The sequence below is a fragment of the Rhizobium rhizoryzae genome, from assembly GCF_011046895.1.
GTDB classification, from domain to species: Bacteria; Pseudomonadota; Alphaproteobacteria; order Rhizobiales; family Rhizobiaceae; genus Neorhizobium; species Neorhizobium rhizoryzae.
Map to the genome: position 1 here is coordinate 229,809 of NZ_CP049249.1, position 57,671 is coordinate 287,479.

Genomic DNA, 57,671 nt, shown 5'->3' on the forward strand with positions numbered 1-57,671 from the left:
CGTAGTCGCTCCAATCCCCGTTTCTCCAACGTGATAAGGGAACGAGTGTCGCTTTTGCGAAGCCGCTCGAGGACCGCGGTCACCTGCCGGTCCTTTCTCTCATCACGATCGGACGAGGAATGGTCCGCCAGTTTTACGGCGGCAAGTTCAATGGCGGCTTCAATGCGTTCAACTTCGCGCTGAACGGTCTTCAACGTCGCACTGATGCCAGATCGGGTTTCGATCAAATCGCGAAGCTTGCCCGTGAGGGCCGGTGAAAGGATAAGCGTCTCAGGCTGATTTTCACCTTCTTTGCCGAGAGCCCGCAGAGCCTGCTGCAGAAGTGCCTGACTTTCGGCCAGCTCAAACTGCCGTTTCTCAAGATCCTTCACACCGGTGATATGGCGCGCCTTTTCCACCGTCAGCGCAGAGATTGCATCTGCTGCATCGCGGATCTTCGTGTCGATCGCAATTGCCGCAATCTCATTTTCAAGGCGCTCGATAGATGCCGCAAGACCTGCCCTCTCTGTTTCCAGCTGCGTTTCATCGCGCATAGCTTCGGCAAGAAGGGCGGCCCATTCTCTGGGCGGACGCGGAAGATCTGCAAGGGGCGCCAGAGCTTCTTCCGTGCGCCGCAGTTCGCGCAGCAAAGGCAGCGCGCGCAACTCCGCCTGCAATTTCAGCGCCCCGACCTGCGCACCTGAAAGTTCTTGAAGGACTGCGCTGTAATTCTTCTGGACTTGATCGCGGGTCGAAACAAGGCCGGCGAAGGCCGGGGCATAGGTGTCGATCTCGTCCCGCTCCGCCTTCAACCCAGCCAGTCGTTGCTTCAAATCGGCCAGTTGCGTGGTGCGGGCTCGCTTCTTGTGGAAGGCGAAAGCCTCTTCTTCGGTTGCGTTCAAAACGCGGCTCAGTTCGGCAAGGCCCGCGCTTGCGGAAAACAGAAGCTCCCCCAGATCACCCTTGCTTTCAACAATCGCACGTCCGCCATCCTGCAGCGAATGCTCATCCAGAGAAAACATGGCTCTGTAGGAGTCGCGCGTCAGCCCGCCCAGTGCAGATGCAATAACGGCTTCCGGCAGTGGTTGACCAGAGTGATCGAGGAGGGCGTTTGTCCGCTTCTTGATGCGAATGAAATCCTGTCCGCGACCGTCGATCTCCAACCGCCCGCCAATTTGCATGGCGCTATAGGCATGCAGAAAATCGTAGGAGCTCTTGTCAGGAATACCGAACAGCAGGTCGAGATAGGCGGAGAATGCCGTTGACTTTCCCGCCTCGTTGAGACCGTAGACGATATGCAGATCAGGCAAACCTTCGCGACGTGCTCCAAAGTCGAGCACACGATCGGTAAACTTGCCGTAGCGCGTGAGATCGAGCCGGGAAAGACGCATCAGTTCTTCTCCCGATCAACGGCGGCCAGTCGGGAAAGGATGTCTTCGCTACCTTGTGTGATCAGCTGATCGACGAGGCTGTCGAAACTTTCGGTATCCTTTCCCGCAAACTGCCTTGCTTCTGCGGGAAGATCATCAAGAAGCTGGGTGACGAGCTCGCGCACCTGTTCCCTGTAACCCGCCGAGGGGATGACCTGACTGTGAATAATCTCCTTGAGCTCAACCACTGGATCTGCGCCTGACGCGCCGACAGGCGCCGACGGTAGACGCACATCCAGCTCAAGCTTTTCGATCCAGACCCGTCCGGTCCTTTCTGCGCGCTGTTCGGCTTCAGCCAGAAGCAGATCCATGTCACGGCGCATCGTCCAGGCCAGAGGCGTTTCGCCAATCAGACGCAGACGCGCAACGAGATGACTGGAGAGAGTACGCGTTCTTTCACGCTCCAGAGTGGAGCTGATGTGTTCGGCGAGATCGGTCCATTCCGTCAGGCCTGACACATCGACGTCGATGCGAGAGAACTGTGCAATGCTCGTGAGGCGTTCTTCGATCGTCAGACTACCGTCGTCCTGAACAGTCACCAGCGTGACGCTTTTTTCCCCTGCCTCGTTGATATCACGCCCCTGTGGCATGCCGGGCATGATGACCGTCCGTTCTCCGGCGTGATGCGTCCGCTGGTGAATATGGCCAAGAGCCCAGTAGTGAAAGCCGGAGGCATGCAGTTCGCCGACGGAGCAGGGTGCATAGAGATCATGGCCTGGCGCGCCAGCGAGGCTCGTATGCATGATGCCGATGTTGATTGCGCCGGAAACTGCCTGTTTGTATTTCGGCAGAAGGCTTTCGGGAGCCTGTGGCTTGGCAAAGCTGAGGCCATGGATGACGACCGTGTGGTTCCCGGCGTTCAATTCAACACTTTCGGCGCGCCCGGAAAATACTTTGACCGAAGGCGGTAGTACCAGTTCCTGGGTGATGCGGGATAGAGCATCGTGATTACCGCGGATCTTGAAGACGTTGATATTCGCCTCATGCAGCCGCTGCATCTGCGTCGCCAGGAATCGCGCAGTCTTCATCGAGGTCTGGTCGCCGTCGTAAAGATCTCCGGCGATGATCAGCGCATCGACCCTCTCTTCAAGGCAGAGATCGACGATACGCACAAGCGCTTGCCGTGTGGCATCGCCAATGAGTTCTGCCAGCTCCGGATTGCGCAGTGAAAGGCTACGCAGCGGAGAATCGAGGTGGATGTCGGCTGTATGTACGAACCTGAAAGCCATGCTCCGGTCTAGCCGGAATAGTATCAGCATTCAACGCCTATCGATCTTTGCACACAACCATGAATCGGTATGGGTCAACGATTTCCATCCATCCTACTTTTCGTTGACAACGGCTGGTTTCTCACCATATTCAGCGCAAATTCCGAGGGGAGCACCTGTACGGTGCTGAGATGGCGGTGAGCCGGACCCTTGAACCTGATCCGGGTCATGCCGGCGTAGGAACGGAAAATCGCTCGCAAAGCGCTGTTTCGCTTCATCCGCTGATCCTGATCGAATGTGATGATCGGGGAGCGGGCCGTGGCATATTGCCCTGCCGACATGTTTGACTGCTGGACGTCGCGACGCCGTGAGTGGCGCGCATGACGGTTCAACGAACGCTGCTTGCTGTCATTCTTCTCCTGCTGGTGTGGCAGGGTGTCATCGTTCTTCTGGAGCCGCCGCGCTATCTCCTGCCAGCGCCCATGGCAGTGGCGGATGTCTATCTGAAGCAGACAGGCTTTCTCCTCCGTCACAGCCTGCTGACGGCTAGCGAGATTCTTGTTGGATTGGTTCTGGGTGCGCTGCTCGGTGCTGGCACGGCGCTCGCTGTTGCAGCCTTTCCAAGGACTGGGCAGATCGTGTGGCCGCTTGTGCTGGTCCTCCAGGCCTTTCCGGTCTTTGTGCTCGCGCCATTGCTGGTCATCTGGTTCGGGTTCGGGATAGCCTCGAAAGTGGCGATGACCGTCATCATCATCTTCTTTCCGGTGGCATCTGCGTTCTACGATGGCTTGCGCAGAACTGATGGCGCCATGCTGGATGCCGCGGCGCTGACGCAGGCGAGCCACTGGCAAACACTGCGATATCTACGCCTTCCGCTGGCGCTTCCATCCTTGATTTCCGGTCTGCGGATCGCCGCCCCCCTGGCCCCGCTGGGCGCGGTTGTTGGCGAATGGGTCGGTGCGGCGGGCGGGCTTGGCTTTGTCATGATGCAGGCCAATGCGCGTCTTCAGACCGATGTGATGTTTGCCGCCATGGGTGTGCTGGCGCTTTACACGCTGGCGCTTCGGCTCGGGGTGGACCGCGTGACGGCGGGCCTTGCTCCCTGGGCGCGCGAGGTCAATCACCCAACTCCTTCTTACCCTAAATTCAAACCGGGACCTTCTTCATGAAACGCTTTCTCGCAGCGCTCGTCGCGCTGGCTGCCCTTGCCGTGCCTGCGTCTGCCTATGCCGCAGACAAGCTGAATGTTTTGCTGGAATGGTTCGTGAACCCGGATCATGCGCCGCTGGTTGTGGCACAGCAGAAGGGCTATTTTGCGGATGCAGGGCTTGAGGTGAAGCTCATTCCGCCGGCGGATCCTTCGGCCGTTCCGCGTCTGGTATCGACCGGCGAGGCAGATATCGGCATCCACTATCAACCCAACCTCTATCTCGATACTGCCGCCGGCTTGCCTCTGGTGCGCTTCGGTACGCTGGTCGAGACCCCGCTGAACACGGTGACGGTGCTGGCCAACGGCCCGATCAAGTCGCTCAAGGATCTCAGAGGCAAGAAGATCGGTTTTTCCGTTTCCGGTTTCGAGGATGCAATGTTGAAGCGCATGCTGGCCGGGGAGGGTGTTCAACTCTCTGACGTCGAACTCGTGAATGTCAACTTCTCGCTCTCGCCAAGCCTGATCGCCGGGAAAGTGGACGCCACGATTGGCGGTTTTCGAAACTTCGAGCTGACCCAGATGCGGATCGAAGGACATGAGGGCAAGGCATTCTTTCCCGAGGAGCACGGCGTGCCGGTGTACGACGAGCTCGTTTTCGTGACCCGCAAACAGCTTGTTGCCGATCCCCGTCTCCCGCGCTTTCTCCAGGCCGTGGAAAAGGCCGCCGTTTATCTGACCAATCATCCGGATGAGGCTCTTGGCCTCTTCCTCAAAGCCTATCCGGATCTGGACAATGAGCTGAACCGGAAGGTTTTCGTCGACACGCTGCCACGTCTTGCCAAACGGCCTGCGGCGCTGGACCGTACCCGCTATCAGCGCTTTGGCACCTTCATGGCCGAGAGTGGCTTGATCCCCAAGGCGCCTGCTGTGGACGATATTGCCGTGGAGCTGAAATGAGTGACGTCAAGCGGCAGCCGACTGCTGTAGATGCCGGCGCGATTCTGGCCCGTGTTCGCGCCCAGCGGCCGCGGGTTCACTGCCTGATGAATACCGTGGTCCAGAAGTTTACTGCTGATGGTATCACTGTCGTGGGCGGCATACCTTCAATGACTTCGTCCCGCGATGAAATCGCCGATTTCGTGGCGAAGGCCGATGCGCTGACCATCAATCTCGGCACATTAGATGCTGAGCGTCGGGCCGTGATTCGTATCGCAGTCGATATCGCGAATGCCAGCGGCAAGCCGTGGATCATGGATCCGGTCCATTGCGATTATTCACCGGGCAGGCTGGAGTTCGCTCGCGAACTCATTTCGCTCGGTCCCACTATCGTGCGCGGCAATCGGGCAGAGATGAGCGTGATATGCGATACGCGCGCCAGCCTTCGCATCCAGACTGGGCCGGTTGATGAACTGGCTGATGGCGAACGGCGTGTTTCGATCCGCAACGGTCATCCCTGGATGGCGCAGGTTACCGGTACCGGATGCCTCTCGGGTGGCATCATTGCCGCCTTCATGGCAGTTGAGCCCGATGCCTTGACTGCTGCGGCCTGCGCGCTGTCCGTCACCGGCAGTGCCGCCGAGATCGCTGCCACCCATGCACGGGGACCCGGAACATTCGAACCTGCCTTCCTCGATGCACTAGCCTCGCTGGACGAGCATGAACTTAATCAACGGGCAAGGATCGAAGCATGAGGCAGGTAGACTATCGATTGAACGCCATTGTCGACGCATCCTTAAGCGATGTCGGTCACCTGCCGGAACTGGCAGCGATTGCTGCGAAGAGCGGCGCCACTATTCTGCAGTATCGCGACAAATCCGCGTCAACTCGGCTGATGATCGAGCGGGCTTCGGCCATCCGGCAGGCGATTGCCGGAACAGGGGTTCCACTCGTCATCAACGATCGGGTGGATGTCGCGATCGCCTCTGGTGTCGATGGTGTCCATCTGGGCGCAGAGGACATGGATGCCGAAATGGCCCGTCGCTTGCTGGGGCCGGATGCGCTCATAGGCGTGACGGTCAAGAAACCTGTCGATGCCGCCTATGCGGGAAGCGCGCCTGTCAATTACGCCTGCATCGGCGGCGTGTTCGAAACGCTTTCGAAGGTCAACCCCGATCCACCAGTCGGCCTAGAAGGTCTGCGCGCCTTGCGTGACCAGATCCGTCAGTTGAACCCGTCTCTGCCGGTCGGAGCGATTGCGGGAATTTCGATGGAGCGTATCGGCTCGGTCATCGCGCAGGGGGCAGATGGTGTTGCGGCCATTTCCGCCCTGTTCAGGGCGCCGAATATTGCCGAAGCGACCGCATCCTTTCGCAAGGCTGTGGATGCAAGTTTGAAGGATAAAGCACGATGACTGCCATTGCCCTGACCATAGCCGGATCCGACAGCGGGGGCGGCGCAGGTATTCAGGCTGATCTGAAGACCTTTTCCGCACTCGGAGTTTATGGCGCCAGTGTTGTGACAGCGATCACGGCGCAGAACACCCGCGGTGTGACAGCCGTTGAAGACATATCACCCGCCACGATCGCAGCACAGATGCGAGCCGTCTTTTCGGATCTTCCGGTCAACGCCCTGAAGGTCGGCATGGTTTCGCGCAGTGAAACTATCGCAACCATCGCCGACGAACTCGCCGCCTTTGCGGGTCCGGTCGTTGTCGACCCAGTCATGGTTGCCACCTCTGGCGATAGACTGCTGCGGGAAGACGCGATCGAAACGTTGAGAACACGGCTTATACCGCTCGCTGCAGTCGTGACCCCCAATCTGCCCGAAGCAGCCTTGCTGACAGGCAAGCCGGTTGCCAAAAACGCAGATGAGATGCAGGTGCAGGCGAGGGCGATCTTGTCCCTTGGCGCAAAGGCCGTTCTCATCAAAGGCGGGCATGGCAGTTCGGCTGAAAGTACGGATTTCCTGATCACCGCTGACCAGACAGTGGTTTTGACAGCAGAGCGGATCGAAACCACCAATGATCACGGAACCGGCTGTACGCTGGCTGCCGCGCTGGCCGCGGAACTGGCAAAGGGAGCCTCCCTCGAAGATGCCGCCAAATCCGCGAAATCTTATCTTCATGCTGCCTTGAAGGCGGGCGTGGCGTTGCAGGTTGGTTCAGGTCGGGGGCCGGTGCATCACTTCCATGGCTGGTGGCCCGCTTGATTGCGGGCTTTCGGGATAGGCTGGAGCGGTCGCTGGGGAATGCGCTTGCAGGCCTCATGGCAGTCCTGCTCGTGCTGGTGCTGGCCAATGTTGCCGCCCGCTACCTGTTCCGGACCGGCTTTCTCGGGCAGGAAGAATTGGCGATCTGGCTGCATCTTGCGCTGATTGCCTTGGCGATCCCGCTTGCCTATCGCGGACCCCTTTCGATGCGTTTCGATGTCTTGCGGCGATGGCTGCCAGCCTCGTTCGCAACGACCTTCGATGTCGCTGCCGACGCAGTCTCGGTTACAGCCGGGCTGGCTTTGGTCAATGGGGCGTTGTCCAGCATTTCAGCGATTGGTGGGGTATCGCCCACGCTTGGGCTGCCGGAATGGATCCGGTTTTCCTTCTTCGTCACCGGTGGTGTGTTATTGCTCGCCATGCTTTGCTGCGATCGCGTGCTTACCGGTAGGATAGGAGGGCTGTTCGTTTCGCTGGTGATTGCCGGACTGCTTTATGGGTCATCGAAGATCGCGACGGTTGATAGTGATTGGCCGCCCAGCCTTTTTATGGCGTTGATCGCCGGGGTCGGGCTCCTGGTTTCGGCACCACTGGCACATGCCTTCCTCGCAGCCGCCTGTTTCGCTCCGTTATTCGGAGGTGTATTGCCGGAACCGGCACTCGTGTCTTCTGCCATCAATGGAATGTCGCGCTTCCTGCTCCTGTCGATTCCCTTCTTTCTGCTGGCCGGTGCCTTGCTCACGGTTTCCGGCACCGCGGAGCGACTGGTTACCTTCGCTGCTTCCCTTGTCGGTCATCGAAAGGGAGGACTGGCGCAGACTGTCCTTTTGACCAGTGTCATTTTTTCGGGCGCGTCAGGCTCATCCGTCGCGAATGCCGCCTTTGGAGCTTCCACGTTTCAGCCGCAACTGGTGAAAAATGGCTATCCGCCTGCGCAGGCGGGAGCGATCATCGCTGCCTCTTCCGTGCTCGACAATGTCATCCCGCCCTCTATTGCATTCCTGCTGCTGGCCGCGGCGACAAATCTCTCGGTCGGTTCGCTGCTGACCGGAGGATTTTTCGCGGGAGGTCTGATGGCGCTCTGTCTGGCGATTGCGATAAGCCTGTCCGTGAAGGCCGGTCCACCCATGCAGAAGGCGAGCACTCGGCAAAGGTGGAGTGCGGCCAGAAGCGCAATTCCCGCATTTGGATTGGGTATTATCGTCGTTGCCGGAATCCGCTTTGGCATTGTGACGCCGACGGAGGCCGCAGCGCTCGCTGCAGGCTTCACGCTTCTGCTGTCGTTCGCCGCGCGTTCGGCTTCAAGCCGTATCTGGTCCTGTTTCCGTCAGTCGGCTCTGGAGGCGGGAGCCATCGGTCTGTTGATCGGCTCTGCCGCACCGTTTGCCTTTCTGCTTGCCGTCGATGGCGTGGCAGCTTCGCTGACGGACATCGTTCATTCGCTCGGCAGTTCGCCGGTGCTCGTTCTGTTGATGGCGAATCTTGTTCTGCTGGTCGCCGGTCTGGTGCTTGATATTGGCGCAGCGATCCTGCTGCTTGGTCCTATCCTTGTTCCGGCGGCTGCCGCAGCCGGTCTCGATCCGATCCATTTCGGTGTCATTCTGGTCGTCAACCTGATGATCCATGGCCTGACCCCGCCACTCGGCATGCTCATCTATGTCGTCTCGGGCGTAACGTCCGTTCCCGCGTCACAACTGTTTCGCGCCGTCCTGCCTTATCTGGCTGCGCTGCTTGTATCCGTGTTTTTACTGTGCCTCGGCACGTTGCTTTTCTGAAAGGTCTCAGAACATGTCTTCCATTTCGCGCCGTATTTTTGTGAAGAGCACCATGACCGCTGCGCTGGCGGCACCGTTTCTGGCGCGATCGGCAGCCGCCAAAACGACGACGATCACGGTTGCCTCTCTCCTTGGCGTGGACAAGCCTGAGACGAAGATCTGGCGCTTTATCGCACAGGAGGTTGAAACGAAACTGCCCGGGCGCTTCCGCTTCAATATCGTGCCGAACGGCGCGCTGGGAGGGGAGAAGGAAGTGGCAGAGGCGAGCCGCCTCGGTTCCGTACAGGCAAGCCTCTCTACCGTTTCGGCTCTTTCCGGTTGGGTACCGGAACTTCAGATCCTTGATCTACCATTCCTGTTCAAGGATCCGGCACATCTTCGCCGGGTCGTCACAGGAAAGACCGGATCGGAGCTGCAAGCGAAACTCGCGACACAGAATTTCATAGCATCTGCGTTCATAGACTACGGCGCCCGTCATCTGCTCACGAAGGAGCCGATCACGTCGCCGGATGCCCTCCGCGGCAAGCGGATCCGGGTCATTCAGAGCCCGCTGCATACCAAACTCTGGAGTGCCTATGGCGCTTCTCCCATCGGTATTCCGATCACTGAAACCTATAACGCGCTTTCGACCGGCGTGGCGGATGCCATGGATCTGACGAAGTCGGCCTATGCCGGGTTCAAGCTCTATGAGGTCGTGCCGTACCTGACGGAGACCGCCCACATCCGCGCTTCGGGCGTGGTCTATTTTGCGGCGAGTTTCTGGGGCGGGCTGTCCCCGGAAGAGCAGGCAGTTCTGACCAAGGCTGCGCAGGACGGTGCGGAGTACTTCAATCGGCTGATTGTCGAGGATGAGGCTCGGTCCATGGAACAGGCTGCTGCAAAGGGTGGAAAGGTAATCCAGCCGGAAAACCTGGATGCCTGGAGAAACGGCGCCAGATCCGTCTGGAATGAATTCAGTGCCATCGTTGGCGGCATGCAAAAGATTGAGGCCATAGCCTCGGCCTGAATCTCCGTGTTCATTGCTTCACAGATCAGCTTCCAATCCGATAGAACGGGATGATGGAAACGAGTCAAAGTGAAGAGCAGGATACAAAGCCCACGCCACGCATGCTGGCCTGGGCCAAGAATTCTGCGGCCTACCGTCTTTCGAAGCGGATGATGACCGAGCGACAGTTGGCCGATGCTATTGCACGCAAGGCGCGCGAAAAATTCGAAGGTATTACTGCGGAGCAAATAACTGCTCTGGCAGCGGAAGCTGTCGCATTTGGTTACAACGTGAAGGCGCTGGACGACAACGCCTATGCCGATATCCGGACGCGTTCGTCGCAACGCGCCGGCAAATCGAAGAAGGCAATCCGCCAGACGCTGGTGCAGAAGGGTGTGGCCCGCGAAATTGCCGACGAGGCGGTGAGCGAAGCAAACGACCTCGTGGCAGCCGTCATCTATGCCCGCCGCCGTGCCTTTGGACCCTTCAGACGTACGGAGCTGGATGACAAGCAGAAGGCGAAAGAGCTGTCGGCCTTTGCCCGCCAGGGTTTTTCGTTCGAGGTTGGAGCCAAGGTATTCGCCATGGATCGCGATGAGGCGGAAGACCTGCTCTCAGAGCAATCCTTCGGGTAGACGCAAAGAGAAAAAGTGAACGCGGCCGACCGAAAAAGCGTCGAAAAATTATTGTTTATATTCAGGTATATGGTGCTCCGCCGCCTTGATTTTGATGGGCAAATTTCGCCGCCCTGCAAGCTCGCCTCGACTTCGATCTAAAGGAGCCATTAACCTTTATTTTTTACTCATAGTGATGCCATTTTGTACGCGGTCGGTATCATGCAATTCAATCGAAACAACTTCCCCAATTCCCTCCAGAACGAACCCTCTGTGGAGCCGGATCCGCAGGGTCAGCCCGTTCGGGATAACCGGATGACGACCGCTCAGCGCCCGCCGGAGGTGCCGCTGGATCAGGCGCCGTGGCAGGCCGCATTCAAGCTGGCGCCGAATGTTCGCTTTACGCGCACACCGGAGAGCGCAATTCCGAAGCGCACCCGCAACGAGCTTTCACCGCTGGCGCCGGAAGAACGCAAGCCCGCGGCGGAAAGCCGTCTGGTTGAACCGCTGGATATGGCCAAGCCCCAAGCGGCGGCGGAAACACTTGCACCGGAACTCCTGGTCAATGCGCTGCAGGGCGCGGCGCATGCCATGCAGCAGCCTGTTGCCAACCAGCAACCGGTTCAGCCCAAGGTCCGGCCGCAGCCATCACCACGAGCCCTGATCGTGAAGCGTGCGCGCCCGAACTATCAGCCGGAAGAGGCCGAACTGAAGGCGGATGTAGCACCAGTCGAGGCCCCGGCACCTGTTGCCGAAGCGGTGCAGCCATCAGCGCCGCAGAGCCCTGAGGTTTCCGTTCAGCCGGAATTGGCACCGCCGATGACTGCAAAGCCGGAAACCAGTCTGCCTTGGCTTTCCGATTTTGCGTTCTTCGAGGGGGATTTTGCGGTGGCCGACGTCGCTGTGACCTCTGCTCCTGTCGCGACACCATTCCTGCCGCGTCGGCCTGCCGAAGTCATTCGCCAGCCACGCCCGGCATTGCAAAATTCGATCGTTTCCCTTTATCGCGAGGTTCGGCGTGCAGAGCCGCAGAAAACAGTTGCCGCAAGCGAGCCGATCCCGGCTCCGCAGGTTTCGGCTGCTGAACCGGTTGCACCCTATGTCGCTGTTGCCAATCAATTGACGATTTCGAATACCGTTTCCTTCAACTGGACCACGGTCTGGCAGGGCGCTCATTCGCTTGATGATCTTCCGCTGATTGCTGAAGCGACATCTCAGGCGATGGAAATTGCCGCGGAATCCCAAATTGCCGCGCCTGTTCCGGAAGTGGTGTTTGAACCGCCTGTTGCACAGGTGGCTCAGCCGCACAGAACCATCGTACCGATTTCATCGCGTCCAACCATCACGCTTCCGGGCCTTGACGATCATCGCACCGTGCGTCCGAGCGACGAGAATTACGAGTTCCCGCCGATCTCTCTTTTGCAGCAGCCCTATGGACAGCAGACCGAGGCGCTGCAGCCTGATGCGCTTCAGCAGAGCGCGGGCCTTCTGGAAAGCATTCTGGAGGATTTCGGCGTCAAGGGTGAAATCATCGATGTTCGCCCCGGTCCTGTGGTAACGCTTTACGAATTCGAACCGGCACCGGGCGTCAAGTCATCCCGCGTCATCGGTCTGGCCGACGACATCGCCCGTTCGATGTCAGCACTTTCGGCGCGCGTTGCCGTGGTCCCCGGACGTAACGTCATTGGCATCGAACTGCCAAACGCTGTGCGCGAAATGGTCTTCTTCCGCGAACTCATCGAGTGCGAGGACTATTGGGAGACCAAGCATCGCCTGCCGCTGTGCCTGGGCAAGACGATCGGTGGCGAGCCTGTCATCGCTGAACTGGCGAAGATGCCGCACCTTCTGGTCGCTGGTACCACCGGCTCTGGCAAGTCGGTTGCCATCAACACCATGATCCTGTCGCTGCTGTACCGGCTTCGTCCGGAAGAGTGCCGCATGATCATGATCGACCCCAAGATGCTGGAACTCTCTGTCTATGATGGCATTCCGCACCTGCTGACCCCGGTCGTGACCGATCCCAAGAAGGCCGTTCTGGCGCTGAAATGGGCGGTTCGCGAGATGGAAGACCGCTATCGCAAGATGTCGCGCCTCGGTGTTCGCAATATCGATGGCTACAATCAGCGGGCAGCACAGGCACGGGAGAAGGGCGAGACGATCACCGTCAGCGTTCAGACAGGCTTCGACAGACATTCTGGCGAGATCGTCTACGAAGATCAGGAACTCGATCTCTCGCCGATGCCGTATATCGTCGTCATCGTCGACGAAATGGCTGATCTGATGATGGTGGCCGGCAAGGAAATCGAAGGCGCCATCCAGCGTCTGGCGCAGATGGCGCGTGCGGCAGGCATCCATTTGATCATGGCGACACAGCGTCCGTCGGTCGATGTCATCACCGGCACGATCAAGGCAAACTTCCCGACGCGCATTTCCTTCCAGGTCACCTCCAAGATCGACAGCCGCACCATTCTGGGCGAACAGGGTGCCGAGCATCTGTTGGGGCAGGGCGATATGCTGCACATGGCAGGGGGCGGACGCATCATGCGCGTGCACGGACCATTCGTCTCCGATGCGGAAGTCGAACATGTCGTGACGCATCTGAAGGCGCAGGGACGTCCTGACTATCTCGGCACCGTCACCGAAGATGAGAGCGAGATCGAAGCAGAGGCCGAGGAAGAAGGCGCAGTGTTCGACCGGACCAACATGGGTGCGGAAGAAGGCGACGATCTTTATGAGAAGGCGATCAAGGTCGTCATGAAAGACCGCAAGTGCTCGACTTCCTACATCCAGCGCCGCCTGTCCATTGGTTACAACCGTGCAGCCTCACTGGTCGAAAGGATGGAGCAAGAGGGCCTGGTCGGTCCTGCAAACCATGTCGGCAAGCGCGAGATCATTTCCGGGCGCACGCCCGGTTCTGACGAGGGTTGAATTGGACGGGGTGGCCTTGCGCCACCCCTGTTCTCACGCGTTGCCGGCCGCCGTATAGCGGTTCTGCGGCATGGAGAGGCCCAGATTTTCCCTCAATGTCTTTCCTTCATACTCTTCGCGAAAGAGCCCGCGCCTGCGCAGTTCCGGCAGGACCAGTTCCACGAAATCGGTCAGGCTTGCCGGTAGTGTAGGGCACATCAGAATGAAGCCATCGGCTGCACCCGCCTCGAACCATTCTTCCATGAAATCCGCGATTTCCGTGGGCGTGCCGGTGATCCCGTTGCCTGTGCTTTTCTCGGCATAATGGCGGATGAGTTCTCCCAGCGTATGTCCTTGCTGGATGTAATCCGTCAGTTCCTCGAACAGCGCCTTCGAACCCTTGGGCTCGGCGGGCAAGCGTTCCATCGGAAACGGCTGGTCGAGCGGTGCGCCGGATAGGTCCGTTTCCAGGAACTCGCCCAGCATCCAGCGGCCAACATCCGGATGCAGATTGTCGATGAGAAAATCCACCTTCGCCTGCGCTTCCGCTTTCGTTGCGCCGACATTGATGACGACGCCCGGCATCATCTTCAGGTCACTGGTGCTACGACCGTATTTCGCCATGCGCCCCTTGACGTTTTCCGCAAACGCCTTGTTGCGCTGCAGGTTTGAGGCAAGACTGAAAACGATTTCGGCGGTCTTGGCGGCCAGTTCCATGCCGGGCTCCGAGCCACCCGCCTGGGCGATGACGGGGCGACCTTGCGGAGATGCTGCGATGTTGAGCGGACCCCGCACCTGAAAGTGCTTGCCCTTGTGGTTCAGCACATGCAGCTTGTTCTTGTCATAATAGAGCCCGGAGGCCTTATCGAGCACGAGCGCGTCCGGCTCGAAGCTGTCCCAGAGGCCAAACACGACATCGACGAATTCCTCACCGCGCACATAACGCCAGCTGTGTGGCGGAAGTCCGTCGAAATTGTAGTTATAGCCGGTTTCATCGTGGTCGGAAGTCACCACATTCCAGCAGGCGCGTCCGCCGCTCAGGTGGTCGATAGAGGCAAAAATGCGTGCCAGATTGAATGGCTCGTAGAAACTCGTGGATGCCGTCGCGACAAAACCCAGTCGCTCGGTCAGAACAGACAGCGCCGATATCAGTGACAGAGGTTCGAAGCGGTTCATCTTCGTCGGAGAACGGGAAAGCGCCTCGGCATCTCCAATGGCTGCCGCCGGGGAGTCAGCCAGGAACATGAAGTCGAACTTCGCCGCTTCCGAGATTTTGGCCACGTTCAGGAGATGGTCGATCCGGTTCGCGCCATGCACATCTGCCGCCGGGTGGCGCCACGCGGCCGGATTAAAACCGAATGTATAGACAAATGTACCAAGTTTCAGTTTGTCTGGACGTGCCATGGTCTGTGCTCCAAAGGTGTTCAGGAGTTCGGGCGCAAGCCCTGGATGGGTGTAAAGTCAGCGGTCAGTCTGTGTTGATGGCCCGGATAGTTTAGCCGAACACGGGTGACAGGCTCACCTTGCCGCCAGGTCAGGCGTTGAACCACGAGGAGCGCCGAGCCCTTGGTGACCTTGAGCAGCTTGGACACACGTGCGTTGGAGCTTTCGGCAGAGATTCTGTGCTCGCCGGAGGTCCAGGCGACGTGATTGAGCAACCACGCGCCGGGTGCAAGGTCCGCAAAACTTTCCTCTGCGGCGTCTGGGGCAGCGGAAAGACTGATGACCCGTTCTTCGAGACAAAAAGGCTCGTCGTCGGCCAGATGTAGCACGGTGAGCGCGAGGAGGGCCTCTTTTTCCCGAAAGCCGGGACAGGTCGTTTCCTGCATCGTTGGGTGACGCTGGAGACGCTCGCAGATGGTGTAACGATAGGTCAGACCGTGCGACTTCACCTCATCGGCCACATCGTAAATGGCGAGGATTGCGGTTCGCGTATCCTGTCGCTTGACGACGCTTCCGGTCTTGCGTCGCCGCAGGATGAGGCCAGACTGAGCCAGTTGTGTCAGAGCCTTGTTCACGGTCATCCGGGAACAGCCATATTGTTCTGTGAGGGCTTGTTCGGAGGGGATCCGGTCTCCGGGCATCCATTCCGCAGAGAGAATGCGTTGCTCTATGTCGCGCATGATCCGCTGATGCAGCGAGTCGCGATTGCCGCTTGTATCTCTTCGAGCAGGATCCGGGATCGTATCCATTGATGTCATACCAGCATGGATGCGCCGCGATCGAGATAAGTATCCAGAAACTGCTCAAGGCGCGGGTGGCGCGGCTTGGCAAAAACGTCCCCTGGCGCACCCGTAAACAGGATCCGGCCCTGATCGAGGAAGCTGATCTGCTGCGCTACAGTCGCGGCAAAGCCGATCTCATGGCTTACGACGACCATGGTCATCCCCTCGGTGGCAAGGTCGCGCATGACGTTGAGAACTTCGCCAGTGAGTTCGGGGTCCAGTGCGGAAGTCGGCTCGTCGAACAGCATGATCTTGGGCTGCAGTGCAAGTGCGCGGGCAATTGCAACGCGCTGTTGTTGTCCGCCCGAAAGCTGGGACGGGTAATGGCCCGCGCGGTTCGCAAGGCCTACTTTTGTCAACTGCGCCAATGCGCGCTCTTCAGCCTCGGCCTTCGGCACCTTGTGCACGGTCTTCAAAGCTTCAGCAACATTTCCAAGCGCCGTCATGTGTGGCCAGAGATTGAACTGCTGGAAGACCATGCCGATCTGCGAGCGAACACGCCGGATCTGCGCAAGCGGCAGTCTTTCGCGTTCGCCGCGACTGTTCTCGAAGAAGCCGAGAGCTTCTCCATTCACGGTGATCATGCCTTCGCTCGCTTCCTCAAGAAATGCGAGGCAGCGCAACAGCGTGCTTTTACCCGAGCCGGACGGACCAATGAGGCAGGAGACCTGTCCCGCCGGAATCGTCAGGTTGATCCCTTCGAGAACGGTCGATGTGCCGAAACGCTTGACGAGATTTTGAACGGAAATGGCGGGTAGCGTCATGGTGCGGCAAACCTGTAGGTCGAAAGTCGAGCTTCGGCCGCTCGTCCCAGGCGGGCAGCGGCTTCCACGATGAACCAGTAAATCAGGGCGAGAAGGAAGATGGCCTCGAGGAAGGCATATTCCTGCGAGCCAATCGCGCTGACAGTCGTCGTGAGCTCCGGCACGGTGATGATCGACAGGACTGCCGACTCCTTCAAGAGGATCACGGCAAGATTGACCGAGGGCGGCAGCACGATCAGCGCCATCTCAGGCAGCAGAATGCGGCGGATGATTTGCAACCGTGACAGACCGAGACATTCTGCTGCTTCGACATGACCATGCGGCACTGCCCCATATCCTGCCCTGAATATCTCGGAATAATAGGCGGCCGCATAAATGCTCAGGCCCAGCAGTCCGCAGGGTATCGGATCCAGCGATATGCCAATGAACGGACCGCCGTAGTAGACGAGGAAAATCTGGATCAGGAACGGCGTTCCGCGCAACACTTCGACAATCAGACCCAGCGGCACGTCGAGCAGGGGGCTTCCGTAGCGCCGCAGGGTGGCGATAATGAAACCCAGAATGACGCCCAGCAACATCCCTGCAATCCAGAGCGCCAGCGTGACCGCCGTACCACTCATGATTTCTGGCATATGACGCAGGATGACGTTTGGATCGAACATCATTTTGTAGCTCCCGGAAGAGAGCGTTCGACATACTTGCCTGTCATCGCAACGATCGAGCAAATCGCCAGGTAGATGATGGCGGCAGACGAAAAGATCTCGATTGGCATGTAGGTTGAGGATGCGAGATCCTGAGCCATGCGTGTGATCTCCACGATGCCTACGACCGAGACCAGCGAAGAAGATTTGAGGATCATGATGGCCTCATTTACAAGGGCCGGGAACGTCAACCTGAGCGCAATAGGCGCTTTGATGCGCATGAAAATCTGCCGGGGGGACAGACCTGCCATGTCGGCAGCCTCGATGAAGCCCTTCGGTACGCTCTCGAAACCGCCACGTAGGTTCTCCGCCTGATAGGCTGCGGTACAAAGTGACATCCCGACGATGGCGGCGACAACGCTCGGGACATTCAAGCCGATGAAGGGCAGCAGATTATAAATCAGCAGCAATTGCACAAGGAGAGGCACGCCTCGGAAAAAGCTGATGAAGAACTCCGCCGGACGCCGGTAAAGTTTTCGTGCCGACAAGAGCGCTGCAGACAAACCAAGCGCCAGGATGAAGCCGATCGCGATTGAAATGGCACTGATGCCGATCGTCCAGACCGAAGCCTGTACCAGCAGGTTGAAGAGCTTGAACGTCATAGGCTCACCCGGAGCAGTCGCGCCAGGGAAGGCGCAGCTGAGTAATGGAACGGCTCAGGATCCATCGAAGCCGTTCCTCATCGATCCCGTTGTCAGATCGCGGGTTCCTTGACTGTGTCCGGCGTATCGAACTTCGTACCGAACCACTTCTCCTGAAGCTTTGCCATGCGACCGTCACCCTTCATCTTGATGAGAGCAGCATCGATGGCGTCCATTAGCGGAGCGTAGTCTGCATCCTTGCGGCCAACATACCCGAAATAGGTCTTCTTTCCGAAAGGTGGCTGCACGACTTCAAACATGCCGGCCCGTTGTTTGGCGACGAATGCGATGTTCGGGAGCGAGTTTGCGACCGCAACGATACGACCAGCCGCCATATCGGCATAGGCATCGTTGAAGGCCGGATATTCGCGGATATCGACCTTGGTCGGCAATGTTGCGGAAAATTCGGTCAATTGAGCCAGCTGCGCCGTCGCCTTGCCGACGCCGACGGCCTTGCCTGCAATATCCTCCGGCTTGCTGATGGGCGCGCCGGCCTTTTTGAGAATTGCCACAGTCGCCTCGGCGATCGGCGATGTGAAGCGATAACGCTCCATGCGTGCCTTGGTGATCGTAGCTGGTCCCGCAACAACGTCGAACTTCCCAGCTTCAAGGCCGGGCAACACGCCTTCCCATGGCAGCGTTACCCATTCGATCTTCACGCCAAGCTCTTTGCCGATTTCGGCGAACAGATCGACATTGAGGCCCGAATGCGTACCGGCATCAATGAAATCGAATGGCGCGAAAGCCGTCTCGGTACCGACCTTGAGGGTCCCGGCTGCTTTTGCCTTTGCAAGGATATCTTCGGCGTGGGCACTCAGTGATGCGCCCAGGAAGAATGCGGCGCAGGCGGCCGCCTTGAGGAAATGTCTTTTCAGCATGATGGTTGCTCCCGTTTTCGAGCTTGGTTGCCCGCAGCGCTGTTCCCCTCGGACCGATGTTTCCGGTCTCTTTTGACTATACAAATAGAACGCTGGATTCGGTTCGTGTCAATGCTTTGTTTATAATATTTGCAGGACTAAATTTTGTGCAAATTCGGGATCTTCAAAGACGGGGTGAACCCTGCCTCCGTCTCATGCAGCGAAACGGACACACCCGACCAAACTTTCGGCATGATGGCCTCGTAGGGGCATTTCAATCCGATTGGCTGCACGCACAAGACTTTGTATAGGTCCATTCTTTGAACCGTCTCGTGCTTCGGCCGTAAATCGGTTTGTGATGAGATCGATGAAACGCCGCCCATGGAACGCAACCTACTACGCTATATCTGGAAGCATACCCGGCGGCAGCAGGTGTTCATCCTGGCCATCGTGCTGCTTTCGATGGTGCCTTATTTCGCCGCGTTCGATTTGCCGAAGCAGATCATCAACGGCCCCATTCAGGGAAGCGGTTTCGAAACGGCGGACTCCACGGCGCTGTTCATGGAGTTCACCCTCGCGGTGCCCTTCACCGATCTGAGCTGGAGTTTCGAGGGCTTCGAGCTGGATCGTATGTCCATGCTCATGGCCTTGAGCGGCGTCTTTCTGTTTCTTGTCATCGTCAACGGCCTCTTCAAATTCTACATCAACACCTACAAGGGTCGGCTGGGTGAAAGGCTGCTGAGACGAATCCGGTTCGAACTGGTGGATCGGGTTCTACGCTTTCCGCCCAGTGCCTTGAAACAGGCCCATGGGGCTGAAGTCTCGACGATGGTCAAAGACGAGGTGGAGCCATTTGGTGGCTTTACCGGAGATGCTTTCGTCCAACCGGTCATGCTTGGCGGGCAGGCTGCTGCGGCGCTCTTCTTTATTTTTCTCCAGAATCTCGCGCTCGGGATGATTGCCTTCGTCATGGTTGCCATTCAGGTGGGCATCATTCCGAAAATGCGGCGTCGGTTGATTGATCTTGGACGTCAGCGGCAGATCACGGCGCGTCATCTTGCCGGCAAGGTTGGAGAAATCGTCGACGGCATCGATACGATCCACACATATGACACGAGCAATTACGAGCGCGCGGATATCGCGCATCGGCTCGGCCATATCTACAAGATCCGGTATGAACTCTATCAGTGGAAGTTTCTCGTCAAATTCGTCAATAACTTCCTCTCCCAGCTGACCCCCTTCCTTTTCTATTCCATCGGCGGTTATTTCGCCCTCAAGGGATCGCTCGATGTTGGCCAGCTGGTTGCTGTCATCAACGCCTACAAAGATCTGCCAGGCCCTCTGAAGGAACTGATCGATTGGGATCAGTCACGCCAGGACGTTCAGGTCAAGTATGAGCAGGTTCTGGAACAATTTGAGCCAGGACAACTCGTCGATCCGTCCCTGCATGAGGTGAAGCCCGTCACGCCTGCCTATGCGGGTACGGTTCTCGCGGCCCACAATCTGACGGTCATTGACGGAAGTGGCGCAAAGACCCTCGACAATGTGACGCTCAAGATCGAGCGTGGCGAAACCGTTGCCATCATCGACAATGCAGGCAACGGGGGCGAAAGCCTGGCGGAATCCTTTGCCCGTATTGTCTGGCCTGCCTCCGGGCGCGTTAGTCTTGGCGATGCCGATTTGCTGGAACTGCCGGAGGCTGTGTCGGGCCGCAAGGTCACCTATGCTTCGGCAGACAGCTATTTCTTTCATGGCAGCCTGAAAGACAATCTGCTTTATGGATTGAAGCACGCGCCGACGACGACCGTCTCTTATAGCGGCGAGGAAGCCACTCATCGCAACTGGGAGATCCGGGAGGCGGAACTAGCCGGGAATTGTGCGTTCGACCTCAATGCAGACTGGATAGATCGCCGGTCGACATCGGTCTTGCGCGGTTTTGACGACGATCTCAAACAGTCACTCATGCGCGCGCTCGATGCCGTTCAACTGACGCCGGATGTCATGGAGCTTGCTCTGCACTCCTATCTGGATCCGGAGGAAAACCCGGCGCTGGCGGGGCGGATCGTCGAGATGCGTCATTCCTTGAGAGAAACGCTTCAGGCTGAAGGGCTCTCGAACATTGTCGCCCATTTTGATCCGGCGGCCTATAACGCCGAAGCGACTGTTGCGGAAAACCTTCTGTTTGCTGCGACGCGCATTTCGTCCAGCGCCGACGGCGATGTGACGGAAAGCGAGTATCTGTTCGAGGTGCTCGAAGTCAGCGGTCTTTATGACATGCTCTATGAGATGGGTCTGAAGATCGCAGACGATCTGGTCGAAATCTTCGCAGATCTGCCGCCGGAACATCCGTTCTTCCAGCAACTCGACCGCGTCAGTGCCGAGGACATCGCCAAGTATCAGCAGCTTTTGCAACGTATGCAGTCCCGCACCGGAGCAGGCATAACGGAAGAGGAGGCACGTTCCATCGTCCGCCTCAGTCTGCACTATGTCGAGCCGCGCTATCGCTTCGGTGTGTTGACGCAGGATATCATGGATGCGGTGGTGGCAGCGCGCGACAAATTCTACGCCAATCTGCCCGCGAACCTGCGGGACCGGATCGAGAGATATGATCCACACCGCTACATGGCCGCGGCGACACTTCGAGAGAATGTGCTTTTCGGAAAGTTGTCTCATCGTGTTGCAGATGCTCCGGCGAAGATCAGGAAAATCGCTGGCGAAATCATGCGCGAGAAGGGATTGTTCGAGAGCTTCATCGCTCTTGGGTTGAACTTCGAGGTTGGAACGGGAGGGCGCCGATTGACCCTTACGCAGCGCCACAAGCTGAGCCTGGCCCGCGCGTTGGTGAGACGTTCCGATTTCTACATCTTCAACCGCGCTCTGCCGGGGTTGGACAGGCGCGTTCAGGAGGAAATCGTTAAGGCTGTTATTGATTTCCTGAAGGAACAGGACAATGATCCGACAGTCATTTGGGTTCTTTCTAACACTTCCCTGTCACGATTGTTTCATCGAGTGATTGTATTCGACCGCGGCACGGTCGCTGAGGACGGGACGTTCGAGGCGCTGGATCGAGACAGTGGAATATTCAGATCGTTGGTTGCCTGAGGTGGAGGCAGCCGACGCGTGAAGGGGGCATGCGGCGCTATGTTGCTGAGGGAAGAAGTTGAGCTACTGCGGAACATTCCGTACTTCAACCGGGTGGATCCATGTAAGCTGAAACTGCTGGCATTCGCCTCTCATCGCATATCCTACGAGCCCGGCGATATGATCTTTGCGCAAGGCGATGTTCCGGAAGCAACCTTCGTGCTCCTGAGCGGCAATGTCAGGTTGACCGCGTCCAGTCCATGCGGTCGGTGTGAAACGACGCAGGCGGAGCCAAACTCCATGCTGGGCGAGATGTGCCTTCTCTCCGATCAGCCAAGAGCCATGACCGCAACTGCCTTGACGAATGTCGAAGCGCTCAAGATCGGTCGGGACTGCCTGCTGCGGCTCGTTTCCGACAATCCGAGAATGAGTTTCGAAATTAGTCGCGTTCTCGCTGAAACTCTTCGCGATCGGATTGGCGGCTTGGGAAAGAGATTTTCCCAAGAGGCAATTCTTTAACGCCGCCTGTAATGGAAATAGCGACCTTCCGCGATGCTGGGAAGGCGAGGAAGCAGTTCCAGGTCTGGATGATCGAGGGGCAGGCCGCTGACCGCCACTCCGCCATTTGCAAGCATGCCGGACACCATTTGCGGAAGCCATGTCAGGGTGATCGCATCCTTGTCATCATAGCCCGTGCCGATATCGGCATGCACCAGCGCAGCCTGTCGGCCAAGATAAGCCTGTCCCGTTTCCCGGATTTCGCCCTCCACAAAATCGTTCGCTGCGGGTGTCGCAGAGGCATGTGAAGCGAGCTTCCGGTCAAAGGCGATGACACGCCGCCCGGGAAAATTCTCCCGCAAATGGCTGTAGGTTCTGCCATTGCCGAGGCCGATTTCGAAGACCTCGCCGGCTTCCGGCAAGACAAGGTTATCACGCACATGGTTCAACAGGTCCCGCTGGGCGCTCATGCGGTTGATGAAACTATCGAGTCTGCTCAAGATTTTCTCCAGTCGATCAGGCCTTGATGACCTTGTCCGAGGAAATTCCTCGCCGCGCGTAGACGTTGCGAGTATCGATGATAAGCGGCGCCCATTGTTCAAGGCTCGCATAGTCGACGGAATCATGGTCGGTCGCGATCACAACCGCATCGAAAGCATCAACCGTCGTTTGATCGAGGCTCGCCGATTTGCGACCCTTCAGGTGGCCGTATTCGCGTGTTCTGGGAATCTCTTCGAGGTACGGATCGTGATATTCCACCTGCGCACCGCGCTCGAGGATCAACTCCATAAGGCGAAGGGAAGGGCTCTCGCGAATGTCCGGCACGTTCTTTTTGTAGGCCAATCCCATAATCAAAACGCGGGAGCGGCTGAGCGCCTTGCCAAGGCGACGGTCCAGCCCTTCGGCAAGCTTCTCCACCACGTAGCGTGGCATGGAGGTGTTGATCTCGCCCGCGAGCTCGATAAAGCGGGTTGGTTGTTCGAACTCGCGTGATTTCCATGTGAGGTAGAACGGATCGATCGGAATGCAGTGACCGCCAAGACCCGGACCCGGATAGAAAGGCATATAGCCGAACGGTTTGGTTTTGGCGGCCTCGATTACATCCCAGACATCGATACCCATTGCGTCGTAGACGAGCTTCAACTCGTTGACGAGGGCGATGTTGACGGCGCGGAAAATGTTTTCCGTCAACTTCACCGCCTCGGCTGTTCGCACGGAAGTAACGGGCACGATCGTATCGACCACGGCGCCGTAGAAGGCTTTCATCATCTCACTGGCAAGCTCGCCATCGCCTGCAACGACCTTGGGTATGGTGGAGGTATTGAAGTCGCGATTGCCCGGGTCTTCCCGTTCAGGCGAATAGCCGAGAAAGAAATCTTCACCCGCCTTCAAGCCGGAGGCCTCCAGAATGGGACGCATGATCTCGTCGGTCGTTCCCGGATAGGTCGTTGACTCCAGAGCGATCAACTGGCCGGTGCGCAGCACTTTCGCGATCTGCCGACAGGTGTTTTCGACGAAACTCAAGTCTGGATCACGATAACGCGTCAAGGGTGTCGGGACGCAGATCGCAATCACGTCGCATTCGGCAAGACGCCCAAAATCATCTGTCGCGGAAAAGCGGCCCGCGGTTCGCTCCGCAGCAAGAACGTCGCTCGGCACCGCCTCGATGTAGCTGTTGCCCGCGTCGATCCGTACCATTTTTTCGGCATCGATATCGAAACCAAGCGTCTGGAAGCCGGCGCGTGAAATGCTCATGGCCAGTGGCAGGCCAACATAGCCCAGACCGATAACGCCGGCCTTGATCGTCTTGGAGCGGATCGCGGTGACAAGAGGATGGTTCGCGATCTCTGCCTGACTCAAGAGGTTTTCTCCGTGATGCTGCGATGTGGCGTGCGATGGTGCACGAAGCGCTTTTCCGTCGCGCTCAGTTGAGGTTCCATACCACCTGTGTCAAGGGTGCGGTAAAGGTTAGATAGGCAAGCACGGGCAGAAGCGCATCAATTAATTCTGATCGGCAGACTTGCAAAGAGTGGCATCCTCGTTCCTATCTCAGCACTATGAAAATCGCTTTCTATGCTCCACTGAAATCGCCATACCATCCTGTTCCTTCGGGGGACCGCCTGATGGCGCGGCAGTTGATAAGGGCCTTGACCATAGCCGGTCATGAGGTGGACGTCGTTTCAGAACTGCGCAGTTATTCAGCGACGCCGGATATTGCGGAACAGCTTGCCATGGATGCGGGTAGGGAAATCGAGCGTATAGATACCCTATGGGCCGAGCAGGGGAAGCCAGACCTCTGGTTTTGCTATCATCCGTACTACAAGTCACCCGATCTCCTCGGACTGGAGCTATGCCGCGCCCATACTATCCCTTACGTGACTGCAGAATCATCCTACTCGCCGCGGCGCAATATCGGCAATTGGGCGCTTTCGCAGCAGCGGGTTCTTGACGGATTGAAGTTCGCAGCCGTCAACATCTGCCTGACCGAACGAGATCGACGGGGCATTCTGGATGCCGCTCCCGAGGCACGATGCGAACGGCTGTCGCCCTTCATCGATGTGACTCCATTCCGCGACCTGACCCCTCAACCCGAACAGAGGCAAGTGATTACAGTCGCAATGATGCGCGAGGGCGACAAGCTCAGCAGCTATCGGGCGCTCGCCGCGGCGCTGCTGCTCATAAAGGACGAAGACTGGCGGCTGTCGATCATTGGTGACGGACCAGCAAGAGCGGAGGTTGAAGGCTGCTTTTCAGATTTTCCGTCAGCCCGGATATCGTTTCTCGGTCAATTGCAGCCGCAGCAGATTGCGGATCACCTGGCGCGCGCTTCCATCTACGTCTGGCCGGGGCATGGAGAGGCTTACGGCTTAGCCTATCTCGAGGCGCAGGCTGCGGGTGTGCCAGTCATCGCAGAAGAAACCGCTGGCGTGCCTGAAGTCGTATCTCACGGAGAGACCGGGCTGTTGACCAAATCTTCGGATCCTGAAGATTATGCAAATACCATTCGACTGCTCTTGAGGGATGACGATCTGCGTTCGAAACTGGCCGGAAACGCGCGGCACCGCGCCGAGCGTGTCCATTCCCTTGAGGCGGCTGCGGGCCGACTGGGTTCCATCCTTCGTTCCAATTTGAGGTAAGCATGTTCGATACTTTATGGCGCGATCGTCTGGATCAACTGGCTGCCGAAGGTCGCACGCTGACGCTGTGGCTGCGTGATGACGATGCTGTGGATGTTACGCCTGCTCTCGACCGGCTGCTGACGTTATGTGAACGCCATTCCGTTCCGCCAACGTTGGCGGTGATACCGGAAAAGACCGGGTTTCCGCTGGTTGAATATCTGGCGCGCTTCCCGACTGTTGAAGTTGCTGTGCATGGGTGGTCTCACCAGAGCTACTCGAAGCCGCCCGCAAAGAAGCAGGAACTCGGCAACGACCGCCCGCTTCCGGTGATCTTGAACGAGATTCAGGCTGGCCTTGGCAAACTGCAGGCTCTGCATGGCCAACGTTTTGTTCCCATGATGGTGCCGCCGTGGAACCGGATTTCCTCCGAGATCGCCGAGCAATTGCCAAAGCTCGGCTACAGGTCTCTGTCTGTTTTTGGGCGCGAGACATCATCCCCGCTGCCGCTCCTCAATACGCATGTAGACATCATGAACTGGCGTGGCGTACGGGGCGGGAAAGATGCCGAAACAGTATATGAGGAGTTAGTTTCCTATCTCGATCAGCCCGTTCCTGCCTTGGGCCTGCTTACTCATCATCTCGTTCATGACGAGGCCGCGTGGAACTTTCTGGAGAATTTCCTGCGCATGACCGCTCAGCACAAGGCGTGCCAATGGCGCCGTGCGTCTCAACTCATGGCCAGTTGATCTACCAGGATTTCCAACCAATCAGTAGACCATTTCCCGAGGCCTGCGCTTCTGACTGCGCTGCTTCAACCTCCTCAATCGGTGCACGGCGCTGAAGATTGGCAGCAACGAAAGCGGCATCGGGAACGGTGAATGTCGTTCGCCGAAACAGGAGCGTCATGATCAGCGGTCCGGTGGACCACCAGGCCGGACCATCCGGCAACCTGCGTGTAGCTTCCGGAATGATGTCGAGAAGGCGTGCAAAAACCGGGTGACGCGCAGGTGTTGCGATGAAGGAATTCGTCAGCAAGGCGCCTCCCAGTCCCGTGTCACGCGGCGTATCCTCCAACAGAGCTGACAATCCGATGAGGGGCAGGACATCCGAAAAGGTCAGGTCATCGCGTGCCGGATACCAGTCGCAATCCAGGTAAATCCCACCCTGCGCATGCAAGATGAAATAGCGCGCGACATCCACCGCACCCGGCAGGTCACCCGCCTCCATCATTTCGACGAAGGCGGGATGCCGAGGAACATTCAAGGCTTCCAGGTCCGCCTCTCGCCACAGCCGGTAGCGAAAGCCGTTCTGCTCGGCATGGCGTTTCCACTTCGCCGCCGAGGGCGGAACAGGCAATTGCCCAAGCCAGATCTGGTGGAGCATACGCGGGACAGGCTGGCGGTTGAGTTCGTTCATGTCCCGACGCTCCTCCAGACTGAAGTCCGTGAGCGGCAAGAGAAGCGATGGTGGAGGGACGAGCAGATACTGGAGGCCAGCTTTGGCAACGCTGTCCGAACGGAGTTTAGCGATTTTCAGAAGCGCGGACTGGACCTTGCGCGGCATGCCAAGGACGGTTTCGCTTCCCAGCCGCAAGGCGGGATCCGCCATCGAACGAACTGCAATCGAGGCAAGGATTGTTTCCGCAGCCTTCCACTCCCCGGCCGAAATGAGTTTTCGCGCCTCTTCCAGCCTTTCGCGCGCTTCCTTCTTCTGCAGTTCAGGCTTGGTCATGGTGACATTTGATCCATCGCAAAGGCGGCTGACGTTACGGGTGGCAAAATCGCAAGGCTCGCCAAACAATCTGAGGTCGCCGTCATCCTGCCGAAATCTTTCCGGTGCAAATGGCGCTTCAGGTCCGCGTTGTTGTAGGCTTGGAACATAGACATAGGCAATATGCTGCGATACGGTCCTAAAAAACAAAGGGAACCCGCCCTGATCGATAGACCGCACAGGGCTGCCGGGAAATACGTGAATGAATGAGCAGACCGACTTGCTCCGCATCGAAGGACTATCGGTGTCCTTCCCGCTATGGGGCGGCAGCATCCATGCGGTCAAAAATATCAGCATGCGTATCCGGCCCGGCAAGGTAACGGCGCTAGTTGGTGAGTCCGGCTCTGGAAAATCCGTGCTTGGTCGTGCCGTGATGGGCATCGAGACCCCCGCGGCGCAAACGAGTGGCCATATCTTTTTCAACGATCCTGATACTAAAGAGCGCATCGACCTGCTGGCACTGCCCAATGAGGGCCGCAAGATGCGGAACATCCGGGGCAATCGCATCGGAATGATCTTTCAGGAACCGATGACCTCGTTCTCGCCGATGCATACGGTCGGCAATCAGATCGAAGAGGTCCTGAAGATTCATACAGTGCTGTCGCCGAAGGAGCGACAGGAACGGTGCGAAGAAATGCTGTCGCTGGTCGGATTTTCCAATCCTGCCCGCGCCTTCAACATGTATCCGTTCGAGCTTTCCGGCGGCATGCGCCAGCGTGCCATGATTGCCATGGCGCTTGTGTGCGGACCTTCCCTGTTGATTGCCGACGAACCGACCACCGCTCTGGACGTGACGATCCAGGCGCAGATCCTCAAACTGCTGCGTGATCTTCAGTCGCGCCTCGGCATGGCCATGCTGCTGATCACGCATGATCTGGGTGTTGTGGCAAGCATGGCCGACGAAGTGGTTGTCGTCTATCGGGGCGAGGTCATGGAGGCGGGCCCCGTCGACGCAATCTTCCGCAATGCGCGCCATCCCTACACGAAAGGCTTGATGGCCGCGGTGCCAGACTTCGAAATGCCGCGAAGCGCGAGACTGAAGCCCTTGCGCGAAATCGAAGTCGATGCAGTGGGTCTCGTAGATCGGAAAAAACACGCCGAGGCCCATAGCGATGTGGTTTTGAGTGTTCGGAACGTCTCCAAATCATTCGTCACGAAGCGCGGCGGCGGCTTCGGTCTGGGCGCTTCGCCCTCGACGCTCGCTGTCAATGACGTAAGTTTCGATATCCGGCGCGGTGAAACCCTAGGCCTTGTAGGCGAGAGCGGTTGCGGCAAGACGACGCTCAGCAAGATCCTGATGCGAGGCGTCACAGCTGATGCAGGCGAAGTGCTGTTTCAAAGCGAGCGCGGCCCCATCGACGTTCTGAACGCACGTGGCGAAGATCTCAACCTGTTGCGCCAGCGAATTCAGATGGTCTTTCAGGATCCGATCTCTTCGCTTTCCCCGCGTATGACGGTCCGCAATATCGTCAGCGAGCCACTGGAAATCCATCAACGTGGTGATGCCAAGGCGCGTCTCGACGCCGTGAAGCGTCTGATCAGGGCGATTGGTCTGCCGGAAAACGCCATGGGTCGCTACCCGCACAGCTTCTCCGGTGGACAGCGCCAGAGAATAGGTATCGCACGCGCCCTGGCACTTGGGCCGGACCTGCTGATCTGTGACGAGCCAGTTTCTGCGCTCGACGTTTCCATTCAGGCCCAGATCCTCAACCTGATGAAGGATTTGAAGAAGGATCTCGGGCTGACCTACCTGTTCATTTCGCATAACCTTGCCGTGGTGAACTACATGGCAGACAGGGTCGCTGTCATGTATGCCGGACGCATCGTGGAAATTGCGCCTTGTGACGTAATCATGCGCAATCCCGTTCATCCCTATACCAAGAAGCTTCTCGCTGCAGTTCCGACGCCGAATCTGGACAGGCCTCTCGACTTTGCTGCAATCGGTCAACCAAGCGCCGAGGCCAGGAAGCAATGGGCACGCCAGTTTCAGGAAGATGCGCCGGGCGATCTCGCGCATGCTGATCTCGGTGAAGGGCATCTGGTGCTCGCGCGCCGCAATGTTGATGTGCGGGAGTTGCGCCCATGATCAGCCGTCGGCATACACTTGCTCTTCTTGCATCAACACTTGTCCCAAGTCGTGTCTTTGCAGCCTTCCAGGATTCTGAGTTCCTGAGATCTGGCGCAAACGGCACATCCTTGCCGCCGGTGGCGGAACGCTTGCCCAAATCTCCGCGCGTCGTGAAGCTTGCGGAATCCGGCAAACTGCCCGGGCGGCATGGTGGCACCGTTCGCATGATGATCGGCAGCCAGCGCGACATTCGCTATGCGCCGATTTTTTCCTATTCGCGGCTTGCAGGCTATGACGAGCATCTCGAACTGAAGCCGGACATCCTTGAAAGCTTCGAGATCAAGGAAGACCGGATTTTCACCTTCCGCCTGCGCGAGGGGCACAAGTGGTCGGATGGTAGTGACTTTACGTCCGACGATTTCCGCTACGTGTGGGACGACATGTTCCACAACAAGAAGCTCTACAAGGGCGGCGTACCCGCCAGCCTCAAGATCGGTGGCAAGCCGCCCAAGTTCGAGGCGCTGGACAGATTGACTGTCCGCTACAGCTGGGATGAGGCGAATCCGGACTTTATGGCGGATATCGCCTCGCCATCCCCGCTTCGCTTGATGCATCCGGCAAACTACCTCAAGCAGTTCCATGTGAGCTATCAGACAAAGGAAAAGCTCGAGGAACTGATCAAGCAGCAGGGTGTCGAGGACTGGGTAGCCTTGCACCAGAAAATGTCGCGCACCGTGCGGCCCGAAAATCCTGATCTGCCGACCCTTGATGCATGGCGACCGCGAACGGCGCCGCCAGCGGGGCGCTTTGTGTTTGAGCGAAATCCCTATTATCACCGCGTCGACGAGAACGGGCTTCAGCTCCCTTATATCGACCGGATATTCATGGATGTGAGCGCAGGCGACCTCGTCGCTGCCAAGACCGGAACCGGCGAAAGTGATCTGCAGGTCACAAACCTGGACTTCGCCGATTACACCTTCCTGAAGAATGCAGAGGAGCGCTATCCTCTGAACGTCGACCTTTGGAAGCGGATTCAAGGGTCGCGCGTAGTTTTCTTCCCAAACCTCAATTGCAAGGATGAAGTCTGGCGGAACCTGTGGCGGGATGTGCGTGTGCGACGCGCTCTTTCCCTGGCAATCAACCGGCGTGAGATCAACAAGGCTGCGTTCTTCGGCCTCGCGCGCGAGAGTTCCAATACGATCCTTCCCGAAAGTCCGCTATTCAAGCCGGAATATCGCGAAGCCTGGTCGGCATTCGATCCCTCGCTTGCCAATAAACTGCTCGACGACGCGGGTCTTAACAGGCGTGGCGATGAGGGTGAGCGGTTATTGCCGGACGGTCGCTCAGCCCGGATCATCATTGAAACAGCGGGCGAGAACACGGTTGAAGGTGATGTCCTGGAACTCGTTCGCGACCACTGGTCGGAGATCGGGATCAAGATCTTCGTTCGTGTCTCGCAGCGCGAACTGCTGCGACGTCGCGTCAAGGGTGGCGACACGATCATGACGGTCGCTCAAGGGCTCGACAACGGGGTCCCGACGGCGGACATGTCGCCGAAGGAACTGGCGCCAACGACCGACGACCAGATGCACTGGCCGCTTTGGGGCCTCTATCATCTCTCTGGCGGCAGCGATGGCAAACCTTCCGATCTGCCGGAGGCGATCGCCTTGTCGAAGCTCTTTGCCGCCTGGCGCAGTGCGTCAAGCCACGAGGAGCGTGAGCATATCTGGCACGAAATGCTGAGCATCTATACGGATCAGGTTTTCACCATCGGAACCGTCAATGCAACGCTTCAGCCTGTCGTTCATTCCAGCCGCATGAGAAACGTTCCCAAGGATGGACTCTACGGATTCGATCCCATGTCCTATCTGGGCGTCTACATGCCTGACACTTTCTGGTACGACCATGCGTGAGATGATCCGATACATCGCCTGGCGCTTCATGGTGATGATACCCACCCTTTTGCTTATCTCGATGCTGATCTTCACGATCATTGAGCTGCCTCCGGGTGACTTTTTCGAAAGCTATGTGGAAGAGTTGAAGGCGATCGGCGAGAAGGCCGATATGCAGGAAATCGAGGATCTGAAGGCGCGCTATGGCTTCGATCAACCAATGCCGATCCGCTATCTGAACTGGGTCGGCGGCATGCTTCATGGCGATTTCGGCTACTCCTTCGAGTACCGAATGCCGGTGTCGGATGTGGTGGGCGACCGCTTGTGGCTGACGATCCTCGTGTCCACCGTCACCATCATCCTCACCTGGCTGCTGGCCTTTCCCATCGGCATCTATTCGGCCACGCACCAGTACAGCTGGGGCGATTACGGACTGACCCTCTTCGGGCTGATCGGTCTCGCTGTTCCGAATTTCGTGCTCGCGCTCATTCTGATGTATCTGGCCAATATCTGGTTCGGCACGTCCATCGGTCACTTGATGGATCAGAAATATCTCTCCCAGCCCATGAGTTGGGAGAAGTTCAAATCCATCCTCGAGCATATCTGGATCCCGGTGATCATCATCGGAACGGCTGGAACGGCGGGCATGGTTCGCCGGGTACGCGCGAATCTTCTGGATGAGCTTCACAAGCAGTATGTGATGACGGCGCGCGCCAAAGGGCTTCATCCCTTCAAGGTGCTGATGAAGTACCCCTTCCGCATGTCGCTCAATTTCTTCATTTCCGACATCGGGTCGATCCTGCCTGCCGTCATTTCCGGCGCTGAAATAACGGCGGTGGTTCTTTCTCTGGAAACAACGGGACCGATGCTCATCCGGGCACTTCAGGCACAGGATATGTATCTCGCCGGTTCGTTCCTGATGTTCCTGGCCTTCTTGACAGTCGTTGGCGTGCTGGTTTCGGATATCGCACTGGCCATCCTTGATCCGCGTATCCGCTTGCGGGGAGGGAGCACGAAGTGATGACGAAGCCTGGCGCAGACGGGGACGTTCTGCCGCATTACGTGCGCGAAGCACCTTTCGATCCTTACGCGGATGATGCCGCATCGGGCAGTTCTACGCTGGATGAAGCGTCTCAGCTGAAACTGATGTGGTGGCGCTTTCGGCGTCACAAGCTCGCATTGTTTTCAGGCATCGCTCTGCTGATCATGTATTTCATGATCGTGATCGTGGAATTCCTCGCGCCCTACAAGGTGCATACTCGAAATATGGATCATATCTTTGCACCGCCCCAGGGCGTGCACTTGTTCCATGATGGCAAGTTTGTCGGCCCCTTCGTCTACGGGCAGAAGATGACGCTCGACATGACGACCCTCCGGCGGGTCTATTCCGACGATACGGGCGACGTGCAGAAGCTGCGCTTCTTCTGCCGTGGCGAGCCTTATCGTTTCTGGGGGCTGGTCGATGCGAACCTGCATCTGGTCTGCCCGGCCGAAAACGGACACTTCTTCCTGCTCGGGACGGACAGGCTGGGCCGGGATATCTTTTCGCGTATTCTCTACGGCGCGCGCATCTCGTTGACCATTGGTCTTCTGGGCGTTGCCACGAGCTTCGTTCTCGGCATCGTGATCGGCGGACTGGCTGGTTATTGGGGCGGCTGGTTTGATCTCGTGGTCCAGCGCATCATCGAGATGCTGCAATCGATCCCGACCATTCCGCTATGGCTCGCGCTGGCTGCAATCATGCCTGTGGATTGGAGTCCGCTCCTCGTCTATCTCGGAATTACCTTTATTCTCGGGCTGTTAGACTGGACCGGTCTTGCCCGTGCCGTACGTTCCAAGCTGCTTGCGCTTCGCGAAGAGGACTATGTCCTTGCCGCTCAGCTCATGGGAGCAAAAAGCCCGCGTATCATCGGGCGGCATCTTGTGCCCGGTTTCATGTCCCACCTCATCGCCAGTGCCACGCTCACAATTCCGAGCATGATCCTTGGCGAAACCACCCTCAGCTTCCTAGGTCTTGGGCTTCGGCCTCCGATCACCAGCTGGGGCGTGCTTCTGACGGAAGCCCGCTCCGTGAGTGTTCTTGCGCTTTACCCATGGCTCTTGTTACCAGTCATTCCGGTAATATTTGTCATCCTCGCCTTCAATTTCCTGGGCGACGGTCTTAGAGATGCAGCCGACCCGTATAAATGAGTTTGACCGGATTGCGCGGGTCGCGTTTTCCAGCCAATCGAATGTTCTAGGAGAAGACCAAGATCCATGTCGAAACGTCTTGGAAACGCTCGCATCCTTATGTACAGCCACGATACCTTCGGGCTTGGACACCTGCGGCGCTGTCGTACAATTGCCCACTCGCTGGTCGAGGATTATCGCGGGCTGAACGTGCTCATTATTTCCGGTGCGACAATCGCGGGCGCGTTCGATTATCGAGCGCGCGTTGATTTCGTGAAGATTCCGAGCGTCATCAAACTGCGCAACGGCGAATATACGTCCATGGACCAGCATATCGATCTTCATGAGACCATGAAGATGCGGCAATCCATCATCCGGCACACAGCCGAAACATTCGAGCCCGACATTTTCATCATCGACAAGGAGCCTCTTGGTCTGCGCAGCGAGGTGGAGGATACGCTGGTCTACCTCAAGACCAAGGGCACGACGCTTATTCTCGGACTTCGGGACGTGATGGACGCGCCGCACCTGCTGGAGGCAGAGTGGAAGCGAAACGATGTTCTGCGCAAGATCGGTGCTCTCTACGACGATGTCTGGATTTACGGGCCACCGGATTTCTATGATCCGCTGACCGGTATCGATGTGCCGCAGAGTGTGCGGTCCAAGATGAATTTCGTAGGTTTTCTGCAGCGTAACGCTTCCAAGGATGCAGCCCTGCCCAATCCGGAAAAAGGCGATTACCTGCTGGTGACGACAGGTGGCGGCGGTGACGGGGCGGACCTTGTTCGCGATGTGATCGCTGCCTATGAGGCCGATCCGACACTGACGCATAAGGCAGTCATCGTGCTGGGTCCCTACATGTCGGCAGACCTGCGAAGCAGGTTCAAGGAGGCGTGTGACGCGCATCCGCTTCTCGAGATCATCGAGTTCGACAACCGGATGGAAGATCGTATTGCCGGTGCAAAGGCCGTTCTCGCCATGGGCGGGTACAATACCTATTGCGAGATCTTGTCCTTTGATAAGCCCGCCCTGATCGTGCCAAGGACGCAGCCGCGTGAAGAGCAGCTGATACGTGCGACGCGTGCTTCCGAGCTCGGACTGGTCAGCATGCTTTCCGCCGAAGAGTCGGCCGATAGCTTGAAATTCGCCTCTGCCATCAAGGAGCTTTTAAAGCGCGATCCGCCATCCGTCAGCGCCCCTGGCATGCAGCTTGAAGGCTTGCCCAATATTTCGCGCATTGTTGCGGAGTGGTTCAAGCGTAAGGACGAAAACCACCTGCAGATCGTTCAGGGTTGAAAGCCGTGACCGAAAAGAAGAAAATTGTCGTGCTGCTGAAGGGTTATCCGCGTCTCTCGGAAACCTTTATCGCGCAGGAACTGCTCGGTCTGGAGCGTGCGGGCTATCCGCTGGAACTGGTGGCCATGCGCAGGCCGACCGACAAGAAGCGCCATCCGGTTCACGACGAGATCAACGCCAAGGTCTGGTATCTCCCGGAATATCTGCACGAAGAACCGCTTCGTGTTCTGAAGGCGCTGGTGCGAGTTTGCCGTGCCAAGGGCTTTGCCAGCGCACTGAAAGCCTTTTGGGCGGATGTGAAGCGGGATTTTTCGCGCAACCGTTTCCGGCGTTTCGGTCAAGCTGCGGTGCTTGTGGCAGAATGGCCGCGCGATGCAGCGTGGCTGCACGTGCATTTCATTCACACACCAGCCTCGGTCGCGCGCTATGCCAGCATGATCAGCGGTACGCCGTGGACAGTGTCGGCCCATGCCAAGGACATCTGGACATCGCAAGATTGGGAGCTTCAGGAAAAACTGGCGCATGCCGACTGGGCGGTAACGTGCACGAAGGTTGGTTTCGAACAGCTGACCCTTCTTTCGAGGGGACGAAACAATGTCCATCTGAGCTATCATGGGCTGGATCTTGATCGATTCCCGCATTTTCTGGGGTCAAGGCCTTCACGAACCGGTGCGGATGCGTTCGATCCTGTGCAGATCCTCAGCGTCGGGCGTGCTGTCAAGAAAAAGGGTTATGACGTTCTGCTGAAGGCGCTTGCCAAATTGCCGCCTGATCTGCACTGGCATTTCACCCATATCGGCGGTGGTGACGAGCTTTCGAAATTGAAAGCGCTTGCGGATGAACTGGGTCTCCAGAAGCGGTTGACGTGGAAAGGTGCGCTGGATCAACGGGATGTGCTGGAGCATTACCGGACCAGTGATCTATTTGCGCTTGCCTGCCGTGTCACGTCGGATGGTGACCGTGACGGCCTGCCGAACGTAATGGTTGAGGCAGCCAGCCAGGGTCTGCCCGTAGTATCCACAACAGTGTCGGGCATCGTCGAGTTGTTCGAGAACGAGACGAACAGTCTTCTCGTGGAATCCGAAGATATAGACCAACTGGCTGGCGCACTGGATCGGATGATTCGCGATCCGGCGCTCAGAGACCGGCTGTCGACGACTGCCGAAGCCAAAGTACGAAGCGAATTCGATTATCACAACAGCATTCGCGATCTCGATAGACTGTTCACGAAGAGCTGGTCCAAGATCCCATGACATCCGCTGTGCAAGCCTCCGATAGCCGAAAGCGCGTTTTCTTTTATGTGCAGCATCTTCTGGGCATCGGGCACCTTGTGCGTGCAAGCCGTATCGCGAAGGCGATGGCGCAGGCGGGCCTGGATGTCACCGTCGTCACTGGCGGCAGTATCATAGAGGGGTTTCCGGGGGAGGGCGTCCGTCACGTTCAGTTGCCGGTCATCCTGTCGTCGAACAGCAGCTTTTCGGGTCTGTCTGACGCGAGTGGCAATCCGGTGGATGAGCCGTTTATGCGTTTGCGCGTTGAGATGCTTCTCGCTGCCTTTCGCCAAGCAGATCCTGACGCCGTCATCATCGAGGCATTTCCATTCGGGCGTCGCCAGATGCGTTTCGAACTTCTGCCCCTGGTGGAGGCCATCCGGTCGCATCCGCGCAAGCCGCTGCTATTTAGCTCGGTGCGGGATATCCTGCAGGAAAATCGAAAGCCCGGCCGCGATGAAGAAACCGCGAGCCTGATTGAAGAGCATTTCGACGGGGTCCTGGTCCATGGCGACGAGAATTTTGTTCGTCTGGAAGACACATTTCCCCTCGCAAGGCGCGTAGCAGACAAGGTGTTCTATACGGGGCTGGTCGCGCCGGAACCGCCGCAGCCCAGCGAAGATCGTTTTGATGTCGTCGTCTCGGCGGGTGGCGGCGCGGTCGGTGCGCAATTGATCGAAGCCGCGATTGCAGCTCGCGTCGAGCTCTCCGACACACGTCGGTGGTGCATCATAACGGGCCCGAATATGCCGCAGGCGGATTTCGAACGGATTGAGCGCGAGACGCCTGCAAGCGTGAGCCTGTTTCGCTTCCGCAAGGATTTTCCGAACCTGCTGATGAATGCTCAGTTGTCCATTTCGCAAGCAGGGTACAATACCGTTTGTGACCTGTTGCGGGCGAGCTGCGATAACGTGCTGATCCCCTTTGCGTCAGGTGGAGAGACGGAACAAAGCGTTCGGGCCGAGAAGCTGGAAGCGCTCGGTTTTGCGACTGTCGTGTCAGAGGCAAGGTTGAATGGCGCGACCCTCGCGGCGGCTATCTCAGCCGCAGATTGCTCGCCGCAGCGAATGAAGCCCGCACTATCACTGGATGGTGCAGCGAACACGGCATCCAGAATTATGGAAAAATTGAAAATCTGAGCTGCCGTTCGTCGCAGCCTTAAGACAACACAGGATCATAAATTTGTCCTGATGCCTTGCTTCTTGATGGCTAAACATCAGACTGGAGACGCGGTCTACCGAATCGAAATCTGCCGCTGTCGTTTTGAAAGCTTTCTCCCATGACACCGAACGATCAGTCTGATCTTTTCAATCTTGCTCCCATTGCAATGTGGATGGAAGATTTTAGCGACGTACAGCGTCAGTTGCAGGCGTGGAGAGCGGCTGGCATCAACGATATTCGTTCCTACTTGAGGGCTGACCTCTCACGCGTTGCGGCCTGCGCCAGTCTGATCCGGGTCATGGCCGTCAATCGCAAGACGCTGGAGCTCTTCGGCGCGACCGACCAGGCCCATCTGGTTGAGAGTCTTGGGCAGATATTTCGCGGCGAAATGCTGGAGAGCCATATCAATGAGCTCTCAGCCCTTTTCGAGGGGCAAACGGAGTTCGCAGGGTCGGCGGTGAACTATACGATTTCTGGCCAGAGGCTCGATATCCAATTGCGTGGTATCGTGATGCCTGGATACGAGAATACGCTGGAGCGGATCCTGCTGACAACGGAAGATGTGACCGAAAGAGAAACGGCACGCCGCAGGGAGGCAGAAAACCGTCAATATGCGGAAGGTATCTTCCAGCATTCGCCGGTATCGCTCTGGGTGGAAGATTTCAGCCGCATCAAACATATGCTGGAGGATCTGCGCGATCGCGGCATCAGCGATTTCCGTGTCTTTACGGATGTGCACCCGGAATTCATTCGCCAGTGCATGAGTGAGATCCGTGTGATCGACGTCAACCAGGCGACGCTTGATCTCTTCTGTGCGCCTGACCGCAACACACTTCTGCATCGTCAGGGTGAAATCTTTCGCGATGAAATGGAGAAGCACTTCAAGGAGCAGTTGATCGAGCTATGGAACGGCAATCTCTTCCATCAGCGCGAGGTGGTCAACTACGCGCTGGATGGGGCTGAAAAGCACGTTCTGCTGCAATTCTCCGTGCTTCCCGGTCACGAGGACGATTGGGCTCAGGTGCAGGTGGCGCTGACCGATATCACGGCGCGCAAAAAGGCCGAAGCCTATCTCGAATATCTCGGCAAGCATGATGTCCTGACCAAGCTTCACAATCGGGCTTTCTACATCGACGAACTGAACAGATTGGAACGCAAGCCGTTGCGCCCGGTCTCTGTGCTCATTCTGGACCTGAATGGCCTCAAGGAAACGAATGACACGATGGGCCACGACGCCGGGGACGCTCTGCTGCGCCGTCTCGGTGAGGTGGTGACCGGCGCCGTCTCCCGCCCCAATCACGCCGCCCGTATCGGTGGGGATGAGTTTGCGATCCTCATGCCCGGTGCAGACAAGGTCGCGGCGGCGGCCATGGCAGACACCGTGAATGAGCTTCTGAAGATCAACAATCAGTTCTATTCGAACACGCCTCTCAGCATATCGATTGGCGTTGCCACGAGTGACGAAGGCGAAAAGATCGAGTCCGTGGTGCGGCGTGCAGATGCCTTGATGTATGAAAACAAGCGCGAGCAGCAAGCATTCCGCCCCATGATCCGCGCCAAACGTTGAATATGCTCTCCGCTCACAGCGGAACTTCGCGCCCAAAAGTTGAAATAGCCGCTTTAAGACCCTGACAGGATTGTTGATTTCCGTGGCTCGCGACGTTTTCAACAAAAATTGCACAGCTTTGCAATCTTTCACTTCTCCTTCTGGCTCTGACATTCTAAAACAGTAATCTTGGAGGCTGGGGAGGTCCGCCACCAACGAATGTGGCCCATCAAGATTTGAATGCCACGCCATGAAAAATGTCAGGGAGGAATGAATGTCCTATCGCACGTTCTATGCAGGCGCCGTCGCAGCAGGTGCAATTTTGGCAGCGACGCAAAGCTTTGCAGCCACCGAATTGCAGTGGTGGCACGCCATGTCGGGCGCCAACAACGAAGTTGTGGAGCAACTCGCCAAGGAATTCAATGAAAGCCAGACCGAGTACAAGATCGTACCAGTATTCAAGGGCACCTATCCGGAAGCATTGAATGCCGGCATCGCCGCATTCCGCGCCAAGCAGGCTCCCGCAATCCTTCAGGTCTTTGATGCAGGCAGCGGCGTCATGATGGGTGCCGAAGGTGCCGTCATGCCGGTTGCCGATGTCCTCAAGAAGGGCGGCTTCACGTTCGACAAGTCGAAGTATCTTTCTGGTATCGTAGCCTACTATTCGAAGCCGGACGGCACCATGCTGTCCTTCCCCTACAACTCTTCGTCGCCGATCCTTTACTACAACAAGGACACCTTCAAGAAGGCGGGCTTGAACCCGGATGCTGCGCCGAAGACCTGGCCAGAAATTTTTGAAGCCGCCAAGAAGATCAAGTCCAGCGGCGCTAGCCCTTGCGGCATGACATCCACCTGGTTGACCTGGATCCAGACCGAAAACCTGGCGGCCTGGAACAACGTCTCCTACGGAACGAATGAGAACGGCCTCGGTGGCACGGATGTGCAGCTTAAGGTCAACTCCCCGCTTTTCGTGGAGCATTTCGGCAAGCTGGCTGAACTCGCAAAGGACGGCACCTTCCGTTACGGCGGTCGTACATCCGAAGCCAAGCAGCTTTTCACCTCTGGTGAATGCGGCATCATGACCGAGTCTTCCGGCGGTCTGGGCGACATCATCAAGTCCGGCATGAACTACGGCATCGGTCAGTTGCCCTACTATCCGGGCGAAGGCCGTCCGCAGAACACGATCCCAGGCGGCGCCAGCCTCTGGGTCTTCGGCGGCAAGAGCGATGCCGAATACAAGGGCATTGCCCAGTTCTTCAACTTCCTGTCCCAGACCCCGATCCAGTCTCGTCTGCACCAGGTGTCCGGTTATCTGCCGGTAACGATGGCTGCTTATGAGGACACCAAGAAGTCTGGCTTCTACGAGAAGAACCCGGCCCGCGAAACGCCGATCCTTCAGATGATGGGCAAGGCTCCGACGGAAAACTCCAAGGGCGTGCGTCTCGTAAACCTCCCGCAGGTGCGTGACATCATGAACGAAGAATATGAAGCTCTGCTCGCAGGCAAGCAGGACGCGAAGGCAACGATGGACAAGATCGTTGAACGCGGCAACGCTGCCATCAAGCAGGCTCGTCGCTAACTTCTCCAAAAGGCGCCCGCGACATGGATTTGTCGCGGGCTGCCTTTGCCGGGACAGGCGGGCCTCGATATGCCTGTCGTTCCCTGATTTCAAATCGCGTGGATTGACCCGAAGGCACATCTGCTTCCGGGCTCGCGCATTCACAGGACAGCCGCCGTGCAACGCGTCGTTTTTCCCAACAAGGTGCTGCCATATCTGCTGGTCGCACCGCAGATCATATTGACAGTGATCTTCTTTTTCTGGCCTGCCAGTCAGGCGCTTTATCAATCGATGCAAAGGGAAGATCCCTTTGGTCTTGCAAGCGGCTTTGTTGGACTGGACAATTTCCGGTACGTCCTGTCGGATGAGAATTATATTCATTCTCTGCAGGTAACCGTTGTGTTCAGCGCCGCCACGGCAATTCTTGCTATGGTGGTCGCGCTTGCGCTGGCAACAGCAGCCGATCGCGTCACGAAAGGCCAGGGCTTCTATCGCACGCTTCTGATCTGGCCTTATGCCGTAGCGCCCGCCATTGCCGGCATGTTGTGGTTGTTCATGTTCAACCCCGCCATGGGTACATTCGCCTATATCCTGCGCCGTAACGGCATTGCATGGGATCCGCTTTTGAATGGCGATCAGGCAATGGTTCTGGTGGTCGTCGCGGCGGCCTGGAAGCAGATCAGTTACAACTTCCTGTTCTTTGTTGCGGGCCTGCAGGCTATTCCGAAGTCTCTTATCGAGGCTGCAGCCATTGATGGTGCGCGCGGATCGCGGCGCTTCTGGACCATCGTGTTCCCGTTGCTGGCGCCGACGACGTTCTTCCTGCTGGTGGTGAATACCGTTTATGCCTTCTTCGATACGTTCGGCATCATTCATGCTGTCACGCATGGTGGCCCGGCAAAGGCCACGGAGACCCTGGTTTACAAGGTCTATAATGACGGGTTCGTAAACCTCGACCTCGGCTCCTCCGCAGCCCAGTCGGTCATCCTGATGATCATCGTCATTGCCCTGACTGCATTCCAGTTCCGCTTCGTCGAGAAGCGCGTGCATTATTCGTGAGGCCGAGATGATCGAAAGACGACCTATCGCAAACCTCTTCGGCCATCTGATGCTGATCATCGGCATCATTATCGTGGCCTTCCCGATCTATTACACCTTCGTTGCCTCGTCGATGACGTCGGCAGAGATCCTCAGGCCGCCGATTTCGCTTCTGCCCGGCGACCACCTTGTGGAAAATTACACCAGCGCCATGACAGGCGGTGTTGAGCGTGTTGCTGGCGTCAGCCTCGAGCGCATGCTGTTCAACACGCTTGTGGTGGCTCTCGCCATTGCCATCGGCAAGATCATCATCTCGTTCATTTCGGCCTATGCGATCGTGTTCTTCAAGTTCCCGTTCCGCATGGTCTTCTTCTGGATGATCTTCGTGACGCTGATGCTGCCCGTCGAGGTTCGCATCCTGCCGACCTACAAGGTCATTGTCGATCTGGGGCTGATCGATACTTACATGGGGCTGACGCTTCCCTTGATGGCATCGGCCACCGCCACTTTCCTGTTCCGCCAGTTCTTCCTGACGATTCCTGGCGAACTGGTCGAAGCCGCTCGTATCGACAATGCAGGCCCCTTCCGCTTCATGAAGGATATCCTGCTGCCCCTGTCGCGTACCAACATCGCGGCGCTCTTCGTTATCCTCTTCATCTACGGCTGGACACAATATCTGTGGCCGCTTCTCGTAACCAATGATGCACGCATGTCGACCATCGTCATTGGTCTGCGCAAGATGGTGGATTTCGCAGACGCAGCAACCCCGTGGAACTATGTCATGGTCACGGCGATCCTTGCTATCATCCCGCCCATTCTGGTGGTGGTTCTGATGCAGCGCTGGTTCGTCAAGGGCCTTGTGGAGACTGAAAAGTAATGGCCAAGATTACCCTGAATAACGTACGCAAGACCTATGCGGGCGCGGTAGAAACCATCAAGGGCGTGTCGCTCGACATTGCAGATGGCGAATTGCTCGTGCTGGTCGGCCCCTCCGGCTGCGGCAAGTCCACGCTTCTGCGCATGATTGCCGGTCTGGAAGGTATCTCGTCGGGCGAGATCACCATCGGGAACCGCGTGGTCAACGACCTGGAGCCGTCGGAGCGCGATATCGCCATGGTTTTCCAGAACTATGCGCTCTATCCGCACATGACGGTGCGCCAGAATCTGGCCTACGGCCTGAAGAACCGCAACACTCCAGCAGATGTCATCGATCAGCGGATCAAGAAGGCTGCTGCGACGCTGGAAATCGAGCAGTATCTGGAGCGCAAGCCACGCCAGCTCTCCGGTGGTCAGCGTCAGCGTGTCGCCATGGGTCGCGCGATCGTTCGCGAACCATCAGCGTTTCTGTTCGATGAGCCGTTGTCGAACCTCGATGCCAAACTGCGCGTTCAGATGCGTGTCGAGATCAAGCGTCTTCAGCGCGCACTGGGAACGACGAGCGTCTATGTCACGCACGACCAGATGGAGGCCATGACCCTGGCCGACCGGCTGGTTGTTCTTAACGGTGGCAAGATCGAGCAGGTCGGAACCCCGATCGAACTCTATGAGCGACCAGCTACCACCTTTGTGGCAACCTTCATCGGCTCTCCTTCCATGAACCTCATTGATGTTGCTCGCGGCGGTTTTGCGCTGGGCCAAATCAGTGCCGGGAAGGCCGCGACGATTGGCGTTCGTCCCGAGGATCTGAAACTGCAGGATGGCTCTGTTGCCAATGCCGCCTTCAGCGCCGATGTGACCGTCGGTGCAGTGGAGCTGGTTGGAGCAGAAAGCTATGTCTACGGCACCCTGCCGTCCGGTGCGGATATCACATTCCGTGTTTCTGGCCGTTCGCGGATCGAAACGGGTGATAAGCTGTCGGTCGCAGCGTCTGCGGCAGATCTCCACTACTTCGACGCAAATGGTGTTCGCATAGACTGAAATGTACCAGCCGTCGCTCGCGTGGTCTCCTGAGGTCGCGCGAGCAGCATCTTTCCGCGCAGATGGTGATAGTCTGTTCATCGTGCGAATCGTCAGGACCAAAGTGCGCCCGGCGCTAACGTAACATTCAGAGTTTTGGCTGAATCCTGAGATACTGTTCGCTCGATTCCGATTTGCGAGTCAGAGAAAGAGACGAGAAATGGGCTCGACAGCCGTCATGATAAACCTGTTTGGAGCAGTTGCATTGCTGCTCTTCGGTCTCGCACAGGTGAAGGATGGCGTCTCCAGAGCCTTCGGCGGAAAACTGCGGACCGGCCTCGCATCCGGCACAAAAAACGGTTTTCGATCCTTTTTTTCCGGCTTCTTTGCCACTATTGCCCTGCAAAGTTCTACCGCGACGGCGCTGATGACAGCCTCCTTTGTCGAAAAGGATCTGATCAAGCCACGCATGGCGCAAATCGTCCTTCTCGGCGCAAATGTCGGGACCGCGATCACCGCCTGGATTGTAGGGTTTGGCATCGGCTGGCTTTCCCCCCTCCTGATCTTTATCGGGATCGTCGTCTATCGCGGGCGCTCGACCAGCCGCCAAGGGCTTGGCAGCGCCCTTATCGGTATCGGCTTGATGCTGTTGTCTCTGCATCTGATGAGCGCTGCAACCGAACCGCTGCGGCATTCGGAGGCGCTGGTGGCATTCATCGGCCTTCTGGATAATGCCTGGATCGTGGCGTTTGCTCTCGCCGCCTTTATCGCCTTCGTATCGTCCTCCAGTCTGGCGGCTGTCATCCTGATCCTGTCGATGGCAGCGTCTGGAACAGTACCAACCGGACTGGTTGTCGTCATGGTACTGGGTTCGAATTTTGGCGGCGCCATTCCACCGTTTATCGCTTCGCTTGGAGGAGCAGCACCCGCGCGACGCGTCACGCTCGGCAATCTGGTGGTCCGCGGTGTTGGATGCGCGGTTGCACTTCCACTTGCAGGCTACGGCGGTTCTCTGTTGGAAACACTCCCAACGCCCCATTCAATGCTGGCGGTTGATGCGCATCTCGCCTTCAATCTTGTGCTGGCAGCGCTCGCCTGGCCGTTTTCCTCGCTGCTGTCTAACGCTATGGCGAAGTTCATTCCGCAGGAGGTCGAGAACGACACGCAACCCCGTTTCCTCGACAAGGCAGAGCTATCGACACCCGTTGTCGCGCTGGCAAGTGCCACGCGTGAAGTGCTTGGGGTTGGCGACCTGATCGAACGGATGCTGATCAAGACATCCGACGCATTCACTCGCGGCGACTTCTCGCAACTCGCAGACGTGGGGCCACTGGAAAAGCGCGTCGATAATCTTCAGCAGGAAGTGAAGGTCTATCTCTCCAAACTGGGCCGCGTTGGACTGGATGAGGAAAACAGCCGACGCTCGATCCACATCATCGACTATGCCATCAATCTCGAGCATATCGGCGACATCATCGAAAAGGGGCTCGTTCCGCAGATCAGCAAGAAGATCTCGCTTGGTTTGAAGTTTTCGGAGGATGGTTATGCCGAGCTGACCAAGCTCATGAACCTTACCTTGGACAACCTGCGCGTTGCGCAGACCATTTTCGTTACCCGAGATTTTGCGCTTGCCAAGCGGATGATGGAAATCAAGGTCGAAGTTCGCCGGATGGAAAAGCAGTCCGCCGAGCAGCATTTGAAGCGATTGCAGGAAGGCAATACCGAGAGCCTCCAGACCAGCTCGCTGCACCTTGATCTGCTACGCGACCTCAAGCGCATCAATGCGCACATCGTTTCCGTGGCGCATCCCATCCTAGATGAAAGTGGTCTCCTGGTTGAAAGTCGCTTGAAAGCGGCGGAATAAAAATAATTTCATTATTGAGAGCGTGATACCAGCGAATTTACTTGCGCTTGATCGCCTATTTTCACTTGTAAGGCTTGATAATCCGGCTAAAACTCTACGCCATTGCTTCATTTGCATGCCTGGGGAGGATTAAGCCATGTCACGCAATGAAAATGTTTTTATTGCTTTAGAAGGCTGTCAAACCGTTGCGTTACAGGAAGCGATCGATAAGGCCGCGCGAGATAGAGTGAGGCTGGTACTTGCGCCCGGTCTCTACATATCAGGGGGGCTGCGGCTACGAAGCGGTCTCGATCTGCACCTGTCCGAAGGTGCAGTGCTCCAGTTTCTGTCCGATTATGCGGCTTATGCCGACAACACGATTGATGTCATTGCCGAAGACTCCAACACAGCGATGATTCTCGCGCAGGATGCCGCCGATGTGCGCATTTCGGGCAAGGGCGTCATCAAGGCGCCTGGACCGGATTACGTTGTCGGTCGGCTGGACGACATGGGCACGCATATTCCGGCGGCGCACCGGCCAAGGGTCCTCGTCTTCGATCGTTGCCGGAATGTGTCTCTCTCCGACTTCTCGGTCCGAAGCTCTCCGATGTGGACGATCCACCTGATCTCGACCCATGATGTGACGATCAGCGGCGTCAAAGTGGATAATGACAGAGAGATGCCAAATACGGACGGCATGGTGATCGACTCCTGCGAACGCGTTTCCATCCGTGACTGCGATATCGCGACTGCCGACGACGGCGTCGTCCTGAAGACGAGCAGGGGATCGGATGGCAAAGCCGTCGGTGCCTGCCGGGATATCACGGTTCGCGATAGCAGGATCGAAAGCCGAAGCTGTGCCTTGAAAATCGGCACCGAAAGCTACGGCGATTTCGAAAACATCCTGTTCGAGGATTGCGAGATCGTTCGCTCAAATCGCGCGCTCGGCATCTTTTCGCGAGACGGTGGCCGAGTGCGCAATATCGTTCATCGCAATATTCGCCTTGAGGCCAGCGAGACGCCGGACGGTTTCTGGGGGTCGGGCGAAGCGATCACCATCAATGTCGTGGACCGGCGGCCGGGCACGCCCGCAGGCTCTGTCGAGGATATCATCTTCGAAAACATCACCGGCACGATGGAGGGCGCGATCAACATTGTTGCTGACAGCGCGTCCGGCATTCGCAACGTGTCCTTCCGGAAACTGGCGATTGACCAGCGGGATGGCCGCTTCCGTGGGCAACGGTATGACATGCGCCCGACGCATTTCGATCTGGCCCCTTCGCCAGATGCTGCAGGTCGCGCCAATGCCTTCGTCAAGGACGAGAACGGGCAGGTGATCGGTCTTGTGCCTTATCCCGGAGGCATGCCTGCTTTCTTCGCATCGAACGTGGTCGGGCTTCAGCTTTCCGACGTCGAATTCCGGCGCCCATCGCCGCTTCCGTCTGGTTGGGGCGCAGAGGCTATCGTCGTGCGCGAGCGCGAAGCTGCAGTGTGGTCGTGAAAGCTACCGCTAGCGCTTACGACACAGACATATCTGCGCTCCTGACCTCACACTGGAATGACCTCATGAAACGCCTGAAGAAGCTTGATAACCTGCTGGCGCGCCTGCGTGAGCGCATCTTTACTCCTTTGGGCATCAATGTCCCGCTGGCTTACGCGCCCGGTTCCGCGGCCAATCGCCCTGCCATGGTGGCGAGCGATCGTGCTGGATGGACGGCCGTGTCCCGGGATCTCATCTGGGGTGAACCGGATGGCTATTACTGGTTCGGTGGCAAGATCATGCTTCCGCCCGAAGCCGAAGGAAAACGCATCGTTGTCAGCGTAGAGGCGGCGTTTGGCAGCGTGATGGGCAGAAGCGATCCGCAATGTCTCGTGCGGGTCAATGGCGCCATACGCCAAGGAGTGGACGGAAATCACCGCGAGTTTCTGCTGACCGCTGAGGGCAAAAGAGGCGAGGCCTTCGATATCCTCATTGAAGCTGGAACGATCGAAGACCGCAGGCAGCTAGGGTTCGCCTGCGCGCTCTATACGCATGATCTTGAAGTCGATGATCTCTACTATGATCTGCGCGCACCCCTCGATGTTGCACGCCTTCTGGCCGAAGACGATCCGCGCCGTCATTTCATCATGAACCATGTGGAGAAAGCCCTGGATCTGGTCGATCTCCGCCCAGGCGATAACGCGCGCTTTCTCCGTTCTGTTGCTGCGGCACGACTTGCTGCCCAACCCATTTATGAGACGCTGGATTTCGAGGCGAAGCCGACCATCACCGTCACCGGACATACCCATATCGATGTTGCGTGGCTCTGGCGGGTACGGGAAACGCGCCAGAAGATGGCTCGCTCCATGGCGACGGCGCTGGCGCTGATGCAGGACTTTCCAGACTACCGCTTCATGTATAACCAATGCGTGCTTCTGGACTATCTGTCACAGGACTATCCTGAACTGTTCCAGCGGATCGAGGCTGAAGTAAAGACGGGCCGTTTTGAGATCGAAGGCGCGCTGTGGCTGGAGCCCGATGTCAACATTGCCGGTGGCGAAGCCCTGGTTCGCCATATCCTGTATGGTGTCGAGTATCATGAAAAGACCTTTGGCATCCGCCCACGCATGGTTTGGTTGCCAGATACGTTCGGCTATTCCGCTTCCCTGCCTCAATTGATGGAGAAGTCGGGCCTCGACAGTTTCGTCACACACAAGTTGTCCTGGAACGATACCAACCGGATGCCGGATGAGACCCTGTTCTGGCAGGGTATCGATGGCACGAAAGTGCCCGCCTATTTCCTGACAACGCAGCCTTACGACTCAAGAAGCATCGGCACGACCTACTGCCCGGATCTGAAACCCAGCCACGTCATGGGCACCTGGCGCAGGCACGGCCAGCAAGAGTTGAACACAGAACTTTTCCTGGTCTATGGCCACGGTGACGGCGGTGGTGGCCCAACGCGGGAAATGCTGCAGAACATTCGGCGCATGGAACGCGGCATTCCTGGCTGCCCGAAAGTTGAACACGCCCCGATGCGACCCTTCTTCGAGCGGTTGATCGAGCGGATGAAGGCAAACCCCGAGAATTATCCAGTATGGGTCGGCGAGCTTTATGCGGAGTTCCATCGTGGAACGCTGACATCGGTTGCCAAGAACAAGCGCAACAACCGTCTGGCGGAAATCGCCTTGCGCGAGATCGAAATGCTGGCTGTTCTCGCACAGCGGCAAGCGGGTCATGCCTACCCCTCGAGGCAAATTCGCGCGCTTTGGGATATTGTGATGCTGAACCAGTTTCACGATATCCTGCCGGGTTCCTCCATCGGCCCGGTCTATGATGACAGTGACCGCGACTATGCAGAGTTTTTTGAAACGGCTGCACGGCTGACTGCCGAACTGCTCGATGTCTTGCGGGCACGTGAGGGGCTCTCCGTGTTGAACACGCTGCCTCGCACGCGCAGTGGTCTTGCCTTTACCACGCAGGACATTGGCTCTGCCTCTCGGCAGGTCATACATCGCGCGGATGGCGCAGCAGAGTTCGCCATTCCAGTCAGCAACGCGGCGGCGCTCGGCTTCAGTTCTGTTCAAGCATCGCCGGAACAGGGCCCGGCGCCCGTTGTGACGCTGTCTTCGCTCGAAAACCCGAACCTTGTCGTGCGCTTCAATGACACGGGCGGTATTACCTCGATTTTCGACCGTCTCGCAGATCGGGAATTGCTACCGTCAGGAGCGATTGCGAACCAGCTCCAGATCTTCCGTGACATGCCCGTGCAGTTCGATGCCTGGGATATCGATGCCGATTTCGAGGATCAGCCCTATGAGCTGGGCGCTCCGGTTGATTACCGGATTGTGGAGCAGGGGCCTCTGCGCTCGGCCCTCCGTTTCGAGTGGGCTTATGAAAACTCGCGTATTGTACAGATCGTTTCTCTTGAAGCGGACTCGCGGCAAGTGGAGTTCGATACCTATATCGACTGGCATGAGCACAATACGCTGCTGAAGACTGGCTTCCCGCTGGCGCTCAACTCTGCATCGGTCGAGGCTGAGATCCAGTTTGGCCATGTCAGCCGCGCAAGCCATCGCAACACCTCATGGGATCGAGCACGGTTCGAATGTTCCATGCAGCGCTGGGTATCCATGCAGGAACCGGGCTTTGGTGCGGCTTTGCTGAATGACAGCAAATATGGCTACGACGCCAAGGGCAATATGCTGAGACTGACGTTGCTGCGTTCGCCGACCTATCCATGGGAGCAGGCAGATCAGGGCCAACATCGCTTCCGCTATGCATTGATGTTGCATGATGGCAATCTCGTCGCAGTCCATGAAGCAGCCGAGGAATTCAACAATCCACTCCGCATCGTATCCGGTCACTTTGCGGCTGCGCTGCCCTTCGAGGTTGAAGGAGAAGGCGTCGCAGTCGAAGCGGTCAAACGGGCGGAAGGCGATGATGCCCTCATCGTTCGCCTGTGGGAGACGGGAGCACGACAGAGAACAATTGCGCTTCGGCTTCATAGCGCCATCGCAACAATCGAGACCGTGGATCTCCTCGAACGCGACCCGCAGCCATTGCAGATCTCCCCGGATGGTCATGTGGCGCTGACTCTGAAACCATTTGAAATCGTGACACTGAAATTGACAGGAACTGGCAAGTCATGAACGCGCCCTATCATCAGATCGATGTAACGATCGACACATTTCCGGAAGGCGAAAAATCCTTTGTCGAAATTCCCTTCTCGGTTGGTCCCGATGTAGACCGCATTGAAGTCAGCTATCACTATCCCTTCGGCGGCGGTGGCAGCGTGATCGATCTCGGCGTTGCGCGAAACGGCCGCATGCGTGGATGGACCGGCTCAGAACGCGGCCACATCACGGTTGAAGAAGATCGCGCGACCCCGGGCTATGATGCAGGGCCGCTGCCTGGCTCGTGGCATGTGGTGCTCGGGATCGTGAAAATCGGGCCGAACTGCAAGGTTGATGTCCAGATCCGCTTGATCAACAAACAGAAGCAGTGGCTGGTCGGCGAACTGCACAGTCATTCGGAACACTCGGATGGCGGTGTCACGGTTCTGGATGCAATCTACCGCGCACGCGCCGCGCGTCTGAATTTCGTATCCATTACCGACCACAACACCATTTCGCAGAATTTCATTCGCCCGGACGATCCCGACATTTTGGTCATCCCCGCGATAGAACTGACCTCCTTCTATGGCCACACGAACTTTCATGGCGTGGCAAAACCCGTCGAGGACTGGCGCTGCCGCTCGCCGAAAGATGTTGCCGACAAGATGCTGGAGGCGAAGGCAAACGGGGCAACGATTGTCATCAACCACCCATTTCAGAATTCCGATGGTGGGCGTTGGCAATCAGGTTTCGATGTGTGCTTCGATGCCTACGAAATCTGGAACGGCAACTGGTCCGTGATGAACGAGCAGGGGCTCGCATTCTGGCAGGAATTGCTGGTGCAGGGCCGTCGGATCCCGGCGACGGGTGGCAGCGATTTCCATCTCAAGAACCGTCGTCGTCATGGACGGCCCGCAAACCGGCTTCTGTCGAAAGGCCATTCTATTGCGGCGATCCTCGAGGCGGTTCGGGCGGGTCGCAATGTCGTATGTCATTCGCCGGACGAAGCGATGGCAAAGCCATTTGGCGAAACTACTCCCGATTTTGGTTCGCAGGTGTCTGTTGGCACAAGTGTTCCGGTCGAATTCAGTGGCCTGAGTGTAGGAGACGAGGTTCGGGTGATTACCGAGAAGGGGCAGATTGGTGTACAACACGCCGATGCCGCAAGCTTTGTGCTGGACCACCGCTTCGAGGGACAGTTCGTTCGCTTCGAAGTGTGGCATGGCAAGGAACCCAAGCTGTTCACCAATCCATTTTACGCCGAATAGGGGATAGAATTTGGACCGTCGCACAGAGCGCAAGATCGGCATCAAGGATGTATCCAAGGAGGCGGGCGTTGCGCTCAGCACGGTGTCGCACGTGCTGAATGGAACGGCGCCGATTTCCGCCGAGGTTCGGATCAAGGTTCTGGAGGCGGCTCGGCGGCTGGGTTATCTCGCCAAGCGGCAGCAGAAAGGCGCAATCGCCTCCCTCAGCACGATCTACCTTGCCGTGCCGCCCGGCAATCTGCCGCATAACGACATCAACCTGGTTTCGTGGACGCTGCTGACTGCACTCTCCCGCGAATGCGAGCGGCGCGGTATCAAGATCGTGGCGCACAACGGTTCACCTGAGTTGAACGCGGCAGAGATTCTTGCGGGCGCCAAGGCGGTCAACGCAGAAGGGATCATCCTCGTCTACGATGATAATCCGAAACTTCTACGGCCGCTCGCGGCTTCGAACTACGCCATTGTCTTACTCAATGGCGAAGACCCGACCATGTCGGTAGATACGGTTGCGCCCGCGAACCGCTATGCAGCACGGCTTGCTACGCAGTGGCTTCTTTCGCGCGGCCACCGGCGCATTCTTCATCTGACATGGCGCGGACGCAGTACCATCATGCGGCGCCTCGACGGTTTCCATGATGCCTATATGGAACAGAATCTTCCTCTGGATCTTGGTCGCACGATTTATGCGGATGGCTATGAACCGGATCATGCGCGGGAGGCGTTGAGGTCGTTCATCTCTCGCCACGGCGGCCTGGATGGCCACACGGCAGTCTTTTGTGCCGCAGATAACCTTGCGATCGGGGCGTTGAGCGAGTTGCAGGCGCAAGGTTTCCAGATTCCCGGTGACATCGCGGTCGTCGGATTTGACGGCGTCGCCCCAGGCGACCTGACCGTTCCGTCTCTGACCACAGTCCGGGTTCCGCTCGACTCGCTCGCTGTGGCCACACTGAAGGCGTTGGAGCAGAGGCTTTCAATCAGCGGACACGATCACCCGACCCAACGCATTGAATTGGGTTGCCGTCTCATCGAGCGGGATAGCGCGGCATCCAACCTCCTTCGCTGATGCGAAAAATGAAAATATTTTTGTCCTTGATTTTCACACTCCGATGAAAGATCGTCCGTTTCAGGGCGATTTAATGGGAAATATAGTGGTTATCGCCGAAATTTTTCCATCTGGGAGGACGGGCATGCGCAATAATAGAAAAATTTTCATTGCATCAATAGTTGCTCTTCTGACGAGCTGTGCCGCCACGACGGCGCTTGCGTTTCAGGAGTCGCCGATGCTGGCCGAACAGGTGAAGGCCGGGAAGCTTCCGCCGGTTGAAAAGCGTCTTCCTGCAAAGCCCCGTGTGCTGGATCTCGGTGAGGCAGGTACATTTGGTGGCACGTGGCATCGCGCCTATAAGGGACCTGGTGATCGCTGGGGTCCGACCAAGCTGCTTGAAGAACGCGCGGTGAAATTCGTCATGGGCGAGGATGGCAAGCTTGAGCTGATGCCAACCTTCATCGAAAGCTACAAGATGAGCCCGGATGCGAAGGAATTCACCTTCACGCTTCTTGAAGGCCTCAAGTGGTCCGACGGCCAGCCGGTCACGACGGAAGACGTCAAGTTCTGGTATGAAGACGTGTTCATGAACCGTGACATCGTGCCGGTGATTGATACGCTTTATGCGCCTGGCGGCAAGCCGATGAAGGTCGATATCGTCGATGCGCGCACCTTCAAGGTGTCGTTCGAAACACCTTACGTCTACTTCCTGACGATCATGGCGAAGGACTCGATTGGAGAGCCAAGCCTTGACCGCCCAACCTTCATTCAGCCGAAGCATTACCTGAAGAACTTCCATCCCAAGTATGTGGACAAGGCCGCTCTCGACAAGGCCGTTGCGGAAAAGGGCGTCAAGAAGTGGCAGGATCTGTGGGGCTCCAAGGGCCCGATCACGGCCTGGAACCAGAACCCCGCTCTGCCGGTCATTACGCCCTGGAAGATCGTGACACCTCCACCGGCCGATGTCATGGTGATGGAGCGCAATCCTTATTACTACGTGGTCGACAAGGCGGGTAACCAGCTGCCCTATATCGATCGCGTCGAGCACAAGCTCTTCGACGCACAGGAAAGCTTCAACCTGATGGTCGTGCAGGGCCAGCTGGATATGCAACAGCGCTTCACGAACAATGGTGACTTCACCTTCTACAAGGAGAACGAGAAGAAGGGGAATTACAAGGTTCTGAAGTGGACCAACTCCGAAGTCTGGTCGCTCGTGCCCAACCTCACAACCAAGAACAAGCAATTGCAGGAGCTGTATGCAAAGGCCGAGTTCCGTCAGGCGCTGAGCATAGGTGTCGATCGTGATACGATCAACGAGCTCGCCCAGTCCGGTCTCGGAGAAGCGCGTTCTGCCTCGCCGGTCTCCGGTTCACCTTACTATCAGGAAGACCTCGAGAAGCACTGGGCTGAATTCGATCCCGAAAAGGCAAACAAGCTGCTCGACCAGATCGGTCTGAACAAGAAGGATGCCGACGGTTTCCGCCTGGGTCCGGATGGGAAGCGCGTGACCATCGTTGTTGAAGCCAACCAGGATGCGTTTGCGAACACGCTGGAACTGGTTCGCAACAGCTGGAAGGACATCGGTATCGAGCTTCAGGCGCGTATTATCGACCGTACGGCGTTCGATGCAAACCGCGACAACAACAGCTTCGAGATGCAGTACACCTCCTTCGACCGCCTTTCCATCGTGCCTTCCGATCCGCGCCTCATCCTTGGTGACGATGGATACGGTCAGGAATACTACAAGTGGCACGAAACCAAGGGCGTATCGGGCATTGAGCCGCCAAAGGATCATCCGATCCGCAAGCTCTGGGCTGCGTGGGAAAAGGCTTCCGTTGCGGGCACGCAGGAAGAGGCGGACAAGGCCGTCAACGAGATGATCCGCACCTTTGTCGAACAAGGTTATGTCATTGGTCTCGTGGGTGAAACCCCGGCGCTGGTCATTGCCAAGAATACCGTGAAGAATGTCCGCGACGGTCTGATCAACGACGACGTGACGCGCGGCGAAGGATTGGCCTTCCCGGCGCAGTTCTTCTTCGCAAAATGATGAAGAGACGCCCGCGGCACTTGGTGATCGTGGGCGTCATTTTCCATTGAACTGAACCGGACCAAAGCTGTTTCGGCGAGCCTGTTGCCCCCTTTCGTGGCAACAGGCCCCGTGACCATGCGCCCGGTGCCCGGAAAGGGAAGCCATGCTCAGCCTCATCGTCAACCGGATCCTGTGGGCCATTCCCACTCTGATCTTCGTGTCCTTCATTTCCTTCGTCATCATCCAGCTTCCGCCGGGCGACTATGTCACCGCCTACGTGGCGCAGCTGCGGCATTCGGGCGAATACATCACCGAATTGCAGGAAGCGGCGATGCGGCAAGAGTTCGGCCTCAACGATCCGTTGTTGGTGCAGTACTGGCGGTGGATCAGTGCCATCGTCATGCATGGTGACTTCGGCAGGTCGCTTGAATGGAACATGGACGTCAAGGACATGATCTGGGACCGGCTTGGCCTGACGCTGGCGATCTCCACCCTTTCGATGATCTTCACCTGGATCATTGCGATCCCGATCGGCGTGTATTCCGCGACGCGCCAGTATTCGTTCTTTGACTACATCTTCACTGTCTTCGGCTTCATCGGCAAAGGCATTCCGGAATTCATGCTGGCGCTCATCCTGATGTGGCTGGGTTACGCCTATTTCAACATGGATGTCGGTGGGCTGTTCTCAAGACAATACGAGACGGCACCTTGGTCGTGGGGCAAGTTCGTCGATCTGCTCGAACATCTCTGGGTACCGATCGTTGTTTTGGCGTTTGGCAGCACGGCGGGTCTCATCCGCGTCATGCGTGCCAACATGCTGGACGAGTTGGGCAAACCCTATGTCGAGACAGCCTATGCACAGGGCTTCACCGAGCGAACGGTTGTCTGGCGCTATCCTGTCCGCATTGCTCTCAATCCATTCATCTCGACGGTGGGCTGGGCGCTTCCCGCTCTGTTCTCCGGCGATATCATTGCCGCCGTGGTCCTCAACCTGCCGACAACAGGCCCGCTGCTTCTGAAAGCCTTGCAGATGCAGGACATGTATCTGGCCGGAAGTTTTATCCTCATCCTTAGCGTCTTCACCGTCATCGGCACGGTGCTATCCGACATCCTGCTTGCGGTTTCCGATCCGCGCATTCGCATGGCGTAAGGAGACTAGATTCATGACCCAGATTTCCAACACCATGTCCGATCCGATTTACGATGCCGTCATGGCTTCCGAAGAACGCGAAGTGCCGCCTCTTGCCGGTGAGCAGACCACGAAGGAAGGCCGCAGCTATACGGCAAAGCCATGGACGCTCATCTGGTGGCGCTTCCGCAAGCACAAGCTTGCCATGGCTTCGCTGTTCTTTCTGATCTTCTGTTTCTTCTCGGCACTGTTTGCCGATTTCATTTCGCCTTATCGCCCGGCTGACATCGACAAGTTGAACACGTTCGTGCCTCCGGCAAACATCCACCTGTTCCACGATGGCAAGTTCCAGGGCCCGTTCATCTATGCGCTGAAACGCTCCCGCGACCCGGAAACGGCGCGCGTGATCTATGAGCGAGATACGACGAAAATCGTACCGATCAGCTTCTTTGTCGAAGGACCGGAATACGATCTGCTTGGCTTGGTTCCCACCAAGATCCATCTCTTCGGTGCTGCCGACAAACGCCAGAAGGTGAACCTTCTGGGCACGGATTCCCTTGGACGTGACCTGTTCACGCGTCTGCTCTATGGCGCTCGCGTTACCCTGTCCGCTGGTCTGATCGGCGTGGCATTCTCCTTCGTCATCGGCCTCTTCATCGGCGCGATCGCCGGCTATTATGGCGGCCTCGTTGATGCTCTCATTCAGCGTCTGATGGAGTTCATCCGTTCTGTCCCGACAATTCCGCTCTGGATGGGATTGGCGGCTGCGCTGCCAATCGCCTGGGATCCGCTGTTCGTCTATGTGTTGATCACATTCATTCTGGCCCTGATCGGCTGGACCCATCTGGCGCGTGTCGTGCGTGGCCGTTTCTTTGCCCTGCGCAATGAGGATTACATTCTCGCCGCACGGCTGGCCGGTGCATCGGAATACCGCATCATCACGCGCCATATGCTGCCTGCCATGACCAGCTATATCATTGCCGCCGTGACCCTCGCGATCCCGGAAATGATCCTCGGTGAAACGGCGCTCAGCTTCCTCGGTCTCGGCCTGCGTCCACCCGTCGTCAGCTGGGGTGTGCTGCTGCAGGACGCGCAGAACTTGCGCTCCATCAGTCTGGCGCCCTGGCTGCTATCACCCGGCATCGCCATCATCTTCGTGGTTCTGGCCTTCAACTTCCTCGGTGATGGCCTGCGCGATGCGGCCGATCCTTATGGTCGCTGAGGCAGGAGAAAATTATGACACAGACCAACAATCCTTTCCCGCCGGAACGCCTTCTGCAACTGGATGACGTGAATGTTCACTTCCCCATGCGCGAAGGCCTTGTGAAAGCCGTCAACGGCGTGTCCTACCACATCAATCGCGGTGAGGTTCTCGGTATCGTCGGCGAAAGCGGTTCAGGCAAATCCGTCACGGCCCGTTCCATCATGCGGCTGCAGCCGAAACAGGCGCTCGATGCCGGCGGCTCAATTCTGTTTCGTCGCAAAAGCGGCGAAGAGGTTCTGATCTCTTCCGAAGACCGCCAGAGCCGCACCATGCGTGACCTGCGCGGCAACGAAATCGGCATGATCTTCCAGGAGCCGATGACGGCACTGTCTCCGGTTCACACCATCGGCACGCAGATCATGCGCACCGTCATGTTGCACCGGAATGTTTCAAAGGCAGACGCAAGAGCGCGCGCCATCGAGCTTCTGACCAAGGTGCAGATGCCCCGCCCGAACGATATCGTCGATCGTTATCCGCATCATCTCTCTGGCGGCATGCGCCAGCGTGCGATGATTGCACTGGCGCTTGCCTGTGACCCCACGCTCCTGATTGCCGATGAGCCGACAACGGCGCTGGATGTGACGACCGAGGCGCAGATCCTGCATCTTCTCAAGTCGTTGCAGCAGGAACTGGGCATGGCCATCGTCTTCATCACGCATAATTTCGGCGTGGTGGCGGACATCGCGGATCGCGTGGCGGTGATGTATCTCGGGCGTGTGGTCGAGACGGGCACCGTCGACGAAATTTTCTATGAGCCCAAACATCCCTACACGCAGGCCTTGCTCCGCTCCATTCCGAAGCTCGGCGGACAGAAGGCCCGACGCCTGAAGACAATTTCGGGCACCGTGCCTGATCCGTTCAATGTGCCGCCGGGCTGTTCCTTCCATCCCCGCTGCATGCGGGCCGTCGGCGGAATCTGCAATGTTACCACCCCGCCGGAAGTCCGGTTTCCGAATGGCCAGATGTCGCGCTGTCATTTCGCCGAAGAGTTTCGTTCGGAGGCCGCAGAATGACTGTTACCAGTGAAAAGGCCGAGGCCATGCAGGACGATACCCTCATCTCCATTCGTGGGGCGAAGAAATACTTCCCCGTTCATGGCGGCTGGCTACGAAAGAAAGTCGGGGAAGTGCGTGCCGTCGACGACATCACCTTCGACATCAAGAAGGGCGAAACCTTCGGCCTCGTCGGTGAGTCCGGCTCCGGGAAGTCCTCCATCGCGCGCCTGATCCTGCGGGCCTACGATCTCACCGAGGGCGAAATCCTGTTTCGTCGCTCGAACGGGTCGATCGTGGATATCACCTCGCTTGGTGACCGCGAGATGCGCGAGATCCGCCGCGAAATGCAGATGATCTTCCAGGATCCGTATTCGTCCCTCAATCCGCGCATGACGATTCTCGATCTCGTGGGCGAACCGTTGACGATTCATGGAGTCGGAAGTCCCTCGGAGATTGAGGACCGGGTGGCGGAACTGCTGCGGCTTGTCGGTCTTCGCCCGGAATATGTATCCCGCTATCCGCATGCCTTCTCCGGCGGCCAGCGTCAGCGCATCGGCATTGCCCGCGCCTTGGCGCTCAATCCCAGCTTCATCGCGGCAGACGAGGCGGTTTCTGCTCTAGACGTTTCCGTGGCGGCGCAAAACATCAATCTCCTGCAGGATCTGCAGGAGCAGCTTGGGCTCACCTATCTGTTCATCACCCATGATCTCGGCATGGTGGAGCACATCTCCGACCGCATCGGCGTGATGTATCTCG

Annotated in this window: 46 protein-coding genes and 1 riboswitch (2 of these 47 cut by a window edge); of the genes, 35 read left to right on the forward strand and 11 right to left on the reverse strand. The window is 57.6% G+C overall.

Translation table 11 applies throughout. From position 1 onward, the window contains the following. Positions 1-1,370: the 5' end (the start) of an ATP-binding protein gene (locus tag G6N80_RS01920; protein ID WP_165130883.1), read on the reverse strand. Its footprint begins 2,098 nt before the window's first position; the window shows 1,370 of its 3,468 coding nt (coding positions 1-1,370); its start codon is at positions 1,368-1,370; its stop codon lies off the left edge, out of view. Beyond that, on the reverse strand, positions 1,370-2,638 hold the full coding sequence (locus G6N80_RS01925; RefSeq protein WP_165130885.1) for a metallophosphoesterase family protein: 1,269 nt from the start codon (positions 2,636-2,638) through the stop codon (positions 1,370-1,372). The genes G6N80_RS01920 and G6N80_RS01925 overlap by 1 nt, the downstream gene beginning before the upstream one ends. A gap of 135 nt (positions 2,639-2,773) precedes the next feature. Continuing rightward, positions 2,774-2,877, forward strand: a riboswitch (TPP riboswitch). A gap of 120 nt (positions 2,878-2,997) precedes the next feature. Between G6N80_RS01925 and G6N80_RS01930 the strand changes: the two genes are divergently transcribed. The 9 genes from G6N80_RS01930 (at position 2,998) to G6N80_RS01970 (ending at position 13,216) form a co-directional block, all read left to right on the forward strand. After that, a complete protein-coding gene (locus tag G6N80_RS01930) occupies positions 2,998-3,786 on the forward strand; it encodes an ABC transporter permease (protein ID WP_165130887.1) in 789 nt (262 codons plus the stop codon). Continuing rightward, the gene (locus G6N80_RS01935; protein ID WP_165130889.1) at positions 3,783-4,724 is read left to right on the forward strand and encodes an ABC transporter substrate-binding protein; all 942 of its coding nucleotides are present in this window, start codon (positions 3,783-3,785) and stop codon (positions 4,722-4,724) included. The genes G6N80_RS01930 and G6N80_RS01935 overlap by 4 nt, the downstream gene beginning before the upstream one ends. Further along, positions 4,721-5,458, forward strand: coding sequence for a hydroxyethylthiazole kinase (locus tag G6N80_RS01940; RefSeq protein ID WP_165130891.1), 738 nt, complete (start codon positions 4,721-4,723; stop codon positions 5,456-5,458). The genes G6N80_RS01935 and G6N80_RS01940 overlap by 4 nt, the downstream gene beginning before the upstream one ends. Continuing rightward, on the forward strand, positions 5,455-6,117 hold the full coding sequence (gene thiE, locus G6N80_RS01945) for a thiamine phosphate synthase (protein WP_165130893.1): 663 nt from the start codon (positions 5,455-5,457) through the stop codon (positions 6,115-6,117). The genes G6N80_RS01940 and thiE overlap by 4 nt, the downstream gene beginning before the upstream one ends. Next, a complete protein-coding gene (thiD, locus tag G6N80_RS01950; RefSeq protein ID WP_165130895.1) occupies positions 6,114-6,914 on the forward strand; it encodes a bifunctional hydroxymethylpyrimidine kinase/phosphomethylpyrimidine kinase in 801 nt (266 codons plus the stop codon). Before thiE ends, thiD begins: the two co-directional genes overlap by 4 nt. Before the next feature lie 56 nt (positions 6,915-6,970). After that, complete coding sequence (locus tag G6N80_RS01955) at positions 6,971-8,689, forward strand: TRAP transporter large permease (RefSeq protein ID WP_165132278.1); 1,719 nt, start codon at positions 6,971-6,973, stop codon at positions 8,687-8,689. Between the two features lie 13 nt (positions 8,690-8,702). Beyond that, positions 8,703-9,695, forward strand: a complete 993-nt coding sequence (locus G6N80_RS01960; protein ID WP_165130897.1) for a TRAP transporter substrate-binding protein — start codon at positions 8,703-8,705, stop codon at positions 9,693-9,695. A gap of 53 nt (positions 9,696-9,748) precedes the next feature. Then, positions 9,749-10,309: a recombination regulator RecX gene (recX, locus tag G6N80_RS01965; RefSeq protein ID WP_062556923.1), complete on the forward strand. Its 561-nt coding sequence runs from the start codon at positions 9,749-9,751 to the stop codon at positions 10,307-10,309. 201 nt (positions 10,310-10,510) lie between these two features. Beyond that, a complete protein-coding gene (locus tag G6N80_RS01970) occupies positions 10,511-13,216 on the forward strand; it encodes a DNA translocase FtsK (protein WP_165130899.1) in 2,706 nt (901 codons plus the stop codon). A 33-nt stretch (positions 13,217-13,249) separates the two neighbouring features. Here the strand turns inward: G6N80_RS01970 and G6N80_RS01975 are convergent, their stop codons facing one another. The 6 genes from G6N80_RS01975 to G6N80_RS02000 all read right to left on the reverse strand — a co-directional run bounded on the left by G6N80_RS01975 (position 13,250) and on the right by G6N80_RS02000 (position 18,404). Beyond that, complete coding sequence (locus G6N80_RS01975; protein WP_165130901.1) at positions 13,250-14,599, reverse strand: LLM class flavin-dependent oxidoreductase; 1,350 nt, start codon at positions 14,597-14,599, stop codon at positions 13,250-13,252. A 20-nt stretch (positions 14,600-14,619) separates the two neighbouring features. Further along, the gene (locus tag G6N80_RS01980) at positions 14,620-15,387 is read right to left on the reverse strand and encodes a histidine utilization transcriptional repressor HutC (protein ID WP_062556921.1); all 768 of its coding nucleotides are present in this window, start codon (positions 15,385-15,387) and stop codon (positions 14,620-14,622) included. A gap of 5 nt (positions 15,388-15,392) precedes the next feature. After that, entirely contained in the window at positions 15,393-16,184 is a 792-nt protein-coding gene (locus G6N80_RS01985; protein ID WP_062556767.1) for an amino acid ABC transporter ATP-binding protein, read from the reverse strand. Next, positions 16,181-16,849 carry an amino acid ABC transporter permease gene (locus G6N80_RS01990; RefSeq protein ID WP_165130903.1) on the reverse strand — a complete coding sequence of 223 codons (669 nt, stop codon included), beginning with the start codon at positions 16,847-16,849 and terminating at the stop codon, positions 16,181-16,183. The genes G6N80_RS01985 and G6N80_RS01990 overlap by 4 nt, the downstream gene beginning before the upstream one ends. Continuing rightward, entirely contained in the window at positions 16,846-17,487 is a 642-nt protein-coding gene (locus tag G6N80_RS01995; RefSeq protein ID WP_165130905.1) for an amino acid ABC transporter permease, read from the reverse strand. Before G6N80_RS01995 ends, G6N80_RS01990 begins: the two co-directional genes overlap by 4 nt. Positions 17,488-17,579: 92 nt before the next feature. Then, positions 17,580-18,404 (reverse strand): transporter substrate-binding domain-containing protein, encoded by an 825-nt coding sequence (locus G6N80_RS02000; RefSeq protein ID WP_062556764.1) that lies wholly within the window; start codon positions 18,402-18,404, stop codon positions 17,580-17,582. 360 nt (positions 18,405-18,764) lie between these two features. On the opposite strand from G6N80_RS02000, the gene G6N80_RS02005 reads away from it, so the two are divergent. Both G6N80_RS02005 and G6N80_RS02010 read left to right on the forward strand, forming a co-directional pair. Continuing rightward, entirely contained in the window at positions 18,765-21,485 is a 2,721-nt protein-coding gene (locus tag G6N80_RS02005; protein WP_165130907.1) for an ABC transporter transmembrane domain-containing protein, read from the forward strand. Between the two features lie 39 nt (positions 21,486-21,524). Then, positions 21,525-21,983 (forward strand): cyclic nucleotide-binding domain-containing protein, encoded by a 459-nt coding sequence (locus G6N80_RS02010; RefSeq protein ID WP_062556762.1) that lies wholly within the window; start codon positions 21,525-21,527, stop codon positions 21,981-21,983. Here G6N80_RS02010 and G6N80_RS02015 read toward each other — a convergent pair. Further along, entirely contained in the window at positions 21,980-22,462 is a 483-nt protein-coding gene (locus G6N80_RS02015; protein WP_165130909.1) for a class I SAM-dependent methyltransferase, read from the reverse strand. The two genes, G6N80_RS02010 and G6N80_RS02015, sit on opposite strands and share 4 nt — an antisense overlap. A gap of 16 nt (positions 22,463-22,478) precedes the next feature. Continuing rightward, a complete protein-coding gene (locus tag G6N80_RS02020; protein WP_165130911.1) occupies positions 22,479-23,822 on the reverse strand; it encodes a nucleotide sugar dehydrogenase in 1,344 nt (447 codons plus the stop codon). A gap of 197 nt (positions 23,823-24,019) precedes the next feature. Between G6N80_RS02020 and G6N80_RS02025 the strand changes: the two genes are divergently transcribed. Both G6N80_RS02025 and G6N80_RS02030 read left to right on the forward strand, forming a co-directional pair. Next, positions 24,020-25,099, forward strand: coding sequence for a glycosyltransferase family 4 protein (locus tag G6N80_RS02025; RefSeq protein ID WP_165130913.1), 1,080 nt, complete (start codon positions 24,020-24,022; stop codon positions 25,097-25,099). 2 nt (positions 25,100-25,101) lie between these two features. Continuing rightward, a complete protein-coding gene (locus G6N80_RS02030) occupies positions 25,102-25,827 on the forward strand; it encodes a polysaccharide deacetylase family protein (protein WP_165130915.1) in 726 nt (241 codons plus the stop codon). 1 nt (position 25,828) lies between these two features. Here G6N80_RS02030 and G6N80_RS02035 read toward each other — a convergent pair whose 3' ends face one another. Further along, a complete protein-coding gene (locus G6N80_RS02035; RefSeq protein ID WP_165130917.1) occupies positions 25,829-26,812 on the reverse strand; it encodes a glycosyltransferase family 32 protein in 984 nt (327 codons plus the stop codon). 241 nt (positions 26,813-27,053) lie between these two features. On the opposite strand from G6N80_RS02035, the gene G6N80_RS02040 reads away from it, so the two are divergent. The 22 genes from G6N80_RS02040 to G6N80_RS02145 all read left to right on the forward strand — a co-directional run. Next, positions 27,054-28,937: an ABC transporter ATP-binding protein gene (locus tag G6N80_RS02040; RefSeq protein ID WP_165130919.1), complete on the forward strand. Its 1,884-nt coding sequence runs from the start codon at positions 27,054-27,056 to the stop codon at positions 28,935-28,937. After that, positions 28,934-30,832 (forward strand): ABC transporter substrate-binding protein, encoded by a 1,899-nt coding sequence (locus G6N80_RS02045; RefSeq protein WP_165130921.1) that lies wholly within the window; start codon positions 28,934-28,936, stop codon positions 30,830-30,832. The genes G6N80_RS02040 and G6N80_RS02045 overlap by 4 nt, the downstream gene beginning before the upstream one ends. Before the next feature lies 1 nt (position 30,833). Then, positions 30,834-31,832 carry an ABC transporter permease gene (locus G6N80_RS02050; RefSeq protein WP_062556754.1) on the forward strand — a complete coding sequence of 333 codons (999 nt, stop codon included), beginning with the start codon at positions 30,834-30,836 and terminating at the stop codon, positions 31,830-31,832. Continuing rightward, complete coding sequence (locus G6N80_RS02055) at positions 31,832-33,001, forward strand: ABC transporter permease (RefSeq protein WP_165130923.1); 1,170 nt, start codon at positions 31,832-31,834, stop codon at positions 32,999-33,001. The genes G6N80_RS02050 and G6N80_RS02055 overlap by 1 nt, the downstream gene beginning before the upstream one ends. 66 nt (positions 33,002-33,067) lie before the next feature. Then, the gene (locus G6N80_RS02060) at positions 33,068-34,276 is read left to right on the forward strand and encodes a glycosyltransferase family protein (RefSeq protein WP_165130925.1); all 1,209 of its coding nucleotides are present in this window, start codon (positions 33,068-33,070) and stop codon (positions 34,274-34,276) included. 5 nt (positions 34,277-34,281) lie between these two features. Continuing rightward, the gene (locus tag G6N80_RS02065; RefSeq protein ID WP_165130927.1) at positions 34,282-35,529 is read left to right on the forward strand and encodes a glycosyltransferase family 4 protein; all 1,248 of its coding nucleotides are present in this window, start codon (positions 34,282-34,284) and stop codon (positions 35,527-35,529) included. Further along, positions 35,526-36,686 carry a glycosyltransferase family protein gene (locus tag G6N80_RS02070; protein WP_165130929.1) on the forward strand — a complete coding sequence of 387 codons (1,161 nt, stop codon included), beginning with the start codon at positions 35,526-35,528 and terminating at the stop codon, positions 36,684-36,686. Before G6N80_RS02065 ends, G6N80_RS02070 begins: the two co-directional genes overlap by 4 nt. 140 nt (positions 36,687-36,826) lie before the next feature. Then, positions 36,827-38,275 carry a sensor domain-containing diguanylate cyclase gene (locus G6N80_RS02075; RefSeq protein WP_165130931.1) on the forward strand — a complete coding sequence of 483 codons (1,449 nt, stop codon included), beginning with the start codon at positions 36,827-36,829 and terminating at the stop codon, positions 38,273-38,275. A gap of 253 nt (positions 38,276-38,528) precedes the next feature. Further along, positions 38,529-39,833, forward strand: a complete 1,305-nt coding sequence (ugpB, locus tag G6N80_RS02080; RefSeq protein ID WP_062556749.1) for a sn-glycerol-3-phosphate ABC transporter substrate-binding protein UgpB — start codon at positions 38,529-38,531, stop codon at positions 39,831-39,833. 156 nt (positions 39,834-39,989) lie between these two features. Then, positions 39,990-40,871 (forward strand): sn-glycerol-3-phosphate ABC transporter permease UgpA, encoded by an 882-nt coding sequence (gene ugpA / locus G6N80_RS02085; RefSeq protein WP_062556748.1) that lies wholly within the window; start codon positions 39,990-39,992, stop codon positions 40,869-40,871. A gap of 7 nt (positions 40,872-40,878) precedes the next feature. Then, positions 40,879-41,727 carry a sn-glycerol-3-phosphate ABC transporter permease UgpE gene (gene ugpE, locus G6N80_RS02090; protein WP_062556747.1) on the forward strand — a complete coding sequence of 283 codons (849 nt, stop codon included), beginning with the start codon at positions 40,879-40,881 and terminating at the stop codon, positions 41,725-41,727. Beyond that, a complete protein-coding gene (locus tag G6N80_RS02095; protein WP_165130933.1) occupies positions 41,727-42,767 on the forward strand; it encodes a sn-glycerol-3-phosphate import ATP-binding protein UgpC in 1,041 nt (346 codons plus the stop codon). The genes ugpE and G6N80_RS02095 overlap by 1 nt, the downstream gene beginning before the upstream one ends. A 199-nt stretch (positions 42,768-42,966) precedes the next feature. Continuing rightward, a complete protein-coding gene (locus tag G6N80_RS02100; RefSeq protein ID WP_062556745.1) occupies positions 42,967-44,610 on the forward strand; it encodes a Na/Pi cotransporter family protein in 1,644 nt (547 codons plus the stop codon). 136 nt (positions 44,611-44,746) lie between these two features. Then, positions 44,747-46,090, forward strand: coding sequence for a polygalacturonase PglB (pglB, locus tag G6N80_RS02105; protein WP_165130935.1), 1,344 nt, complete (start codon positions 44,747-44,749; stop codon positions 46,088-46,090). Positions 46,091-46,155: 65 nt separating this feature from the next. Then, positions 46,156-49,221 carry an alpha-mannosidase gene (locus G6N80_RS02110; RefSeq protein WP_165130937.1) on the forward strand — a complete coding sequence of 1,022 codons (3,066 nt, stop codon included), beginning with the start codon at positions 46,156-46,158 and terminating at the stop codon, positions 49,219-49,221. Then, positions 49,218-50,453, forward strand: a complete 1,236-nt coding sequence (locus G6N80_RS02115) for a CehA/McbA family metallohydrolase (RefSeq protein ID WP_165130939.1) — start codon at positions 49,218-49,220, stop codon at positions 50,451-50,453. The genes G6N80_RS02110 and G6N80_RS02115 overlap by 4 nt, the downstream gene beginning before the upstream one ends. Positions 50,454-50,463: 10 nt before the next feature. After that, positions 50,464-51,516, forward strand: a complete 1,053-nt coding sequence (locus G6N80_RS02120) for a LacI family DNA-binding transcriptional regulator (protein ID WP_165130941.1) — start codon at positions 50,464-50,466, stop codon at positions 51,514-51,516. Positions 51,517-51,640: 124 nt separating this feature from the next. Continuing rightward, on the forward strand, positions 51,641-53,545 hold the full coding sequence (locus tag G6N80_RS02125; protein ID WP_165130943.1) for an ABC transporter substrate-binding protein: 1,905 nt from the start codon (positions 51,641-51,643) through the stop codon (positions 53,543-53,545). Positions 53,546-53,690: 145 nt separating this feature from the next. Next, a complete protein-coding gene (locus tag G6N80_RS02130) occupies positions 53,691-54,677 on the forward strand; it encodes an ABC transporter permease (protein ID WP_062556739.1) in 987 nt (328 codons plus the stop codon). Positions 54,678-54,738: 61 nt separating this feature from the next. After that, complete coding sequence (locus G6N80_RS02135; protein WP_156379346.1) at positions 54,739-55,878, forward strand: ABC transporter permease; 1,140 nt, start codon at positions 54,739-54,741, stop codon at positions 55,876-55,878. A gap of 14 nt (positions 55,879-55,892) precedes the next feature. Beyond that, positions 55,893-56,933, forward strand: coding sequence for an ABC transporter ATP-binding protein (locus G6N80_RS02140; RefSeq protein ID WP_165130945.1), 1,041 nt, complete (start codon positions 55,893-55,895; stop codon positions 56,931-56,933). After that, positions 56,930-57,671: the 5' portion of an ABC transporter ATP-binding protein gene (locus G6N80_RS02145; protein WP_062556737.1), read on the forward strand. Its footprint extends 311 nt past the window's final position; the window shows 742 of its 1,053 coding nt (coding positions 1-742); it begins with the start codon at positions 56,930-56,932; its stop codon lies beyond the right edge, outside the window. Before G6N80_RS02140 ends, G6N80_RS02145 begins: the two co-directional genes overlap by 4 nt.

Coding starts and splice junctions, on each gene's coding strand:
- G6N80_RS01925 (WP_165130885.1), bottom strand. CDS start 2,638: ATGGCTTTCAGGTTCGTACATACAGCCGACATCCACCTCGATTCTCCG.
- G6N80_RS01930 (WP_165130887.1), top strand. CDS start 2,998: ATGACGGTTCAACGAACGCTGCTTGCTGTCATTCTTCTCCTGCTGGTG.
- G6N80_RS01935 (WP_165130889.1), top strand. CDS start 3,783: ATGAAACGCTTTCTCGCAGCGCTCGTCGCGCTGGCTGCCCTTGCCGTG.
- G6N80_RS01940 (WP_165130891.1), top strand. CDS start 4,721: ATGAGTGACGTCAAGCGGCAGCCGACTGCTGTAGATGCCGGCGCGATT.
- thiE (WP_165130893.1), top strand. CDS start 5,455: ATGAGGCAGGTAGACTATCGATTGAACGCCATTGTCGACGCATCCTTA.
- thiD (WP_165130895.1), top strand. CDS start 6,114: ATGACTGCCATTGCCCTGACCATAGCCGGATCCGACAGCGGGGGCGGC.
- G6N80_RS01955 (WP_165132278.1), top strand. CDS start 6,971: ATGGCAGTCCTGCTCGTGCTGGTGCTGGCCAATGTTGCCGCCCGCTAC.
- G6N80_RS01960 (WP_165130897.1), top strand. CDS start 8,703: ATGTCTTCCATTTCGCGCCGTATTTTTGTGAAGAGCACCATGACCGCT.
- recX (WP_062556923.1), top strand. CDS start 9,749: ATGGAAACGAGTCAAAGTGAAGAGCAGGATACAAAGCCCACGCCACGC.
- G6N80_RS01970 (WP_165130899.1), top strand. CDS start 10,511: ATGCAATTCAATCGAAACAACTTCCCCAATTCCCTCCAGAACGAACCC.
- G6N80_RS01975 (WP_165130901.1), bottom strand. CDS start 14,599: ATGGCACGTCCAGACAAACTGAAACTTGGTACATTTGTCTATACATTC.
- G6N80_RS01980 (WP_062556921.1), bottom strand. CDS start 15,387: ATGGATACGATCCCGGATCCTGCTCGAAGAGATACAAGCGGCAATCGC.
- G6N80_RS01985 (WP_062556767.1), bottom strand. CDS start 16,184: ATGACGCTACCCGCCATTTCCGTTCAAAATCTCGTCAAGCGTTTCGGC.
- G6N80_RS01990 (WP_165130903.1), bottom strand. CDS start 16,849: ATGATGTTCGATCCAAACGTCATCCTGCGTCATATGCCAGAAATCATG.
- G6N80_RS01995 (WP_165130905.1), bottom strand. CDS start 17,487: ATGACGTTCAAGCTCTTCAACCTGCTGGTACAGGCTTCGGTCTGGACG.
- G6N80_RS02000 (WP_062556764.1), bottom strand. CDS start 18,404: ATGCTGAAAAGACATTTCCTCAAGGCGGCCGCCTGCGCCGCATTCTTC.
- G6N80_RS02005 (WP_165130907.1), top strand. CDS start 18,765: ATGGAACGCAACCTACTACGCTATATCTGGAAGCATACCCGGCGGCAG.
- G6N80_RS02010 (WP_062556762.1), top strand. CDS start 21,525: ATGTTGCTGAGGGAAGAAGTTGAGCTACTGCGGAACATTCCGTACTTC.
- G6N80_RS02025 (WP_165130913.1), top strand. CDS start 24,020: ATGAAAATCGCTTTCTATGCTCCACTGAAATCGCCATACCATCCTGTT.
- G6N80_RS02030 (WP_165130915.1), top strand. CDS start 25,102: ATGTTCGATACTTTATGGCGCGATCGTCTGGATCAACTGGCTGCCGAA.
- G6N80_RS02035 (WP_165130917.1), bottom strand. CDS start 26,812: ATGACCAAGCCTGAACTGCAGAAGAAGGAAGCGCGCGAAAGGCTGGAA.
- G6N80_RS02040 (WP_165130919.1), top strand. CDS start 27,054: ATGAATGAGCAGACCGACTTGCTCCGCATCGAAGGACTATCGGTGTCC.
- G6N80_RS02045 (WP_165130921.1), top strand. CDS start 28,934: ATGATCAGCCGTCGGCATACACTTGCTCTTCTTGCATCAACACTTGTC.
- G6N80_RS02050 (WP_062556754.1), top strand. CDS start 30,834: ATGATCCGATACATCGCCTGGCGCTTCATGGTGATGATACCCACCCTT.
- G6N80_RS02055 (WP_165130923.1), top strand. CDS start 31,832: ATGACGAAGCCTGGCGCAGACGGGGACGTTCTGCCGCATTACGTGCGC.
- G6N80_RS02060 (WP_165130925.1), top strand. CDS start 33,068: ATGTCGAAACGTCTTGGAAACGCTCGCATCCTTATGTACAGCCACGAT.
- G6N80_RS02070 (WP_165130929.1), top strand. CDS start 35,526: ATGACATCCGCTGTGCAAGCCTCCGATAGCCGAAAGCGCGTTTTCTTT.
- G6N80_RS02075 (WP_165130931.1), top strand. CDS start 36,827: ATGACACCGAACGATCAGTCTGATCTTTTCAATCTTGCTCCCATTGCA.
- ugpB (WP_062556749.1), top strand. CDS start 38,529: ATGTCCTATCGCACGTTCTATGCAGGCGCCGTCGCAGCAGGTGCAATT.
- ugpE (WP_062556747.1), top strand. CDS start 40,879: ATGATCGAAAGACGACCTATCGCAAACCTCTTCGGCCATCTGATGCTG.
- G6N80_RS02095 (WP_165130933.1), top strand. CDS start 41,727: ATGGCCAAGATTACCCTGAATAACGTACGCAAGACCTATGCGGGCGCG.
- G6N80_RS02100 (WP_062556745.1), top strand. CDS start 42,967: ATGGGCTCGACAGCCGTCATGATAAACCTGTTTGGAGCAGTTGCATTG.
- pglB (WP_165130935.1), top strand. CDS start 44,747: ATGTCACGCAATGAAAATGTTTTTATTGCTTTAGAAGGCTGTCAAACC.
- G6N80_RS02110 (WP_165130937.1), top strand. CDS start 46,156: ATGAAACGCCTGAAGAAGCTTGATAACCTGCTGGCGCGCCTGCGTGAG.
- G6N80_RS02115 (WP_165130939.1), top strand. CDS start 49,218: ATGAACGCGCCCTATCATCAGATCGATGTAACGATCGACACATTTCCG.
- G6N80_RS02125 (WP_165130943.1), top strand. CDS start 51,641: ATGCGCAATAATAGAAAAATTTTCATTGCATCAATAGTTGCTCTTCTG.
- G6N80_RS02130 (WP_062556739.1), top strand. CDS start 53,691: ATGCTCAGCCTCATCGTCAACCGGATCCTGTGGGCCATTCCCACTCTG.
- G6N80_RS02135 (WP_156379346.1), top strand. CDS start 54,739: ATGGCTTCCGAAGAACGCGAAGTGCCGCCTCTTGCCGGTGAGCAGACC.
- G6N80_RS02140 (WP_165130945.1), top strand. CDS start 55,893: ATGACACAGACCAACAATCCTTTCCCGCCGGAACGCCTTCTGCAACTG.